The organism is Galliscardovia ingluviei (assembly GCF_014635685.1).
GTDB classification, from domain to species: domain Bacteria; phylum Actinomycetota; class Actinomycetes; order Actinomycetales; family Bifidobacteriaceae; genus Galliscardovia; species Galliscardovia ingluviei.
Genome location: NZ_BMDH01000001.1, coordinates 922,742 through 980,412, shown reverse-complemented (window position 1 = coordinate 980,412; position 57,671 = coordinate 922,742). Strand labels below are relative to the sequence as shown.

The 57,671-nt window shown below is 46.2% G+C and carries 44 protein-coding genes and 2 pseudogenes (2 of these 46 running past the window's edge); 36 read left to right on the top strand and 10 right to left on the bottom strand.

Annotation, left to right across the window (positions count from 1 at the left end):
- The 5 genes from IEU85_RS04050 to IEU85_RS04030 all read left to right on the top strand — a co-directional run.
- Window positions 1-1,391, top strand: the 3' portion of a protein-coding gene (locus tag IEU85_RS04050; protein ID WP_229714715.1) for a ribonuclease J. It extends 424 nt beyond the left edge of the window; only the last 1,391 of its 1,815 coding nucleotides appear in the window; its start codon lies beyond the left edge, outside the window; it ends in the stop codon at window positions 1,389-1,391.
- 252 nt (window positions 1,392-1,643) lie between these two features.
- Complete coding sequence (gene pepN, locus IEU85_RS04045; protein ID WP_188354913.1) at window positions 1,644-4,244, top strand: aminopeptidase N; 2,601 nt, start codon at window positions 1,644-1,646, stop codon at window positions 4,242-4,244.
- A 169-nt stretch (window positions 4,245-4,413) separates the two neighbouring features.
- A complete protein-coding gene (glmM, locus tag IEU85_RS04040) occupies window positions 4,414-5,784 on the top strand; it encodes a phosphoglucosamine mutase (protein ID WP_188354912.1) in 1,371 nt (456 codons plus the stop codon).
- A 133-nt stretch (window positions 5,785-5,917) separates the two neighbouring features.
- Window positions 5,918-6,604 (top strand): peptide deformylase, encoded by a 687-nt coding sequence (locus tag IEU85_RS04035; protein ID WP_188354911.1) that lies wholly within the window; start codon window positions 5,918-5,920, stop codon window positions 6,602-6,604.
- Between the two features lie 79 nt (window positions 6,605-6,683).
- Window positions 6,684-7,607: a methyltransferase domain-containing protein gene (locus IEU85_RS04030; protein ID WP_188354910.1), complete on the top strand. Its 924-nt coding sequence runs from the start codon at window positions 6,684-6,686 to the stop codon at window positions 7,605-7,607.
- A gap of 49 nt (window positions 7,608-7,656) precedes the next feature.
- On the opposite strand, the gene nagA is transcribed toward IEU85_RS04030, so the two are convergent.
- From nagA to IEU85_RS04010, 4 genes are all read right to left on the bottom strand, one after another.
- Window positions 7,657-8,922, bottom strand: a complete 1,266-nt coding sequence (gene nagA, locus IEU85_RS04025; protein ID WP_188354909.1) for an N-acetylglucosamine-6-phosphate deacetylase — start codon at window positions 8,920-8,922, stop codon at window positions 7,657-7,659.
- Window positions 8,923-9,029: 107 nt separating this feature from the next.
- Entirely contained in the window at window positions 9,030-9,455 is a 426-nt protein-coding gene (locus IEU85_RS04020; protein ID WP_188354908.1) for a hypothetical protein, read from the bottom strand.
- On the bottom strand, window positions 9,442-10,446 hold the full coding sequence (locus tag IEU85_RS04015) for an amidase domain-containing protein (protein ID WP_188354907.1): 1,005 nt from the start codon (window positions 10,444-10,446) through the stop codon (window positions 9,442-9,444). The genes IEU85_RS04020 and IEU85_RS04015 overlap by 14 nt, the downstream gene beginning before the upstream one ends.
- A 147-nt stretch (window positions 10,447-10,593) precedes the next feature.
- Window positions 10,594-13,539 carry a DUF8744 domain-containing protein gene (locus tag IEU85_RS04010; RefSeq protein ID WP_188354906.1) on the bottom strand — a complete coding sequence of 982 codons (2,946 nt, stop codon included), beginning with the start codon at window positions 13,537-13,539 and terminating at the stop codon, window positions 10,594-10,596.
- Between the two features lie 98 nt (window positions 13,540-13,637).
- On the opposite strand from IEU85_RS04010, the gene IEU85_RS04005 reads away from it, so the two are divergent.
- From IEU85_RS04005 to IEU85_RS03990, 4 genes are all read left to right on the top strand, one after another.
- Window positions 13,638-14,555 (top strand): SPFH domain-containing protein, encoded by a 918-nt coding sequence (locus IEU85_RS04005; RefSeq protein ID WP_188354905.1) that lies wholly within the window; start codon window positions 13,638-13,640, stop codon window positions 14,553-14,555.
- A gap of 188 nt (window positions 14,556-14,743) precedes the next feature.
- On the top strand, window positions 14,744-16,666 hold the full coding sequence (locus IEU85_RS04000) for a SpaA isopeptide-forming pilin-related protein (protein WP_188354904.1): 1,923 nt from the start codon (window positions 14,744-14,746) through the stop codon (window positions 16,664-16,666).
- 118 nt (window positions 16,667-16,784) lie between these two features.
- A complete protein-coding gene (locus IEU85_RS03995) occupies window positions 16,785-17,720 on the top strand; it encodes a class C sortase (RefSeq protein ID WP_188354903.1) in 936 nt (311 codons plus the stop codon).
- Window positions 17,721-17,843: 123 nt separating this feature from the next.
- Entirely contained in the window at window positions 17,844-21,254 is a 3,411-nt protein-coding gene (locus IEU85_RS03990) for an RCC1 domain-containing protein (protein ID WP_188354902.1), read from the top strand.
- A 115-nt stretch (window positions 21,255-21,369) separates the two neighbouring features.
- On the opposite strand, the gene IEU85_RS03985 is transcribed toward IEU85_RS03990, so the two are convergent.
- The 3 genes from IEU85_RS03985 to IEU85_RS03975 form a co-directional block, all read right to left on the bottom strand.
- Window positions 21,370-22,032, bottom strand: coding sequence for a hypothetical protein (locus IEU85_RS03985; RefSeq protein WP_188354901.1), 663 nt, complete (start codon window positions 22,030-22,032; stop codon window positions 21,370-21,372).
- Between the two features lie 159 nt (window positions 22,033-22,191).
- Entirely contained in the window at window positions 22,192-23,646 is a 1,455-nt protein-coding gene (gene glnA / locus IEU85_RS03980) for a type I glutamate--ammonia ligase (protein ID WP_371866617.1), read from the bottom strand.
- A gap of 117 nt (window positions 23,647-23,763) precedes the next feature.
- Window positions 23,764-24,504, bottom strand: a complete 741-nt coding sequence (locus tag IEU85_RS03975; protein ID WP_188354899.1) for a DUF4191 domain-containing protein — start codon at window positions 24,502-24,504, stop codon at window positions 23,764-23,766.
- Between the two features lie 246 nt (window positions 24,505-24,750).
- Here IEU85_RS03975 and IEU85_RS03970 point away from each other — a divergent pair, with 246 nt between their 5' ends.
- Together IEU85_RS03970 and IEU85_RS08870 are read left to right on the top strand one after the other, a co-directional pair.
- Window positions 24,751-24,990, top strand: coding sequence for a type II toxin-antitoxin system RelB/DinJ family antitoxin (locus tag IEU85_RS03970; RefSeq protein ID WP_229714714.1), 240 nt, complete (start codon window positions 24,751-24,753; stop codon window positions 24,988-24,990).
- Window positions 24,991-25,030: 40 nt separating this feature from the next.
- Window positions 25,031-25,297 (top strand): annotated as a pseudogene (locus tag IEU85_RS08870) (type II toxin-antitoxin system PemK/MazF family toxin); the annotation flags it as partial.
- A gap of 80 nt (window positions 25,298-25,377) precedes the next feature.
- On the opposite strand, the gene IEU85_RS03960 reads toward IEU85_RS08870, so the two are convergent.
- Both IEU85_RS03960 and IEU85_RS03955 read right to left on the bottom strand, forming a co-directional pair.
- On the bottom strand, window positions 25,378-27,069 hold the full coding sequence (locus IEU85_RS03960) for a dihydrolipoyl dehydrogenase family protein (RefSeq protein ID WP_188354897.1): 1,692 nt from the start codon (window positions 27,067-27,069) through the stop codon (window positions 25,378-25,380).
- 104 nt (window positions 27,070-27,173) lie between these two features.
- The gene (locus IEU85_RS03955; protein ID WP_188354896.1) at window positions 27,174-27,779 is read right to left on the bottom strand and encodes a DUF3043 domain-containing protein; all 606 of its coding nucleotides are present in this window, start codon (window positions 27,777-27,779) and stop codon (window positions 27,174-27,176) included.
- A gap of 237 nt (window positions 27,780-28,016) precedes the next feature.
- On the opposite strand from IEU85_RS03955, the gene IEU85_RS03950 reads away from it, so the two are divergent.
- The 24 genes and pseudogenes from IEU85_RS03950 (at window position 28,017) to IEU85_RS03835 (ending at window position 55,681) form a co-directional block, all read left to right on the top strand.
- On the top strand, window positions 28,017-29,390 hold the full coding sequence (locus tag IEU85_RS03950) for a dipeptidase (RefSeq protein ID WP_188354895.1): 1,374 nt from the start codon (window positions 28,017-28,019) through the stop codon (window positions 29,388-29,390).
- A gap of 385 nt (window positions 29,391-29,775) precedes the next feature.
- Window positions 29,776-30,399: an ECF transporter S component gene (locus tag IEU85_RS03945; protein ID WP_188354894.1), complete on the top strand. Its 624-nt coding sequence runs from the start codon at window positions 29,776-29,778 to the stop codon at window positions 30,397-30,399.
- Between the two features lie 35 nt (window positions 30,400-30,434).
- Window positions 30,435-32,060, top strand: a complete 1,626-nt coding sequence (locus IEU85_RS03940) for an ABC transporter ATP-binding protein (protein ID WP_188354893.1) — start codon at window positions 30,435-30,437, stop codon at window positions 32,058-32,060.
- A 25-nt stretch (window positions 32,061-32,085) separates the two neighbouring features.
- Window positions 32,086-32,937: an energy-coupling factor transporter transmembrane component T family protein gene (locus tag IEU85_RS03935; protein ID WP_188354892.1), complete on the top strand. Its 852-nt coding sequence runs from the start codon at window positions 32,086-32,088 to the stop codon at window positions 32,935-32,937.
- Between the two features lie 191 nt (window positions 32,938-33,128).
- Window positions 33,129-34,241 carry a DMT family transporter gene (locus IEU85_RS03930; RefSeq protein WP_229714713.1) on the top strand — a complete coding sequence of 371 codons (1,113 nt, stop codon included), beginning with the start codon at window positions 33,129-33,131 and terminating at the stop codon, window positions 34,239-34,241.
- Between the two features lie 84 nt (window positions 34,242-34,325).
- A complete protein-coding gene (locus IEU85_RS03925; protein ID WP_188354891.1) occupies window positions 34,326-35,192 on the top strand; it encodes a TrmH family RNA methyltransferase in 867 nt (288 codons plus the stop codon).
- Between the two features lie 93 nt (window positions 35,193-35,285).
- The gene (gene pheS / locus IEU85_RS03920; RefSeq protein WP_188354890.1) at window positions 35,286-36,362 is read left to right on the top strand and encodes a phenylalanine--tRNA ligase subunit alpha; all 1,077 of its coding nucleotides are present in this window, start codon (window positions 35,286-35,288) and stop codon (window positions 36,360-36,362) included.
- Between the two features lie 5 nt (window positions 36,363-36,367).
- A complete protein-coding gene (gene pheT / locus IEU85_RS03915) occupies window positions 36,368-38,971 on the top strand; it encodes a phenylalanine--tRNA ligase subunit beta (RefSeq protein ID WP_188354889.1) in 2,604 nt (867 codons plus the stop codon).
- Window positions 38,972-39,096: 125 nt separating this feature from the next.
- The gene (locus IEU85_RS03910; protein WP_188354888.1) at window positions 39,097-39,756 is read left to right on the top strand and encodes a hypothetical protein; all 660 of its coding nucleotides are present in this window, start codon (window positions 39,097-39,099) and stop codon (window positions 39,754-39,756) included.
- Between the two features lie 259 nt (window positions 39,757-40,015).
- On the top strand, window positions 40,016-41,116 hold the full coding sequence (argC, locus tag IEU85_RS03905) for an N-acetyl-gamma-glutamyl-phosphate reductase (protein ID WP_188354887.1): 1,101 nt from the start codon (window positions 40,016-40,018) through the stop codon (window positions 41,114-41,116).
- Entirely contained in the window at window positions 41,113-42,282 is a 1,170-nt protein-coding gene (argJ, locus tag IEU85_RS03900; RefSeq protein WP_188354886.1) for a bifunctional glutamate N-acetyltransferase/amino-acid acetyltransferase ArgJ, read from the top strand. Before argC ends, argJ begins: the two co-directional genes overlap by 4 nt.
- 67 nt (window positions 42,283-42,349) lie before the next feature.
- Window positions 42,350-43,306: an acetylglutamate kinase gene (argB, locus tag IEU85_RS03895; RefSeq protein WP_188354885.1), complete on the top strand. Its 957-nt coding sequence runs from the start codon at window positions 42,350-42,352 to the stop codon at window positions 43,304-43,306.
- Window positions 43,299-44,579, top strand: coding sequence for an acetylornithine transaminase (locus IEU85_RS03890; protein ID WP_188354884.1), 1,281 nt, complete (start codon window positions 43,299-43,301; stop codon window positions 44,577-44,579). Before argB ends, IEU85_RS03890 begins: the two co-directional genes overlap by 8 nt.
- A 96-nt stretch (window positions 44,580-44,675) precedes the next feature.
- On the top strand, window positions 44,676-45,650 hold the full coding sequence (gene argF / locus IEU85_RS03885) for an ornithine carbamoyltransferase (RefSeq protein ID WP_188354883.1): 975 nt from the start codon (window positions 44,676-44,678) through the stop codon (window positions 45,648-45,650).
- 63 nt (window positions 45,651-45,713) lie between these two features.
- Window positions 45,714-46,367: an arginine repressor gene (locus IEU85_RS03880; protein WP_188354882.1), complete on the top strand. Its 654-nt coding sequence runs from the start codon at window positions 45,714-45,716 to the stop codon at window positions 46,365-46,367.
- A gap of 77 nt (window positions 46,368-46,444) precedes the next feature.
- On the top strand, window positions 46,445-47,683 hold the full coding sequence (locus tag IEU85_RS03875; protein ID WP_188354881.1) for an argininosuccinate synthase: 1,239 nt from the start codon (window positions 46,445-46,447) through the stop codon (window positions 47,681-47,683).
- A gap of 2 nt (window positions 47,684-47,685) precedes the next feature.
- A complete protein-coding gene (gene argH, locus IEU85_RS03870; RefSeq protein ID WP_188354880.1) occupies window positions 47,686-49,167 on the top strand; it encodes an argininosuccinate lyase in 1,482 nt (493 codons plus the stop codon).
- 172 nt (window positions 49,168-49,339) lie between these two features.
- The gene (locus IEU85_RS03865; protein WP_308469295.1) at window positions 49,340-49,861 is read left to right on the top strand and encodes an HD domain-containing protein; all 522 of its coding nucleotides are present in this window, start codon (window positions 49,340-49,342) and stop codon (window positions 49,859-49,861) included.
- Between the two features lie 49 nt (window positions 49,862-49,910).
- A complete protein-coding gene (locus IEU85_RS03860; RefSeq protein ID WP_188354878.1) occupies window positions 49,911-50,768 on the top strand; it encodes a putative ABC transporter permease in 858 nt (285 codons plus the stop codon).
- A gap of 52 nt (window positions 50,769-50,820) precedes the next feature.
- A complete protein-coding gene (gene tyrS / locus IEU85_RS03855; RefSeq protein ID WP_188354877.1) occupies window positions 50,821-52,131 on the top strand; it encodes a tyrosine--tRNA ligase in 1,311 nt (436 codons plus the stop codon).
- A pseudogene (locus tag IEU85_RS03850) lies at window positions 52,116-53,375 on the top strand (tetratricopeptide repeat protein); the annotation flags it as partial. The gene tyrS and the pseudogene IEU85_RS03850, both read left to right, overlap by 16 nt.
- Before the next feature lie 146 nt (window positions 53,376-53,521).
- Window positions 53,522-54,802: an HAD-IIA family hydrolase gene (locus IEU85_RS03845; RefSeq protein WP_188354875.1), complete on the top strand. Its 1,281-nt coding sequence runs from the start codon at window positions 53,522-53,524 to the stop codon at window positions 54,800-54,802.
- Complete coding sequence (locus tag IEU85_RS03840) at window positions 54,795-54,938, top strand: hypothetical protein (RefSeq protein ID WP_188354874.1); 144 nt, start codon at window positions 54,795-54,797, stop codon at window positions 54,936-54,938. Before IEU85_RS03845 ends, IEU85_RS03840 begins: the two co-directional genes overlap by 8 nt.
- Complete coding sequence (locus IEU85_RS03835) at window positions 54,935-55,681, top strand: TlyA family RNA methyltransferase (protein ID WP_188354873.1); 747 nt, start codon at window positions 54,935-54,937, stop codon at window positions 55,679-55,681. The genes IEU85_RS03840 and IEU85_RS03835 overlap by 4 nt, the downstream gene beginning before the upstream one ends.
- Window positions 55,682-55,747: 66 nt before the next feature.
- Here IEU85_RS03835 and IEU85_RS03830 read toward each other — a convergent pair whose 3' ends face one another.
- Window positions 55,748-56,074 carry a hypothetical protein gene (locus IEU85_RS03830; protein ID WP_188354872.1) on the bottom strand — a complete coding sequence of 109 codons (327 nt, stop codon included), beginning with the start codon at window positions 56,072-56,074 and terminating at the stop codon, window positions 55,748-55,750.
- Window positions 56,075-56,317: 243 nt separating this feature from the next.
- Here IEU85_RS03830 and IEU85_RS03825 point away from each other — a divergent pair, with 243 nt between their 5' ends.
- Window positions 56,318-57,671, top strand: partial view of a peptide ABC transporter substrate-binding protein gene (locus tag IEU85_RS03825; protein WP_188354871.1) — the 5' portion only. Its footprint extends 293 nt past the window's final position; only the first 1,354 of its 1,647 coding nucleotides appear in the window; the start codon lies at window positions 56,318-56,320; its stop codon lies beyond the right edge, outside the window.

Sequence of the window (57,671 nt, the reverse complement as noted above, 5' to 3'; positions counted from 1 at the left end):
CTAAACTTACTTTGGGCTTTGTCGAAGCTAAGTGTAAAGAGTATCGCATTACTCCTACAACTATTGAAGTAGCAGGACGCGATAAACTCAAAGTAGGACCATTTAATCTGGAATTCGTTTCGGTAACACACTCTATCCCAGATGCTTTGGCTGTTCATGTGAAAACACCGGCAGGAAGCCTGATTGATACCGGCGATATTAAACTTGATCAGTTGCCACTCGACCATCGCATTACGGATTTAGTTGAGTTCGGTCGTCTTGGTGAGCAAGGTGTGGATTTGTTGATGGCAGATTCCACCAATGCTGAGGTTCCAGGATTCGTTAAGCCAGAAACCAGCATTGGACCGGCGCTTGATCGAGTATTTGCTGAGGCTACGCGCAAAATTATTGTGGCAAGTTTCTCAAGCCATGTCCATCGCGTACAGCAGGTGGTTGACGCCGCACATAAATACGGGCGCAAAGTAGTGTTCGTTGGTCGATCGATGGTGCGCAATATGGGTATTGCTTCCGACTTAGGATATTTGCATATCCCAGAAGGCACAGTCATCGATCTTAAAGCTGCCTCTGATGTGCAGGACGATAAAATCGTATACATGTGTACTGGTTCGCAAGGCGAGCCTATGGCGGCACTAGGTCGCATTGCAGACGGCAATCATCCTGATATCGCTATCAATGAGTTTGATACCGTTATTTTGGCAAGTTCGCTTATTCCAGGCAACGAGCATGGCGTATACAAAGTCATCAATAAACTTGTGCAATTAGGTGCTCGCGTAGTGAACCGTGATAATGCGGCAGTGCATGTTTCTGGTCACTGCAATGAAGGCGAGTTATTGTATTTGTACAATATTATTAAGCCAAAGTGTGCTATGCCAATCCATGGTGAGAACAGACATTTGGTGGCTAACGGTTTGATTGCAGTCAAAACCGGCGTAGATCCGCAAAATGTGGTGCTGGCAGAAGATGGTGATGTTATTGACTTATATCATGGCAAAGCAGCTATTGTAGGTTCGGTGCCATGCAATTATGTGTATGTCGATGGCGATTCTGTTGGCGAACTCACCGATGAAGAACTGGAAAAGCGCCGTATTCTAGGCACAGAAGGTTTTGTATCTTCCTTTGTGGTTGTCGATAGCGAGCACGCCAATGTGGTGTCTGGTCCAAAGATTTACCTCAATGCCGTGGCTGAAGATGAAAGCGAATTTGATCAGGTTCGCTCTCAGATTGTTGAGCATTTACAAGATGCTATGATGAGTGGTACTAAGGGTACATACCAGTTGCAGCAGATTATGCGGCGAACATTGGGCAGTTGGATTGCTCGAAAAATTCACCGTAGACCTATGATTGTGCCGGTTGTAGCAGATATTGCACAATCACAGGATACAGCGCAATAAGGTGCCGAATAACACTATTAGTTATGCAATACGTTATGCCATAAAGCACTCGGTACAGTGGCGACACGAATCTGCAGTAGTTCATATGAGCGTAGAGCAGGGTAGAGGACTACTGCAGTTTTGTGTGTAAATTGTGTATACGTAGTAGATGTAGATGTATAAGAGTGTGAAAGCTATATGCAGGCTCTAGCGTCGGATTGAGCTTGCACGTTGGCGCGTGCCACAAGCGTGCGCCAGAGTAAAGGAGGAAATATGCCAGGAGCAAATCTTACCCGCGTTGAGGCACAAGAACGTGCTTCAGTGGTAAGCGTTCAACATTATGATATTGAACTTGACCTTACCCGCGGCGGTAAGTTGTTTGGTTCTACTACCACTATTGCTTTTGATGCTCAAGCTGGTAGCAGCACATTCTTGGATTTAATTGCTGATAGCGTACAGTCTGTTGTACTCAATGGGCAGGAGCTTAATGTCAGTGAAGTATGGGCTGATAGCCGTATTGAACTTGCTCAGTTGAACGAGCATAATACGGTTACTGTTACAGCAATGTGCGTGTATTCTAATACTGGTGAGGGTTTGCACCGCAGCGTAGATCCTTCTGACGGTAATGTGTACTTGTATACGCAGTTTGAAGTCCCAGACGCACGTCGCGTATATGCAGTATTTGATCAGCCTGATCTTAAAGCAGTATTTGATTTCCGTGTGATCGCTCCAGAGGGTTGGGAAGTGATTTCCAATGGTCTGGTTTCCAGTAAGAATCAGCTTGTTGGGCGCACTGATGAAGGTACGCTTACCGGTGGCGAAACTCGAAACCGCGTGATGTGGACCTTTACCTCCACTCCTCCTATGAGCTCCTATTTAACAGCATTAGTTGCAGGTCCATATGCCGTTTGGCGTACTACAGCATCTAATGGTGACGGTCGTCAGGTGCCTATGGCCATTTACTGCCGCAAAGCATTGCAGGAGGCAATGGCAAAGGATGCGGATTACCTTTTTGATGTCACCAAAGCTGGTTTTGACTTCTATAACAAGACTTGGGGTGTGCCATACCCATACGATAAGTACGATCAGCTTTTTGTACCAGAGTACAATGCTGGCGCTATGGAAAATATTGGTACGGTTACTATCCGTGATTCGTACGTGTTTGAGTCCAAAGTTACTGATGCGTTAGCAGAGCGTCGTGTGGTAACCGTGTTGCATGAGCTTGCACACATGTGGTTTGGCGATTTGGTAACGATGAAGTGGTGGAATGATTTGTGGCTGAATGAATCATTCGCTGAGTTCACTTCTACCTTGGCAACAGCAGAGGCTACTAATTGGAAGGACGCATGGGCAACCTTCACCTCTGGTGAAAAGAGCTGGGCGCTGAATCAAGACCAGCTGCCAACAACGCATCCTATTGTGGCGCCAATTGATGATTTGAATGACACGTATGTGAATTTCGATGGCATTACCTATGCGAAGGGTGCTTCGGTGTTAAAGCAGCTTGTGGCATATGTAGGTCGTGAGCGCTTCTTTGAGGGTATTCATAATTATTTGGTCAAGCATGCATATAGCAATGCAACTTTGCATGATTTGTTGCAAGAGCTTGAAGCAACTTCTGGTCGCGATTTGCGCACCTGGAGCTCATTATGGCTCGAACAGGCTGGTATTACCACACTTTCTGCTGAGGTGGCAACTGATGATAAGGGAGTAATTACTGCTTTCACCATCCATCAGGTAGCTCCACAAGAGCATCCAGTGTTGCGTCCTCATCGTTTGGCAGTTGGTTTCTATAACACTAATGAAGCTGGTGCTGTGGTACGCACTGATCGTGTAGAACTTGATGTTGATGGCGCTGACACTGTGGTAGAGGAGCTTGTTGATAAACCACGTCCAGAGTTTATCGCACTGAATGATGATGATTTAACATACGCTAAGCTGCGCTTTGATGAACAATCTCGCCAATTTGCTCTTGCTCATGTACAAGATTTTGATAGTGCGCTTACTCGCGCTGTTATCTGGTTGTCACTATGGGATATGACCCGTGACGGTGAATTGCCTGCTCAGGATTTTGTGGATGCTACGCTGCATTTGCTTGCTCGTGAAACTGAGTCCACTACGTACCGCTATGCCTTGAGCTGCATGAGCTTTACTGCAAAGCATTATGTTGCTAGTGCAAAGCGTGCTGAGGTTTTGGCTCATGTGGCGCACGAACTGTGGACTTTGGCAGGCCGTGCTGAGGCTGGATCAGATGTGCAGTTCCAGCTGGTTGGCGCTTATTTGGGCTATGGTGAGTCTGGAGATAGTGAGTTTGAGGCTACAGTGCGCGGCTTGCTTGATGGCAGTGTAGTGCTTGAGGGCTTGCAAATTGATAATAATTTGCGTTGGAGCCTACTGACAGCATTAGCACGGATTAACGCCATTGACGAGGATGGTATTGCAGCAGAGCTTGCTAAGAAAGATACTACAGAAAATCGTCAGTTTGCTTTGGGTGCTCGTGCAAGTCGTCCTGTTGAAGAAGCTAAGACTTGGGCTTGGGAAGAAGCTATTCGCAATACTGAGCTTACCAATAGTCAGCTTGAAGCAGTGGCTGCTGGTTTTGCAAGCGCCCCTGCTGATCTCGCTAATGCGTATGTGGAACGTTATTTTGCTGAGGCAGATGGAATCTGGACGAATCGTACCTTCCATATGGCTGAGGCTTTGCTGGAAGGATTGTGGCCAAGTAATGCTGATGCTGAACGTTTAGTAGAGCAAGGTGACGCTTGGCTGGCAGCTCATGAGGATGCTGATAAGGCATTGCGCCGTTTGGTGATTGGCAATGTTGAGTCTGCACGCCGTATTGTGGCAGTGCGCACATTCAATGATGCACTCTAAATAGCAACGCGGTAGTTGTACTAAGCGGGTGGCTTCGGCTGCCCGCTTTTGTGCTTTTCAGGCAGAATGTGGCAGTAGTGTATGAGTAGACTCTTGTAGCATGTCTGATGACACGACCCATGAGTAGCATATTGCACTAGTTGCACTGCCGCTAGGCTAAGGAGTGAATATGCCAAGAATGTTTGGTACCGATGGTGTCCGTGGATTAGCAAATCGTGATTTAACTGCGCAATTAGCCCTTGATTTAGGTGACGCCGCTGTGCGCGTGCTCGCAGATGGTCAGTCTACTGGTCGTCGCCGTGCATTAGTTGGCAGAGATACGCGCGTTTCCGGCGACTTTTTGGCAGCGGCACTGTCAGCTGGTATGTCAGCTGGTGGATTTGATGTTATTGATGCAGGTATTATTCCAACCCCAGGAGTGGCATTCTTAACGAGTGTTTTGAATGTAGAAATGGGTGCTGTAATTAGTGCTTCGCATAATCCAATGCCAGATAATGGTATTAAGTTTTTTGCGCGCGGCGGGTTTAAGTTACCTGATACTAAAGAAGATGAAATTGAGCAGGTACTTGGTCAGGATTGGCAGCGACCAACAGGCGATGGTGTAGGTCGTATTTCTCATGATACTGAAACGGCTACAAAATTATATATTGATCATTTGGTAGCTGCTATTGCACCAATTGGTGACGATAAGATTCAGCCTAAGCCATTGTCAGGCTTGCGTATTGTGGCAGACTGTGCCAATGGTGCAACATCAGTGGTAGCGCCAACTGCTTTGCGTCGTGCAGGTGCTGATGTGATTGTAATCAATGCTTCTCCAGACGGCTACAATATCAATAAACATGCGGGTTCTACTCATCCTGAGCAGTTGCAGGCGACCGTAAAGGCAACCGGCGCTGATATGGGTGTTGCTTTTGATGGTGACGCTGACCGTTGTTTGGCAGTAGATCATGAAGGCAATATGGTAAACGGCGATCAGATTATGGGTATTTTGGCACGTGCTAAGCAGCGTGAAGGCAAGTTGGCTCATAATACGTTGGTTGTTACTGTGATGAGTAATTTGGGATTAAAGCTCGCATTGCAAGATATGGGTATTCGTACAGTGCAAACTGCTGTCGGTGACCGCTATGTGCTTGAGGAAATGCTGCGCGGCGGTTACACGCTTGGTGGCGAACAGTCTGGGCATGTTATTAACCGTGAGTTTGCTACTACTGGGGATGGCACGTTGACAGCATTAACACTGTGCAATGAAGTAGTGAAATCTGGTAAGAGCCTGAAAGAACTTGCTGCTGACTTCCCACAATTGCCACAGCAGCTGGTGAATGTGCCTAATGTGGACAAAATGGCGGCTTCAACCAATGCTGTAGTACAAGAAGCAGTACGTAAAGAAGAAGCTTTACTTGGAGAAACTGGTCGCGTACTGCTGCGTCCTTCTGGTACTGAGCCTTTAGTGCGCGTGATGGCTGAGGCTGCAACTCAGCAACAAGCTGATGAAGTATGCGAGCGCCTAGCAGCAGTTGTGGCGAAGGAACTTGCTCTGTAAGCGCAATACGCACGGTAACCACAGGTATACGCTGATACTGATAAATAGTTAAGTGCATATAGTAAGCGTGCATAAGAGCACAAGCGCATGGTGGTACGAGCATTTATAGAAGCACAGAGGAATAGGAACTACTATGTTTCAACGCAATACTCAGGTCGATAAAGAACTTGACCAAGCAGTACGCGCGATGATCAAAGAAGCGAAGCAAGAATATGACGGTGTGCTGCCGATTATGCAGGCAGGAGAGCCTGTACTTCGCGCACAATCAGCAGATTATGTAGGACAATTAGCGCCAAAAACATTCGCTTCACTGATTGAAGTTATGCGCACTACTATGCTTGATGCTCCCGGCGTTGGCTTAGCTGCTCCACAAATTGGACTGGGATTACGATTTGCAGTGCTTGAAGACCATGTTAGTGAGCAGGAGCTGGCGGATATGCGCGAGCAGGGCATTGAGGATCCCCGCGAAAGTGCAGAACTGCCATTTCGTGTAATTATTAACCCAAGCTATACGCCGATTGGGCAAGAAACGCGATCATTCTATGAAGGCTGTTTAAGCGTGGAAGGATATCAAGCAGTGCGCAAACGTTGGCTTGATATTGATGCTGAATGGACTGACGAGCATGGCAAGCAGCATCGTGAGCATATGCATGGCTGGCCAGCACGCATTTTCCAGCATGAAACCGATCATTTGCATGGCGAACTCTATATTGATCAGGCACAATTGCGCTCGCTGAGTGCTGATGAACTGTTGGGTGAGTATTGGTACAATCCAGTGCCTACTGAGGCAGCTCGTGAACTTGGGTTTACGCTTGACTAGCTGCTAGTAGGTCGCTCGGTTAGCTGTTAGGTTTATCGCTTTGCTCGTTGCTTGAGTAATGATGAGCTAGGGAGTTTGCGTGGCGAAACAGTCCATACAACAATTACTTGATACATCGCCGATTTTACAATGCCCGCAGTGTGCTCGCCGCGGTGAGCAGGTAGGTTTGATCGCGCAAGGTACGTCGTTGGTGTGTACTTGTGCATTATGTGCGAAAGTGCATCGTTTTGATGTTTCTTCGCGCGGTTCAGTGAATATGGTTCCTGCCCAAAAGCCACTTCTAGGCTATACTGAGCAGTTTTTTGCTGCGCGACGCGCTGTGATTGATCATGGCTGGTATAGCTTGCTTATTGAACAGGTAGTGCAGCAGGTAGCTTTGGTGATGGATACCATGCACAAAGCTACACCTATTCGTATTGCTGATATTGGTTGTGGAGAAGGTTCATACGCCAAAGCAATAGCGCAGTACTGTGCTTCACGTAGTATTGACGCTCAAGTGTTTGGCGTAGATCTTGCCAAAGATGCGATCCATGTGGCAACCACTGGTGGCTCCCAGGGCGTGCGTTGGATAGTTGCTGATTTGGCAGCATTACCATTTGCCGATCAGAGTATTGATATTATTGTGAATGTATTTTCTCCGGCAAACTACTCAGAGTTTAAGCGCATCCAAACCTCCTACGGAGTAGTGTTGAAAGTCGTTCCTGAGATATCGCATATGGTGCAAGTGCATCGCGCAGTCAGGCAGGCTGATGCGGAACGTACTGCTGAGGTTTCGAGTGCGCTACATGAGCGCAGTGCGGGGGATTTATTTGCGCAGCATGCATCAGTGAAGCAACAGCTCAGAGTCACTCAGCAGGTTGAAGTGCAGCCTGCGATGCAGCCGCTACTGGCGCGCATGACACCAGTGCTATTCCATCGTGAGGATAGCACTGCACTGGTGTCTACAATTCATGAAGTGACGCTTGACGCCATGCTACTTGTAGGCAAGCAAATACTTGAGTAACAATGCACCACTGAGCATGCGCATTGAGCAATATGCACCGAGTGATGCATCACTGGGTATCGATTTTCGCGCCATTGCACCATACGCGCTGTACTTGCCACTGCTCATCCTGCATGAGGATATCTGCTGCATAACCTGGAGCTAATAAACCAAGTGGGGCAGTAGTAATAGCGTTAGCGCGGTCAAGACCAAGGGCTCGCGCAGGTGTCAGCGTTGCTGCCTCTACCGCAAGCGGCGCTGCAAATCCGAGTTCAAAGATTGCACGCTGTACAGCAACTTCCAGTAAGAGTGTAGAACCGGCGATTGCGCCATTGCTTACCAGTCTTGCATGACCGTCTTGTACACGAACATCAAGGGCACCAAGTTTGTATGCTCCGTCTGGACAGCAGGTCGCTGCCATTGCATCAGTGACAAAGGCTATGCGATGAGGAGCAGCAGCCAGTGCCATACGCAATACTGGGTTTGCGACATGGAATCCATCATTAATCAGCTCAATGGTGATGCGCGGATCTTCCAAAGTTGCGGGTATTGGCCCTGGCTCACGATGCGCAATACCATTCATGGCGTTAAACATATGCGTCATAATGCGTGCGCCAGCATCATAGGCGCGTTTGGCCATATCATAATCTGCATCACAGTGCCCCAAGGCTGGTACGACACCGTGCTGGGCAAGTGTACGTATGGCTTCTAGTCCGTGTTCACGTTCGGCAGCAATAGTGATTTGACGTAGTGAGCCATTAGCGGCATCAAGCAGACGTGCTATCACGTCTGGTGTAGGGTCGATCAGGCAGTTAGGGTCGTGTGCACCTTTGCGGGCAAATGCTAGGAATGGTCCTTCTAAGTGGCTACCCAAAATATCAGGGTGTTGTGCCATCAGCGAGTGTACTGTTTGCAGGTTGGCACACATGGTATCAATTGGATTGGTAATGAGGGATAGCACCTGTCTTGTCGTGCCATGAATCATATGCCCATGGCGTGCCGTCAAAATGCCTTCAACCCCGTCATCAAAACTTGCTCCACAAGCGCCGTGAGCATGAATATCAATATAGCCTGGAGTAATAGTGCTGCCTTGCGCGTTAATAATAGCTTGTTCGGGAATGTGGTAGCATGCGCATGCCGATGTAAATGCTGCAGTAGAGGTGCCGGTTGCGACAATAGTAGTGCCGTCAACAATTACCCAAGTATGTGGTTGTATGCCGCGCGCATCAATACGTGTAGCGTTACTGATTGCCCAAACTGCATGGTGTTGGCCGTCTATTGCTGGTTGATGGTCTGATTGAGTGATTGCTCCCGTGTATACTGCATAATCTGACATCTTGTCTCCATCGTCAAAGATATTTGTCAGACATCATACCATTGGGGGTTGAAGTGTTAGAATATGCTCAAAATATTCCTACACTTCAACCCCGGCAATTTGAATTGCTACTCCTTCTTACGATACAGCATTGCAACATTAATTAATATTGCGAATACCATATCACAAACATTAGTGAAGGTGCTTGAGAACGTGCCGATGAGTACATGTGTGTCGGTGTAAATTTGTGTCATGTTCATCTCTAAATAGAAGTCAATATCGATTGACTTAAACATTAGAATAAAACTTACAATTGCATCAAGAGCACATAGTATGGTAATAGCTAATGCTTTATATTTTGAGCAAAGATACATACTGCAAACAGAAAGGCAGCAGGGTAGAATAACGCCTCCTGCAAGAATTGAAAGTTCGTAGAACGACATATCTGTGTCAAAATACCATGCTACAGCAGTCATAGCTGCAACGATAACAAATGCAAATATGGTGATTGCTACTGGGATGTATCTCCCGTTCAATTTATTATCTTCTGACACGATAATATCGTCCTCCTGCTGTAGGCCAGCCTCCATTCCAATCTAAATAGTTTTTTGTATGTTGCGCAATTCTAATTCCGTATGTTGTGTTAACAGCAAATACAAATCCTATATGATCGACTATACCGTCATTGCCGTTATCAAGACCTAGGAAGTCGCCAGCCTGGACATTTTTAAAAAGCGTCCCCCAATCTCTTGTGTTAAAACCGCTTCCCATATAGTTCTTGAATGTATTTGCACTTCTCCATGAAATGGATCGTGAAGTTTGTGATTTCCACCACCATCCCATTGCTTCATTATCATATACTTGCATAGCAACGCCACCTGCATAGAGTATTTGTGATGCAAAGTTCGTGCAATCAGCTTCGAAGAAATATTTTCTATGCTCAACTCCATATTTACTATTTGGGGTGACTGCATATCTTCGAGCATACTCTCTTGCAGCATTGAGATTCAATGATGGTGCTCGATCTGGGTACACAGGTCTGCTATTATCGTTCTCTTCCTTAGTTGGAACAATCATTTTAGCTAGACTGATACCTTCAGCGCTGGAGGCTTGACCAGTATCAACCAAAGCGTTAATTTGCTGTAGTTGCTGCTCTATCTCAAGATTTTCTTGTTTATTTTCATAATAGTCAAGGAACACAAGCAAGTTATTGATATCTGGATTTCCATCCAGAGCTGCATCGTATATTGCATCCTTATACAAGGTTGCGTTCTCCTGCGTTAGTCCGGAAAGTGAATACTTTGCTTGAATGGAAGAAAGAACATCTTTGTTTTGACCTGCAATGATTTTTTTCACACCCTCTGGGTCTGAAAACGTATCCAGAAGTGCAAAAGTCTTTCCTTGGAATTTGGTATAGTGCTTCGACATCTCAAACTGGGAAATATCGGTAGAGACTTCCTCGGCTGCATTCGCAGCTGGAATGGTTAGAGTACAAAGGATAACTGAAACAAGGGTTAGAGAAAGACCCTTAGAAGGGGTACTCATGATTTGCTCGATTCTACTATTGTCTCCATTGACATCTCCAGAGTATCAAAATAGAAATTGCCTGTTTGTGATTTCGTATTTCTTTTTACAGACCTTGCAAATGTAATAATATTATTGTTCAATTTTATCAATTTGTGAAAAGAGCACCTACTCTACTCGCAGGATCCCATGAGCACCGCGTTCGGCAAAACTCATCACATGATTCACAATAGGATAGTTGCCTTGCTTAGGGATACTCACTTCCACAAAACCACCCTGTGCTGGTAAGAATGATACTGCTTGAGAACCAGTTGGACCCTCTCCAGTTACCACATCCGTATTATTGCGCACAGTGTAATGTCCCTCGGTCCAGACAGTTGCAAACTGAGCGCCGACAATATGGAATGATAATGGTACATTCGGTCCAGCATTTAATACCCAAAATCGTGCGGTACCACCAGCTGGCATGGTCAGGGGATGGGCATCATATTGGAACGCACGCCCGTTAAACGCTACGATGTCAGGGTTTAACGTAGCAATTTTATTGGCGTCAGCACTAGACTCATCAGCACCTAAATACTGTTCAGACTCAACTAACACGTATTCAGCATCAACTGCTGGCAGTGGTTCTGCAGGCTCAACAATGACTGCGCCAGTCATGCCGTTCGCAATATGTAGGCTCATAGGGCTTGACGAGCAGTGATACATCCAAATACCACTTCTGGCAGCAGTAAACCTGTAGACGAAGCTTTTGCCAGGAGCAATAGTAGTCATCGCAATATTAGGTACGGCATCATCTCCTGCATGAAAATCAATGGAGTGATCCATATCGGAGTTATTGACTAGTGTAATTTCAAAAGTATCGCCAACTTTTCCACGCAACACTGGGCCGGGCTGAGAACCACCAAACATCCACACTTCTCGTGAAAGATTTTTGGTAATCTGCTGCATACCTTTGCTGATATCGAAGGTGGCTTTACGCACAGTTGTATTGCGATCGCCACCCGTATATGCTGGCATTGCGGCATGATATGCTTGCTCAGTTTTTGCTTGAGCTGCAAGATCAGCGCTGGATACGCTAGGGATTGCACTTGAGATGCTGCTGTTCGTATGAGTGCTGCCGCTATGTTGTGTGTGGGTTTGAGATGCTGCGTCGGCTGGTGCTCCTGTGGCTTCAATATGCAATGTCATCCCCATTTGACGATGCCCTGCGATAGAGCACCAACCCTCCATAGAGCGCGATAGTACGCCTACTTGCATGGTGGTGTGTTTTCCAGCGGATATGCGACCAGAAGAGACACCATTATCCAGTACCAAATCATGAATCTGATCACCAGAATTAGTAAATTCAATAATCAAGGTATCTCCAGCCGGCACTTCAATATTATTAGGCGTAAACGCCATACCATCAACACCGATTTGCACAGTGGTGGTGTGTCCTGTTGGCGTAACAGCAGAGGATAGCGATGCAGCGTCTGAACTATTCGAAGATGCATCAGCATGTGAAGCAGATTGCTGTGCTCTGGTGCTACTGATTTCATCAGCGCTCATAGCCCAAGTAGGATGGGTGCCAATAACACCAACTGTGGCAACAAGCACTATACACACCACAGCACTGATATAAGGTAAAGGTGCAAGTCCGCGAGTTTGAGCTGCTGGCAGCGATGCGCTGCGCTTGGTGTGGCGCTTAAGATCTGGCACAAAAGGATCATGAGGCTGCGGTCTTAAGATTGTGCTGCGGATAGATTGCTGCTTATTCTGTAATTGGTGTTGCTGCTTCTGCTTGACATCTATTTGTTGTTTGGATTGTGTTTGTTGCAAAGAATGTGTTTGTAATTGTGGCTGTGTCTGTGATGCAGTACGGCTGGCAATACGTTTGCGCCTGCGTAGTGTCACAAGGCTAATCATAGTAATAACTGATGCCATAAGGGTGAGCATACCGACAATGGTTATGGCATCACCTAATTGCCAAATGTGATCCTCTTGCCGCACGGTGCCAAGCGCACGGAGTAGTAAACCAAGCTGAAATACGCATAATGGTGTCCACAACACTGGATGAAACGGCATAGCGCGACGAATAATTGAAGGTACAATCACGCATACGTGTGCTACAACCATAGCCATAATGAATCCAAGAGCTAAGGCATGTACAGCCAAATCCCACCATAGACCATCGGCACCTAAACCGCCATACGGTACGAATAGCCAGATACAGCATGCCACCAATCCCCAAGCGTATGCGCTCAGCATGGATATGCCCATAAAACCGGTTACACCGCCAGCACGCCATGTTTTGCGAGCAGTATCATAGGTAAACATCAGCACTAGCAGAGCAGCAAAACACAGTGCTAACAGCGGATAGCCAACCAGTGGCCATACCAAAGATACAGGCAAACACAGCACTGTTGCGACAGTGGCAGTAATCAGCGCAGGACGAACTAACGGTCCCACGAAAGCCGCATGAGCTAGTTCGAGGCGCTCGCCAATAATAGTTAGCACAAGAAACATCAGCCACCAAGGGCTGAGTATATCGGCATCAAGACCACACGCCCAGAGTGCTGCACCTGCTGCTCCAACTGCAGCACCTAAGAACTGGATAACTACCGCATGCGACCGCTGACGAGTCCACACTCCGACATATACAGCACACAGGATGAGCATAGCAATAGCCCACAGTGCGCCCGGAATAAGACTTGCTCTGCCTAGTGGTGCACGACCAATTGCTGTAGTCACCCCTACGCTTATGGTGCCAAACACAGCAAATAGAGGCACAGCAAATCCCCATACAGGATGTGTGCTACTGCCGGCACGCCACGCCACAGCACGTTCTAATCCAATAGCGCCGCCAAGGAATCCAAACACCATAAGTGCTCCATGCATATCGGGAAGCGGCGAAGGCAAAGCGAGCCACGAACCTTGTAAATTTGATCGCACAATAGCGCCACATACACTTACCAGCATGGACAATGCTGCAATAATAAGCAGCACAATACGTGCTTTTGGCAGCGGTAGTTGCTTACCTGACTGACGCATACCGCTGTTGCTAGAGTTGCTAGCGTTGCTCGCTGTTGCAGTGTCTGAGAGATGAGTATTTTTAGAATCTTGCTGTGCCATATGCGCTCGCTATACTGGTATGTATCGGTACTTGAATATGCTTACCAGCTTACAGGGAGTTGGTAAAGTTTCAAGAGTGCTTCGTGTAGGGAGTAATAATGGACGGTTTAGGAGTTTTAGGGCTGTTGTTCATCCTAGTGTTGGTAGTATTGCTGGTATTAGGTCTCTATATTGTGCCTCAGCAAAATGCGTATGTAATTGAGCGTCTGGGTAAATTCCATACCGTTTCTGTAGCAGGTTTGCATTTCAAAATTCCGTTTATTGATCGCATTGCGCAAAAAATGAATTTGCGCGTCAATCAGCTTGATGTCAAATTAGAGACGAAAACACTTGATAATGTGTTTGTAACGGTAATTGCCAGTACACAGTTCAGAGTTGATGTGAATAATGTGGCAGTAGCATACTATGAATTGCAAAATCCTCAAGCGCAGCTACGAAGCTATATGGAGGATGCGCTGCGTTCTGCTATTCCTGCATTAACACTTGATGATGCCTTTGCTCGTAAAGATAATGTTGCGCTTGATGTGCAGCAGACCGTGGGCAATGAAATGCAGCGCTTTGGCTTTACTGTAGTTAAGACGTTGATTACTGCCATTGATCCTTCCAATCAAGTTAAGCAGGCTATGGATTCTATTAACGCCGCGCAACGCGAAAAAGAGGCTACCCGTCAGCGTGCTGAGGCACAGCGTATTGCTATTGAAACGCAAGCACAGGCTGATGCTGAGAAAGTGCGTTTGCAGGGTGAAGGACAAGCGAATTATCGTAGAGAAATTGCTAATGGCATTGTCGATCAGATTAAGAGTTTGCAAGATGTTGGCATGTCAATTAGTGAAGTCAATCAGATTGTGATGTTTAATCAGTATCTTGATGTGATGCGCTCGATGTCAGAATCGAATAACGCAAAGACGGTGGTATTGCCGGCTTCTACGCCTCAAGGCTTTAAGAATCTCTATGATGAGGTGACAGGTGCTATTATTACCGGTCAAGCAACTGCTGATCGGGATGCTATGGAGTGAAATAGTGTCATTATAGACACGCCGAAAATGAGTAGCGAGCCATCCCATGTTTTGTAGTTTTCTGGATTACAATAGGAGTAGATATGCCTCAGTGGAAGATGCACATCTGCTCCGATGAGTGGGTTCACCGAGGCTGCACCCTTCCCGAGGCGTAAAACTATGAAGTAGTTTTGAGGAAGGGGCATGCCATGCAACGCTTAGCGAAGTATGGGATTGCAGTTATTGCTAGTATTGCAGTCCTAGCGATGGCGATATTGCCAATAATTACCAATGTACGTACTGCATATGCAGATACTGCGACACAAAAACTGATAAGTAGCGCCGATTTAGATAAGCCAGTACCGCTGACTGTTAAAGCACCAGTAGATAGTGAGCAAAAGCCGACTGAGGATTTGCGTGGACATACTCTTGTAGCATTCCGTTTGGGTGACTATACACAAGTGCGTACTGATGGCACGAATATTACTGGTTTTGATATTAAAGATGCTGGGTATGCTACGCAAATTGATGCTGCTATTACTGCTGCAAAGATTGATACGAGTAGCACCGTTCCAGTAGCGTATAAAGCTGCAGATCCTATGCCGTGGGTGGTGTCACACCTATTGCAGGCAAGCACATACCCATATGCTGACAACGATGCTAAGAACTTGCCAAATCTACGTGCATTTTTGACGGCACTGATGACGCAGATGAAGGGTATTAGTGCAGTAGATGGTACGTCATACCCATTAAAGGCCAACGATGATGGATCTGCGGCAACAGAAAATGTGAAGCCTGGCGCATATGTGATTTTTGATCAAAGTGAAGCCAACACAGGCGATACTGCTAGCACAGATAAAGCTTCTATTCCGATGTTTAACGGTACCGGCGTATACAATGATGACACTCTATTAACCAAGCTGGTACGACCTGATCCAACAGACATAGCGGGTACCAAAACCATCACTTATGATTTAGGTGAAGTTGTCTATAAGCCAACAAAAGTAACTATTACGAAAACAGCAAGTACTGATAATGCCACGATTGGCGAGGATATTACCTTCACTTTGACCACGCAAGTGCCCAATTGGACAGGCTATGCCACAAACTACCAGTTGCTTATTAAAGATACGTTGCCTGCAGGCATGACGTACAAAGCAAATTCTGCTACAGCAACGGTGAAAGCTACAGGTGCATCATCCGCAACAACGCTACAAGCGGGTGCTGGAAAAGGCTACATATTGGTGGAGCCAACTGCTAGTAGTAACTTACTGACGTGGTATATGGCTCCAAGTACAACAGCAACTGCCGCGCAGCCAGATTCCAACATTGTGCAAAGTGACGATGATAAACAACTCTTCCCAGTAGATGCCACGATTACCATCACGTTCAGCGCATATTTGGACAAGGATGCGGTAATTGATGGGACAGGTAATACTAATTCTGCAGTTGTGCAGTATTCGCACAATGTGAACAATCCTGCTGACTTGGAAGAGTCAAGTTCAAGCAGTGTGAATGTATATACGGGTCAGTTTACAGTAACGAAAACTGATATTAAGGGCGATAAGCTGAATGGTGCTGAATTTGCAGTATATGCAGTAGATTCTGATAATACAGAAACCAAACTGACATTCGTCAAGTCTACAACCGGTGCTTATCGCATTGCTGACCCTACTGAGATTGCGGCAGATGCATCAAAGGGAGTGGCGGATAAAACTACTACGCAAACTCTAGTAACACCAGCCACTACAGGTCTGCTTACCATTACTGGTCTCGGTGAGGGTACATATAAGGTGACAGAAACCAAGTCACCATTTGGTGGTGGCGGTTTAATGTTGCCAACTTTTACTACTACATTAACAATCACTACTCCAGAGGAAACTGCCAAGGACGAGCAACCACTGGATGCCGCACAGTCAAGTATTGCAGACGAAACCGGAGATATCAATAATTTTGTTACAGTAGCAGCTGATAATGCGACGGTGATTAACGCGCATAACCTTTTGGATATGCCAAAAACCGGCGCAGCATGGTTAGCAATCTACGCTATTGCAGCATTAGTGTTTGCTATTGGTGGTGTGCTTTTGTTGGTCAAATCGCAACGCGATCGCAAAACTAACAAAACTAAGTAGGGAAGCAATTATTGCATCACACAGCTAGTGCGGTACACACACAGCTAGTGCAGTAGTTTGCTTAACGGAATACTACAAGTACACTGTCACATTCATACATGGTACATATCGAGGAACGATGAGAGTCCAACGTCAAGGCATCGCACAACATGTGCAAGATGCTCAGCCAGCTGAACAACGCCACCATGCTGGGCTCTCACGTACCGCGATCGCAGGCATACTACTGCTGACCCTTAGTGTACTTTTCGCTACTTTACCATTGATGTTGATGGTAATCAATGCACACCAAGAAAGCGGCGCTATTGATGAGCACACACTTGCGGTGGAGCAGTTAGCGAAACAAGAAACTGAACGCGAACTACGGGAGGCACACGCCTATAACGCCAAACTTTTTGAGCACGGATCGCGAGCATTAGGGGAAGTTTCAGATCCGTGGGCAAGTAGTGGAGTGACGCTTAGTCAGACGGATAGCGATTATCAGCATCAATTAGATATTCCAGACGATGGAGTGATGGCAACCATTCGGTATCCCCGTCTTGGTATTAACCTACCAATTCGCCACGGCACTGGAGATACGGTATTGTCCTCTGGAGCGGGACATGTATATGGCACGAGCTTGCCGGTAGGTGGTAGTAATACGCATGCAGTGATTTCTGCCCATTCTGGGTATGACCGTCTGATGTTTGATGCGCTGTCGATGTGGCAGGCGCGCAAAGGAGATTATTTTTATATTACGGTACTTGGCACATTACTAAGCTATCGGGTAAGTGATATTCAAATAATTGAACCTGATGATTTCACACATTTTGCTATTACTGCGGGGCGCGATGAGGTAACACTGCTTACGTGCACGCCATATGGGGTAAATACAAAACGACTGATAGTCACTGGAGAGCGAGTAGGAATACCGCCCGCGCCAAATCCGGATACTGTGCCTGCTGCACATCCCCAGTACTGGTTAATTATTGGAGTCATTATTGCATGGTTGCTGTTTATGCTGTTTGTTATTGCATTTGTTATGAAACATCGAAAAGAACGTAAAGTAGAGGGTTAAGTAGATGTAAGAAAAAGGCAAAGTCAGGAAAAGGGGAAGGTTAGTAAAGGCAAAGTTTAGTAAAGGGAAGATTTTGTCGCAGGTGAAAACAGAGCTTGATAAGAGCGTTAAGGGGGTGAGGATATGAGCAAGCGTAGTGTAGCTGTGGTTGGTGTATTGGGTATAGTTTGTGCATTTGCTCTAACGCCTCATGCTTTGGCAATACCTTCACCAACAGTCGAAACTGCCACAGCTATCTCTAGTACATTAAGCAGTGCGACTGACGAGAATGCGGTGACTGATATCAACAGTGATACCAGTAATGCCCATAGTGGCAGTGCGGATGCTACGGACTTGAATAATGCGGATACTAATATGGAGACGAGTACCAATGCTAATGACGTAACAGGTGCAGATACTGATCATACTGAAACCGATAATGCGAATACCAATACGGATAATACCAATCCAGATAACACTACTAGCGATAATGCTACTACTGACAACACCACTACCGAAACAGGTATACCACTTAATACATCAGATAACACTCGTATTGCCGGCACTGTGTTTTGGGATCAAGACGGTAACGGGCAGTATACAGCGTCCACTGCGAGTACCGCTCGCGCTCGGCGAGACGCTCCAATAGGGGGTATTACGCTCAGTCTCTGGCAGGTAGACCATACAGGCGCGAAATTACGCAATACGCCAACAGCACAAACGGCTACTGATGCTCAAGGTACATATAGTTTTGATGATTTGCGGCCTGGATACTACGTTGTAGATGTTGAGCGCCAAAGTGGTACGCAAACAGGCGCGGGCGTACAAACACAAGCTACGAGCTACTACAATATCACCAATGACGTGCTGCGTACACGTGCGTATCTGGCCTCAGGAACGGGTATTCATACTGATACATCAGGTATCATCACCTTAGTGCAGCATCAGCAGATTACCAATGTGGATTTTGGATATCAAAAACCAGATCCACAAGTGACAGTAGATAAATCAATGCAGCATTTTGAGTGTCTGACTGAGCGCTGCACGATCAACTGGGACGTAACGATTACTAATACCGGCAACCAAGCCATACCATTAAACGGCACTATTGCTGATAGGCTTTCGTCCACAGTCAGCAATGTGTATACCACAATGGGCAGCAAGCCAAGCATACCTCGACGAACACAATTTGTAGATATGAAGTTGGGATATGATCATGGTTTGGCATTGGATAAAGATGGCTATATTTGGTCGTGGGGTGATAATTCGAGTTATGAAATGGGCGATGGTACGACTATTAGTCGCGCAGCACCAACGCGAATTACACCGGATCCGAGTAACCCTGATCTGAAATTCACCTATATTGAGGCTGGTGAAAATCATTCATTTGCTGTTGATGAGGACGGTGATTTATGGGGATGGGGCGATAATTATAATTGGCGAATTACGCCTGTCGATCCAAATAACAAGGCAATGCTTAATAAAGACGGTGCAGTAAATAGGCAAGTAAACAGCAGCGAACGCTATGTCAAACAGCCACTGAAAATTGACCTTAAAGACCTTAGCGGCAATCCTATTAAAGTAAAAACAGTGGCTTCGAGGCTTTATACCACCGTGATTATTGATACTCACGATAAAATGTGGTCATGGGGTTGGAATTGGGGTCGTGCAGCTGGAGCCCTCGTATACACGAGTTGTGATACGCCGTTGTCTCCTGTGCAATGGGCTGCAAAAGCTGCATCTGGTAATACTGCCAATGATTCTTCAGATCCGCAAGCAACAGCAGAATTTACGAGTAAAACCTTTTCTAAAATGCTTTCTGGAGAACGCCATACGATGGCGTTGGCAACTGATGGCACCGTATGGAATTTCGGTAGTAATCTGTGGGGAGCACTGGGTAAAGGACTTGTTGGCGCGGGTAATTCACTGCCTCAAAAAGTTGTATTGTCAGGGATAACTAGCAAAGCTATTGATATTGCCACTAGTGAAAACTCAGAATATATTCTGATGGATGATGGTAGCGTGTATGCTGCTGGTCGCAACGATTTTGGGCAATTAGGTCGCGGATATACTACTGCGAATGCTGAAAGCGATGTTAACAAAGCAGGAAGTGTTGATTGGTCAACGAATACGTTCCAAGTGATGCCCAAAGTTAAAGCCAAGAAAATCTGGGCTGCTGATGCGAATTTTGTGTACCAAGATGCTGATACCGGTGACATTTATGGGTTAGGTGCTAATGCGGCTGGTCAGCTTTCCAATAGTGGTTCATCGTCTGAATTGCAACCAGTTCTTTTACTGCATGGAGCAAATGACAATGCACAAGTGGCTATTTCTATGATGCAGGGTGTAATTAAAAACTATGATTATGCAGGTAATCCTGTAATTTATGTGCCAAATCTCTCAGGCACAGAACGAACAGCATTAAGTGACCAGCAGGCCTTTATTAAAAATTTTGGTAAAACATCGATTATTATCACTGATGGCAATAATAACTTTTATGCACGTGGATACAATTCTGTGGGACAAATCGGTGCCGATAATATGGGCGGTAGCATTAACAACAAACTAGTAGCGTTGCCTCTGCCTACCGATTTAGTACCAGCGCCCAACAGTGATGACACTGCTCAACCGATTGAACCCAAACGCACAATATCATTGGCGAACGGTTCAGTAATTCAACGCGACTATGGATTAACGCATGAGTTACAGCCGGGAGACGTTGTGGTACTGCATATGAGTGGTCAGGCAATACGCAGTAGTGTTAAACAGAATATTGCTAACCAAGCGTGGTTTACCTCTTCCATAACGCCGTATGGCACGAAAGATGCCGATGGCATAGTGAGCCAAGGAGTACCCCATGCGCGTCAGGCTCAAGTTACCGAGCCGTTACCGCCTGATGTGAATAAACTAGTAACTACACTCTATGATATTACTGGCAACAGCACATGTGTAACCGGCACTGATATGAAATATGATGTTTCGGCGGAACATGCATTCAATACTGGTATGGAGGATTCATGCGATCAGGTAGGGCAAATTATTCCTCCCTATACTACGCCAACTGCACCAATACTAGGGTCTATTGCTGGCAAAGTATGGCGTGATAGCAATAGAAATAATGTTTATGATGCAGGTGAAGCAGGTATTGCAGGAGTACACGTCTATCTTACTGATGCGCAAGGTACGGCGATTAACGGATATGTAGAAACCACGGACAGCAATGGTAATTACACTTTTGCCAATCTTTCTATGGGCACTTACAAAATCAAGTTTGAACCAGTGTATCGCAGCGAATTCGTGCAACCAAATGCGGGAGATGCTGATAATTCGTCAGTTGCTTCTGATGATGCAACAGCATTAGGGCTTTCTACGATGGCTATTACGTTAAGCGAGCAAAATCCCAATGCAGCAGGTATTGATGCTGGGGCAAAGCTGGCTATGCCTTGGTTGCAGAATATGCCAGCTACTGGCATGGGGTGGTGGGTGTATGTGCTTGCTGCTTGGGCTGTGGTTATGTTCGGCGGTGCTTGGATGGTATTACGACGACAATATTGAGACTCGTATTGACGCTGCTTAAATGCCTAAAGCAGCATGAAAAATTGTGCATGCATAAGCCACGTTATGCATGCACAAGGTGTATGCGGTATACGAAAAGGTATGCACAGGGTTATTAATTTTCCGCTTCGCTCGATTCATCGGTATCAATGATCCATGGCTGCTCATCATTATCAGCATTATCGCTTTGTGCTAATGCAACAGCATTATCAGATGGATCATAGTAATCGCCGACAAAACGATCAGTATCAGCATCTACACCGAAAAGCGAATCAAAAGTATCGTCCTGTTCTTGGCGTTGCTGTAAATACGTGTTTATAGCCCAAAGTCCAGCAGAAAAAGCACTTAAACCTGCAAATAATGCCAGTCGTTTTGCTCGCTTAGTATCGCCATGTGCAATTGCTTTACGTGCAGAGAAGCCTTGTACTAAGCCACGGAGACCAGTGACCACACCAAGGGCTGCAAATACTTGACTTAAGGTAATGCGCGAGACTACATCATGAGCAGCATCAAGTGTAGGCTGTGCCTTCTCATACGCTGCTTCGAGTTCAGGGTGGGTATGGATAAATTGCTGTGCTTGATCTACTGCAGCTTGCACTTTTTCATAAGATTTAAGTTTATTCCAAGTATCACAAACAGGGCATGCAGCGGAAGAACTACTATATACTAAATCATCTTGCATAGCATCATTGTCAAATGCGCTATCATTAAACGCTTCGTTGTCGAATGCATCGTTGCCGAATACAGCGTCTGTGTTGTTATTTGTTGTATCTACCATATCCCTAGTATAGCCAAATAATGCTGTGATACGCGTGTAATACAAGTATTCTTACAGGGACTACAAGTCTGCCCCGCCAAGAGAACTTAGCGGGGCAGACTTGTAGTCACTCTACTTACACAGGTACATGCTTTGCACCTAAATAGAGCGAAATACTACTTAAATATGGAAGTAGAGCTCATACTCAAGTGGGGTAGGAGCAAGGCGAGCCTGATCGATTTCGCCACGCTTCAAGTCAATCCAAGTCTCAATAAGATCCTCAGTAAAGACATCACCCTGAGTCAAGAACTCGTTATCTTCTTCCAGAGCATTCATGGCCTCTGCTAGGGAGCTTGGAACCTGCTTGATACCAGCATGTTCTTCTGGAGGAAGCTCATAGAGATCCTTATCAATTGGAGCTGGAGGCTCAATATGATTGATAATGCCATCTAAGCCTGCCATTAACTGAGCAGAGAATGCCAAGAATGGGTTGCAAGATGGATCTGGAGCACGGAACTCAATGCGCTTTGCAGCAGGAGAAGTACCAGCCAGAGGAATGCGGATAGCAGCAGAACGATTGCGTGCAGAATACACCAAATTGACAGGAGCTTCGTAGCCTGGAACAAGGCGGTGATAAGAGTTCAAGGATGGGTTGGTAAATGCGAGTACGGAGCTGGAATGCTTAATCAAACCACCGATATACCAGCGAGCCAAATCAGACAATCCGCCATAGCCGTTCTCATCGTAGAACAGAGGCTTGCCATCCTTCCACAGGGACTGATGGCAGTGCATACCAGTACCATTATCGCCAGCAATTGGCTTTGGCATAAAGGTTGCTGCCTTACCAGCCAATGCTGCAACCTCATGAACGACATACTTGTACTTCATCAAGTCATCGCCAGCATGCTGCAAGGAGTTAAAGCGGTAGTTAATCTCTTGCTGACCTGCACCTGCAACTTCATGGTGTGCGCGCTCAAGCTGCAAACCAACCTGCTGCAGTGTTGCGACCATGTCATCACGCAAATCTTGATAATGATCGACCGGAGGAACAGGGAAGTAGCCGCGCTTTGCACGATTCTTAAATCCGATATTGTTGCTGCCGTCATCCTCGGTGTCTGCACCGCTATTCCAAGGAGCTTCAATAGAATCAACTTCGTAGAATGAGGTGTTCATATCGTTGGAATAGCGAACCTTGTCAAAAATGAAGAACTCTGCTTCTGGAGCAAAATAAGCAACATCAGCAATACCACTTGCAGCAAGGAATGCTTCTGCTTTCGCTGCTACTTGGCGAGGATCGCGAGAATATGGCTCATCAGTAATTGGATCCACAATAGAGAAGGCAACATTCAAGGTCTTATGCTTGCGGAATGGGTCAATATATGCAGTGGAAACATCTGGAATTAGCTTCATATCAGACTCGTTGATGGCCTGGAAGCCTTCTACAGAAGATCCATCAAAAGGCATGCCATCAGTAAAAGCATCCTTTAAGAACTCACTTGCTGGCACATTAAAGTGCTGCTGAACACCGATTAAATCGGTAAAACGAATGGATACGTACTCCACGCCTTCGGTATTGATGAGGGCCTCGACGTCGGCCTTTGTTTCGATAGCAGCCACGGGACCGCTCCTTTCCATCAGTTGCTTACGTGTTCTAGTGTATTAGATGGCGTTTCAGTTAAACACCTAAAAAGTTACGAATATGTTTCAATATGGTTTGAGGCCAGACACAATCCAGTATCTGACCTCAAAAGACTACTTTCCACGCATGGCTCGGCGGCTAACATGCATCTTAGTAGGGTCCACACCCTTAGGCATGCCCATAGCAGCATTGCGCATTTGCAGCGTATGCAGGCGACCATTAAGCTCGTCAAGTTCATACTTAGTGAGCTTAACTTTCTGGCGATAAATGGTGCGCTGTAGCTTAGTTAATGGGATTTGGTTAGGACCGTCACCTACGCTGATTTTGTGAATAGGAACGGCAGAACCGCGTGTAATGCGCTTAATTTTCTCTTCCTCGCGGTTAATAGCCTTCATTACGCGACCATAATCACCTTCGCCAACTAAATACACACCGGTGCGTCCAGAACCGCGCCACACTGCATCCTTTGTGCGAGCATCAATCCACACAGGTTCAGCAGGGAAGCTAAATCCGCTACGGTTGATATTGGAAAGAATTGCACCAGTAGCTCCGGGCTTGCCTTCAAGCTGCTTGAAACCGACTTTATCAGCGCGACGGGTGAGAATCCACGTAGCAATGAGTGCGCCTACCATAACGCCTAGTACAATGGTGAAAATCCAAGTAACCCAATGCAGTTTCATCAGCACGCATGCCAACACGGCAATGAGGGTTGGCACCACAATGGCCACAGCCAGCAACCATGGCAACTGCGGGTCATCTGCACGAGTGAATTTATAAATCTGCTTGATTTGCGAGAAGGTGCTTTGCCTCTTCTGCTTTTTTGGCTTCTTGCTTCCAGTTGTGCTCTCTGCCATCTGTTGTCCTCGTTGTTAACAAATACTACCGCCATTAGTTTACTGGTAAATCTGCCAAATGACACTTGGTAATGTTGTATGTCTGACATTTTTCTTTGGTAAGTCTCGCAGAGGTATGTAGAATAGTAATAATTTGATACAAAATGATATAATTAGGTATAAAATGCTATAAAATGATATAAAAGTTGTATGATTGTATAAAAGCAAAGTCATATCAAATGTCCTGATACAAAGGTGGAAGTTATCATGATTCAGATTGCTACACGAGTTGATGACGAAGTTGCGCAGGAATTTAAGGAAATCACCCGACAATTGGGTACCACTCCTGCTGATGCCATGCGGATGTTTATTAAGACATTTAATGCGCATCGTGGTTTTCCATATGAGGTAAGACTACAGTATGACGCTAAGCCATTGGCGCATGAGCAGGAAGCATTGCAAACCATTGATGCGTTGAGTGATGAGATGATTGATCATGCGTGGTGAAATATAGACTGTTCGTGGCTCGGGATATGCTTCAAAGCCGCGTCCGGCTGTGATTGTTCAATCAGATAGAATTACGGACTTTGACTCTACGGTTGTATGCTTATTTACGTCTGATGCATCGTTACAAGGAGAGACAAGAATACTAGTCCGTCCCAGTGCGATGAATGGACTCAATCATGATTGCTATGTCATGGCAGAAAAACCTATTGCAATATCAAAGCAACATCTAGGTTCAAAAATAGGAGAGCTTGAACAGATATATATGCAGCGCATCGTCAGGGCATTACGTGTGGTATTAGATATGTAATGCTAGGGATTGAGCGCAGAAGATACATAGCAATTAAAAAGATAACCAAGCTGTGTATACGTGTAGCAATAGCAAATATGTTAGCGCATATGCAACGGTCTTCCATCGGCTTTCAGTAATGCTTCTCCAAGGGCCTCGCTGAATGTCGGATGTGGGAAAATATATTGTGAAGCCTCATGCACGCTTAATGCGTGACCAACAATGTATTGCGCAGTAGATGCAAATTCACTCACATGTGGACCGACCATATGGATACCAATAACAATAGGCTGTTCCTCAGAGTGTATGTCGTCGTGGATTGAGGCGCTTACCACAGTAATAGAGCCAGTTTGACCAAGCATATGCGTTCTCGCATTTGCAGTCATAGGGTAGATCGTCTCATGAATATCGTAATACTGCGGTTGTTTGGACGCTTGCTCTTTGGTAAGTCCGATGAGCGCAACTTCTGGACTTGCATACACGATTCGTGGAATACTGTGCTCTTGGGCAGGCTGTGATGCAATACCTGCAATATATTCGGCAACAGAAATACCCTGAGCAAATGCACGATGTGCTAGTTGAGGTCCCGCAATGCAGTCGCCAATTGCAAAAAGACCTGGAATACGCGTCTGATAGTGGCTGTCTACGCTAATAGGGGCAGTGGTAGTGTGCGTATCCGATGGAAGCTCTTGAGTAATATGCAAATCCTGAATCCAAGAAGCATGTGTATGAGGTGCCCTTCCAATAGCGACAAGAGCAATTTCTGCTTCCAGTGTTTCACTAGATTGTGATGAGGTAGCTTGCGGCGCAGTTTCTGGCGCTGTGCTCGTGGCAGTGTCTGCAAGTTCCATGCGCACTCCTAAATTAACACCTGTCTCAAGTTTCACTACCTGACGATGGTTAATAATACGTACACCTTGGCGCTGTAATTCGCGGGTAAGCACGGTACTTACTCTACGATCGGCGGAGTTGAGCAGTCCCTTACCGCGCACAATCATAGTTACATCTACGCCAGCTTGATTCCAGAGAGAAGCAAATTCTGTAGCAATAACGCCAGAGCCAATAATAATTGCCGACTGTGGGAACTCAGTTAATGCTAAAGCGCCAGTTGAATTAAGCAAACTTTGATTCCAAGCAAGAGGCCCTCCTTGAACGTAGAGTGGTTTGGCTTGGGAACCAACAGCGAGAATAACATGGCGTGCTGTAATTTGTGTTGATTCGTGTTGTTGCGATGGCGATGATGAAGTTGCTGCCTGTGATTGAGTTGGTTGTGGAGGCTCAATTGTCACAGTAAAACAGGCATCTGATAGGGCGTCTGATGAATTGTCAGATGAAGCGTTTGGAGGTACAGCTGAACTTGACTCTGCAGGTGTGGCGGATGCGGTATTTTCTGATAACTCATGCTGCAGCGACACTGACGCAGTGCCAGTAAAATATTGCACGCCGCGGAATGCCAATAACCCTGATACTCCCTGTGAAGTTTCACGAACCATGGTACGGATATAGTTGTGCATAGCGCCATAATCAATATGTGTAATGTGCGCACTAATACCATACCTCTCGGCTGATTGTATGTTATCTAGAGTTTGTGTTGCTTGAATAAGCGCCTTTGTAGGGATACATCCACGATGTACGCACGTGCCTCCCGGATGTGGGTTGCGATCAATAAGTGCAACACGAAGTCCAAGTTCTGCTGCACGCAATGCAGCACTATAGCCTCCAGGCCCTGCCCCAATAATTGCTACATCAAAGGAACGTTGCGACGCATCGTGAGCGGTAGAAAAAGCATGCATACCAGCAAGTGTACATGAAAAATGCGCACTCGCACATAGATAAAAGCCTTAACACACAAGAGCAGTGCATTAAGGCTCATAAATACAAATTATTACTATGTATCTTACTTTGGCCAGTTGCCACGCTTGTCATAGCGAGGGCGAGGCAGACGCCAGCGGCGCATTTGCATAGCGCGAGACCATGCATAGGTGCCAGAGCGCATACCTTTTTCAACGCTCTTTTCACCAAACTTAGCAATAAGAAGCTTCTTCAGCTTGTGCCACATCCACCAAGTATCAGCAATTGCCCAGAAGAAATAGGCATACATAATAATCATCAATGGCAAAATGACCTGCGGTAATGCCGATGTCACCACCATAGAGATAACCAGCAGGATAATAACTGCAGGCATCAAGAATTCAGCAACATTCCAACGAGCATCAACATAGTCGCGAATATAAATTCTAAAATCGAGACGCTCAGAAACTGGCATATGTGCTAAATCACCAGTTTTCATAGCGTCATACTCACGATCCTGCTTTTCGCGCATTTTTGCACGAGCTATTTTATTACTCGCTTTGCGATCTTTTGGAACGAGTGGACGCAAGTTAGCAGCCTCTGCATCACGGCGCTTTGGAGTAGGACCAGTTTTGCGTCGAGAACCATCTTCCACAGGCGCTGGGGCAGTCTCTTGCTCAGCTTTTTTACGTGAGAATGGATTGAAAGTCATGCGATTAGGTTACGGGGACGCATTGACACTTACGGGCGTTTAGCGTATGTAACTACTTAATGCACGTCTTAACGCCGCTTGGTTATCGCAATAGAGTTTGAGCACAGGGTAACTACAGTAACAATTATATGTAGATTGAAAACTATGTAGACAAGCATGCATATATTAGACGTAACTCTATGTTAGGGGTAACAGTACGCAGTCGCATGAGCTACATGCGTTGGATAAGGAGTATACGTGAATACAGAGCGTGCACAAGAGCTTCGCACTCGTTTACAAGCACAATGGGATGGCGTAATCAGCACACTTTCAGAAAAAATTGCCTTACAAGCAGTTTCAGCACACGGTATTGCCGCTGATCATATGAAAGCATCAGCACAATATGTAGCGCAGATAATGCAAGAGCAAGGTATTGATGCCAAAGTAGTGCAGTCAACCAATCCTGATGGAACACCGGGCGCTTGGGAAGTTATCGGTTCAAAAATCGTCGATCCAGAGGCGCCAACAGTGCTACTCTATGCACATCATGATGTGCAACCAGTACCAGACGCTAGTGAGTGGGATACAGACCCATTTACTGCAACTATCCGCGATGGTCGCCTCTATGGTCGTGGCAGTGCTGACGATGGTGGTGGTATTGCTATTCATCGCGGCGCGCTCGCAATCTTAGGTGAGGAACTTGGTGTTAATATCCGAATCTTCTTTGAGGGTGAAGAAGAGATGGGTTCGCCAAGTTTTATCCCATTTATCGAGGAGCATGCTGCAGAATTTGCGTCAGATGTGATTATTGTTGCTGATTCTGGAAATTGGTCCACCACTATCCCTAGTCTCACCACATCGTTGCGTGGTAATACTTCACTCGAAGTCACTGTGAAGGCGCTGGATCATCCAGTACATTCCGGGCAGTTTGGCGGTCCAATTCTTGATGCCAATACGTTGGCGGCAATGCTGATTAGCTCACTGTATAATGCGGATGGTGAGTTGCAGGTGCCAGGTATTACAGCAACTGAACCAATCGGTGGATTAGCGCGAGATCTTGATGAAGCGCAAGTTCGTGCCGATGCTGCAACAGTTGAGGGGCTGCAGATGGCTGGTACTGGTTCGCTGGCAAGCCGACTGTGGACTAAGCCAAGCCTTACTGTGACTGGCTTTGATGCGCATCCTGTTGAGGGAGCGTTTAATGTTATTGCTCCGAGTGCGCGTTTTGCTTTATCACTTCGTACTGCACCAAACCAGCGTCCGGAAGAGGCGCAGCAGGCATTGACTGACTATCTCATTGAGCATGCGCCTTTTGGCGCTCAAGTAAGTGTCAAGCCACTCGATAATGGCATGGGCTGGGCGATGGATGCTCAAAGTGATGTGGTGCAGATTGCTGAAGAAGCATTGCAAACTGCATTTGGTCAGGCACCTGCAAACAAGGGTGAGGGTGGTTCTATTCCATTTATTCCTGAATTGCAGCGTATTTTCCCTCAAGCTAAGGTTTTGGTCACGGGTCCGGAAGATCCTAAGTCTAATGCCCACAGCCCGAATGAGTCTATTGATTTGCAATCGTTAGAACACAATATCATCGCCGAGGCGTTGTTACTTGACGAGTTGGCGAGTCAGCAATAGGTAACGTGAGCTGGCGAAGAGTAAGTAGCACTGTTGAGCTGGTGAGTTAGCAATAGGTAACGTGAGCTTGCGAAGAGCAGATAATGCTGTTGAGCTTGCGAGTCAGCATTAGGCAACTCGCGTTAGCGATTACGTGCTGCATATTGCTAACTCACGTATATCGCTGACTTAGAAAAGGAATAGAGTTTTTTGGATACTCTATTCCTTTTTTCGTCACTTCGTGTATAGTGTGTGGTGGACACGGGGGCCGCAAGGCTGAGATGAGGCATTGCCTCGACCGATTGAACGTTTACCGGATAATGCCGGCGCACGGACGTCACTCACACGCAAACCCGTGCCTGTACTGTCGCAGTTGTTGCTGAGCAACCTTACTTCAGGAGGCACAATGAGCTCTGAACAAATTTCTACAAAGCAATCTTCAACATCCTCTATTTCACGCCGTTGGCGAGTTGTGGATATTGTTGTTGCATCGATTATTGCCGTTGCCAGCGGTGTTATTTTCTGGGGATGGGACTTTGTTAGTGCCGCTCCACTTGATATTTTTGGAGCATTAACCCCAGGTTTTGAAGGCATTTTAAATGGTATGTGGCTTTTTGCTGGACCTCTGGCAGCCATTATTGTAAGAAAACCAGGCGCCGCACTGTATGCAGAAGTTATTGCAGCAGTAATTGAAACACTACTGGGTAACCCTTGGGGCATTATGGGCTCGCTTATCGTTGGCATTGTACAAGGATTGTTTACTGAATTAGCTTTTGCCGTGGTACTTTGGAAGGTGTACAACTTGGGTACTACTTTGCTTGCTGGCGCTTGTGCAGGTCTGGGCTGTGGATTGTTCTATTGGTTTACCAACCCTGCATGGAGTGTCATGCGTGCTCTTGTGTACACTGGAACTTCTATTGTCTCTGGCGTTATTCTTGCCGGTATTGTGGTTTGGATTATTTATAAAGCCCTGGCTGCAACTGGTGTACTGGAACGTTTTGCTGCAGGTCGTGCTGCTGCTTTGGTATAAGTTGAAATCGTTAAGTTAAGCAGATAGGTTGGAAGATGAGTCAACCGTCAGCAGTTTCCATTCGCGATTGGGGATGGAGACATGCTACAAGAAAAGATTTCACACTTCGTCACCTTAATCTTGAAATCAGCCCTGGAGAGCGCGTCATGATTTTAGGCTCTTCAGGGGCTGGTAAATCAACATTATTAGGTGGCATTGCAGGTGTTCTTGGTGGCAGTGATGAAGGTGAACAAGAAGGTTCTATAAGTATCGATGGCGTTGCCACCGGTGAGCAAACTCGCGGACGTGTAGGGCTTGTATTACAAGATCCTGATGCTCAAGTCATGCTTGAGCGCGTTGGCGATGATGTGGCTTTTGGGCTAGAAAACCTCAACATTCCTCCTCAAAACATTTGGACCATAGTGCGCCAATCACTGGATATGGTTGGGTTAGAACATATTGAGCTTGATCACTCAACAGGCGCGCTTTCTGGAGGTCAGCGTCAGCGTCTTGCGCTTGCTGGTGTATTGGCAATGCAGCCTGGAGTACTTGTACTTGATGAGCCTACTGCCAATTTGGACCCTGATGGAGTAGTACAGGTTAAGCAAGCAGTAAGTCATGTTCTAGAACGTACTGGAGCAACGCTGATTGTGGTGGAACATCATATTGATGTGTGGCTTGATATGATTCAACGCGTTGTTGTGCTTGGCTCTCATCATGAGATTCTTGCTGATGGCACGCCTGAAACAGTGTTTAGCCAGTATGGTCAGGAGCTTGCTCAAGCGGGTGCTTGGGTTCCAGGCCATGCTGTTCCTACACAGTGGAGGGCGAAGCAGGATAGTTATATTAGTACCGAGGCGCTTAGTAATACCAATAACGATAAGCAACGCAATCGTAAGCACGATGGTAATGAAGAATATCAAGGGCGTGAAATTCTCGTTACTGACCAACTTAGCTTTGGCCGTGACCCTGCGCAAGTCTTGGGATCCGAGCTAAATCTTACTCTGTCAACAGGGCAGGTGTATGCCATTATGGGTCCTAATGGTGCTGGTAAATCAACGTTGGCATTGACGCTTGCAGGGTTACTTGAACCATGTGCTGGTCATGTATATTGGCATGGTAAGGCATTGCAAGAGCGAGAGTCACTGTGGTCGAAACTTACTGCGCGCTCAGCATTTGCTGCGCATAGAAGGTATGCATTGGCACATCAGGCAGATCCGTATTACTGGTCAAGTAAATCATTACTTGGACGTATTGGCATGGTTTTTCAAGAACCAGAACATCAATTTGTAACTGCAAAAGTTGTTGATGAAGTAGCATTAAGCGCCAAATTACAGGGAGTAGCTGAGGAAGAAGCTCAGCGAAAAGCTATGCAATTATTAGCAACATTGCATTTAGATCGATGGGCGTTAGCAAATCCACATACACTTTCAGGCGGTGAAAAACGACGACTATCAGTGGCTTCTATGCTGATGTCAGCGCCTGAAGTATTAATTATGGACGAACCAACATTTGGGCAGGATTATCAAACTTGGTGTCAAATGGTAGAACTCATTGCCCAGATTCGAGATACTAACCAGACAGCTGTAGTAATGGTAACGCATGATGAGGCGCTGGTAGAAGCTCTTGGAGCAAAAGTTATTATGCTCAGCCCATCTGATGTATCGCAAGATAAGCAATAGTGGTGAGAAACAGGAACGCATGAATATGGATCAGCATTCAGTACATCCGCAGCTTGTTACGGTTACTGCGATGAGCGATCGCACGCAACAGCTACATATTGCTTCTATCAGCCCTGTTCTTGCACAGATCAATCCTGTAGCAAGGGTTTTAAGCGCTTTCCTTATTGGTGTGCCATTGCTTTTTAGTCTGGATGTTGTTAGTGCATCCTGTGCATTCATTATGGAAGTGTTGATACTGTGGGGATGTGGGATACACCCTGGTAAACTGCTGGCACGAACATGGCTGATTTGGATTGCGGCACTTGGCGCCGGATTATCGGTGGTGTTTTACGGTAGAGATACTGCAACGCCAATCCTCATACAGTGGGGGATTATTCATATCACACAAGGCTCGCTTATCGAAGCATGCGCTACTGCAATCCGTGTGCTTGCTATTGCAGTGCCTTCAGTTATTTTGGCGCTAGGTATTGATCCTACAGATTTGGCAGATGGTTTAGTACAAATCCTCAAGCTTTCTCCGCGCTTTGTATACGGGGGATTAGCTTCATTGCGCATGATGAGTGTATTGCGCGAGGACTGGAATGCTATCGGACGATCGCGGCGCTCGCGTGGATTGGGCGATGGTAATGCGCTCGTTCGCGTATTTGGGCAATCCTTTAGTTTGCTCGTTATGTCGATTCGTCGTGCCACAAAACTTGCGACTGCTATGGAAGCCCGAGGGTTTGGTGCTCCAACACCGCGCTCAGCAGCGCGTGTGAGCACGCTGTATGGGCGGGATATTGTGTGCTGTGCCCTTGCGCTGGCAGTACCTTGTATTGCTACTGCCATTGCTGTGGCAACAGGATATTGGCAGTTTGCTTTTACAACGCAGAGTTAATCTATTATGCAGAGTTAGCTCACTACGTAGAGCTATCCTGCTACGTAGAGTTAGCTTGTGCATACTGAATAATTCGATAATCATACAATCAAGCAACCAAGCGACCATGCAACCAAGGATTATGTCAAAGGCTCGGTGTGGCGTGATGATAAGAATGATAATGTGCGTGTGGGTTGGAAAAGGAAATGCAGATGCCACACGAACATACTTCATTGCTAAGCGCAAAAATTTGGCGATTACGTAGCGTTGGTTCTAGAAATTTTCCTCCTAATTTAGCTCGATTGATGCTATTGGGTTGTGCACTACTGTGGGGAACAAGCTATCTGGTAGCCAAACTGGTTATTAGCGTAGTAGGGCCGAACTGGGTGATGGCTTGCAGGACGCTTATTGCAGCGTGCGTGATGCTACTGCTTTTCCGTAGAGTAATTGTGCCGTATTTGCGACGCGCTATTGTGATGCCCGCACTTATTGTAGGCGTTACCTATTTTGTGACGCTGGAACTGCAAATTCAAGGGTTAGTCAGTATTGACCCAGGTCGTTCGGCATTTCTTTCAGCAGGATACTGCGTAGTGATGCCTTTTGCTGCGTGGATGATTAGTCATACTCGCCCGCAGTTGCGCGCATTAGTGGCAGCGGTTATTTGTTTACTTGGTGTTGGCTTTGTCTCTCTAAAAGAAGGGTTTAGTGGTTTTGCGTTTGGTGTAGGTGATTGGCTGTCAGTAGCTAGTGCAGTCGCCTACGCATACAATGTGATGTTTTTAAGTGTGTGGGGTAGAAAATTTCATCCTATTGCAATGACTTTTGTGCAGTTCATTGTGGCAGGCGTTGGGTTTGTGGTTTGTGCGCTTATACTTGAGCCTTTGCCGAATACTTCATGGCTTGATGCTGGTGTTATTGGAGGTTTGCTCTTCTTAATTCTGGGAGCAACAATGTTAGGGCAGATTTTCCAAAATATTGGAGTAGCACATTTACCAGCTGCACAGGCTTCTATTATTATGAGTTTGGAAAGTGTATTTTCAGTTATTATTTCGGCTGCACTCTATGGCGAGCAGATTACTGTTTCATCGCTTATAGGTTTTGCTCTTATTTTTACTGCAGTAATTATTAGTCAGGTACATCCGCGTAGAGTGCATATTCATGTCCACCGTCCACATTTGTATCGATTGCGTAAGCGTAAGCTGCGTGGAGCGCAAATATCAAGTAATTCAGGAGGACAAGGTCAGAGCACTACTGGCAGTGTCGCTGAACCAGCAGTGGCAAGCGTAGAGCCCACGGTACCTACACCTGCTGTACCACTTGGGTAGCATAGTTCTTATTACTTTCTTGCAATAAGCGGTAGTGCTTTCCTTACATGCTTTCCTTACATGCGTTAGCGTAAAGTACATACTATGAGTGCAGTCGAAGAACTACTAGATAATCCTAAGGCACAGCGTATTAAACGCATTATCGAATTACAAAGTGCTAAGGGACGCAAAAAACACCATAAAACTTTAGTTGAAGCGCCACAAGCAGTACGCGAAATGTTGCAATACATGCCGGATCGTGTACAAGATGTGTATTATTGCCGGCAATCATTAAGCGCACACGGTGAGCAGCGTGTTCAAGAGCTGGTGTCGCAGGCTAGAGCTCAGCACTGCTTCGTGCATGAAGTATCGTCTCGCGTAATGGATGCTATGAGTGCGGATGCTCAAGGTATTCTCGCTGTGGTTGATACGAATCAGTGGGTGATGGATAGCGCAGCATTTGAACAGTTGCCGAACGAATACCATCAACATGGTTTTCTTGCTGCATTTTGGCAAATCCGCGACCCTGGTAACGCTGGAACAGTGATTCGTAGTGCGGATGCTGCAGGATGTTCGGCAGTTATTTTTGTGGATGATTGTGTCGATCCGCTCAGCCCTAAAGTTATTCGAGCCTCTGTTGGCTCAGTAATGCATTTGCCCTTAGTGCATATGAGTATTGAAGAGTTACAAGCGTATAGTGCACGTCATCACAGTGCGCTGTTTGCTGCAGATGTGTATGGCAGTGAACATAATCCTGCAGTGTTGCTCAATGATGCTGTATCACAGTATAAAAATCCGAATCAGGCGTTAATTATGTTATTTGGTAATGAGGCGCGTGGATTAGACAATGCCATTATTGAACAATGCACTGGCGTGCTGACCATCCCGATGTATGGTAAAACAGAGTCGATGAATCTAGCTTCGAGTGCCGCGATTATACTGCATAGTATTGCTATGGCACGGCATAGCTAGGCTTGTCGTGCTCATTAGAGAAAATAACGCACGGAAGCGCTACCGCCACACATGGCGTAGCAGAAGCGAACTTGCCAATGGAAAGGTGTTCCTGTGGCACAGAATGCACAAGATGCTACATTTGATGCACAAGCATTAACAGAGAATGTTACAGAAGGCATAGCAAAAATTGCACAAGCTGACTCTAGCGAACAGTTGCGTGCGATACGAACCCAATATGCTGGAGCAGAGTCTCTTATGACTCAGGCGAGCAAAGCAATTGGATCATTGCCGAAAGAAGAGAAAAAAGACGCCGGCAAAATTGTAGGCAAACTACGTGCAGATTTTGGCAGAGCCTATGCTGCAAAAGAAGCCGAAGTTAAGGCTGCTGAAGAACAAGCGGCTCTTGCTGCTGAAGCAGTTGATATGACTATGCCAGTGGAACGCAAACCACTTGGTGCGCGTCACCCATTGCCAGCATTAATGGAAGATATTCAAGATTTCTTCGTTTCTATGGGTTGGCAAGTATCTGACGGTCCAGAAGTTGAAACAGAATGGTATGACTTCGATGCACTGAACTTCGGTCCAGATCATCCTGCGCGTCAGATGCAAGATACATTCTACGTTACTGGCAACAACACCAAAGATGCCGCAGGATTTGTGGGTAGCAATATGGTAATGCGCACCCAGACCTCGTCAGAGCAAGTCCGCGCATTGCTTACTCGCGGAGTGCCACTGTATATTGCATGCACCGGTAGAGTATTTCGTACTGATGAGCTTGATGCCACACATACTCCAGTTTTCCACCAATGCGAAGGTTTGGCAGTAGATAAACATTTGACTATGGCTAATTTGAAGGGTGTACTCGATAAGCTGGCAGTAGCAATGTTTGGTCCTGAAGCAAAAAGCCGTTTGCGTCCAAGCTACTTCCCATTTACCGAGCCAAGTGCTGAACTTGATCTATGGTTCCCTGATAAAAAAGGCGGTCCAGGATGGATTGAGTGGGGTGGCTGTGGCATGGTTAACCCCAACGTGTTGAAGTCCGCTGGTCTAGACCCAGAAGAATACAGTGGTTTTGCTTTTGGTGTAGGTATTGAACGTACACTGCTCTTGCGTCATGACATTAACGATATGCATGATCTTGTTGAAGGCGATGTTCGTTTTGCACAACAGTTTGTGATGGGAGAGTAACCGCAATGCCAATGATTGATATGGACTGGTTGCGTGACCATGTTGACGTGCCAGCAGAAGAAACATATGAAGATCTTGCTCGTGATTTAGTTCGTGTAGGTCTTGAAGAAGAGGAAATTCACCGCTCTCAGGTTACTGGTCCAATTGTTGTAGGTTATGTGGTTGATGCAACCTCTGAGCCTCAAAAGAACGGCAAAACAATTAATTGGTGTCATGTTGATGTTGGTGAACAATACAATGCTACCGATGAGCAAGGCAACAAGGTGCCACGTGGTATTGTGTGTGGCGCTCCAAACATGGCTGCTGGTGAAAAAGTTGTAGTGACACTTCCAGGATCTGTGTTGCCAGGTGATTTCAAGATTGAACCACGCAAAACCTACGGTCATATTTCCGATGGCATGTGCGCTTCGGAACGTGAGCTTGGTCTAGGGGACAGCCATAATGGCATTATTCTGCTACGCGAATATGGCTTTACTCCAGAAGAATACGAAGCGTTGCAACCGGGCGACGATGCAATGGCATTATTGCATATGAATAATCCATTGTTGGAGATTAATATTACTCCAGATCGTGGTTATGCATTCTCATATCGTGGCGTTGCTCGTGAATTCCACCACTCGACTGGGGCTGCTTTTACTGATCCAGTTATTGCATTGCGCGAACAGGCGCCAGCGGGACATAGTGGTGATGCTCAGCATGATCTCGATGTGCAGATTGAAGATAACGCTCCAATACACGGTGTTGTAGGTGCTGATAGGTATTACGGTCGTATTGTGCGCGGATTTAATCCGAGTGCTCCAACTCCAAGCTGGATGCGTAGGCGCCTAACACGTGCTGGTATGCGTTCTATTTCTTTGGCTGTTGATGTGACCAACTATGTCATGCTGGATTTGGGACAACCACTGCACGCTTATGACGCCGATGCTATTACGGGTCCTATTGTGGTGCGTCGCGCCGGCGAAGGTGAACATCTGACTACGCTTGACGGCGTTGATCGTGCACTGAGCCCAGAAGACTTGCTGATTACTGATTCTCCAGATGGTAATCGTGCCAGCCGCGTACTCGGACTTGCTGGTGTAATGGGCGGCTTGTATGGCGAAGTTACTGACAATACGCAGAATCTTTTTATTGAAGCAGCGCATTTCGATCAGGTGACTATTGCGCGTTCTTCACGCCGTCATAAGTTACCTACTGAAGCTGCTCGTCGTTTTGAGCGCGGTGTAGATACTGATCTCCAGGCTGCTGCTGTGGAACTTGCTGTACAATTATTGACGCGCTATGGATCTGGTGAAGGTTCCCTAACGCCGGTTGATGTCAATAATACGTCGCGTATGCCAGATATTCGCTTTAAGACCAGTGAAGTTGCTCGACTTACTGGATTGGAATTAGGTATCAATGAGATTTCCGATATTCTCACTGATATTGGTTGCACCGTAGCTGGTGGTGGCAATGGAGAGTTCTCAGTAGTGCCTCCAACTTGGCGACCAGATCTTAACGAGCCATGTGATTTGGTAGAAGAAGTAGCGCGATTAGTTGGCTATGACAAGATTCCAACAGTAGTGCCTGCGGTTCCTGCAACTGAAACTGGGTTGACTTTGGCACAGCGGCGTCAGCGTTGGATCGCTGATACCTTGGCACAATATGGCATGGTTGAGTCGTTAAGCTATCCATTTGTCGGTTCTGCTGATTTTGAAGCCTTTGGGCTGAACGAAGCTGATCTTGAACCAGTGAGTGTACATATTGCTAACCCTCTTGCCGGGGACCGCCCATATTTGCGCCGCGAATTGCTGTGGACACTGAGCACTACGGTGCAACGCAATCTACGCCGTGGTATAAATAATTTTGCCTTGTATGAGATCGGTCATGTGTATTTAGCTGATCCTCAGGCACCAGCAATTCCAGCACTTCCTGGAGGGGTCAAGCCTACAGAAGAGCAATTGCAAGCTCTTGATGCTGGACTTCCAGACCAACCATTGCGCGTAGCAGGCGTGTTTGTTGGTAAGGCGGAACATGATGGCTGGCTAGGCGGCTCTAGGGATGTTGATTACACGGATGCTGTTGAAGCAGTCCAGCGTATTGCTCGCCGTTTGGGTGCTACCTTGGTATTACGTCAGTATGCGGCATCTGAGGCTCCGGTAAGCTGGCACCCAGGTCGTGTGGCTCAGGTCTGTCTTGACAACGGCACGGTGCTGGGTCTGGTAGGCGAATTGCATCCTCGTGTGAATGAGGCTTTGGGTCTACCTGCACATAGTGCTGCGTTTGAACTTGATGTGACCACATTGCTTGCTGCATTAGATGATGCGCCAGTGCAAGCTAAGCCAGTAGCTACGTATCCTCCAGTACGCCAGGATTTGGCATTTAGTGTGCCGGCTACAGTTACTGCTGCACAAGTTGAGCAGGCTATTCGTGCAGGTGCCGGCGATCTGCTGGAATCTGTAGAACTCTTTGACGTGTATCAAGGTGATGAGCTTGGTGAAGGTATGCGTTCACTTGCTTACGCTGTAGTATTCCGCAGTGCTACAAAAACTTTGCAGTCAGAGGATACGGATGCTTTGCGTGCAGCTATTATTGAGCAGGCGCAAGCACTTGGAGCGCAATTGCGTGCTTAGTGTGCGCCAATAGTACTACAAAGTAAAGCGCACGTATTGCAAATGTTGTAGGAAATGTTGTAAGAACGTGTGGAGTATTACACTGCGGGCGTATTTTCGCCCGCAGTGTGCTATATAAGGGTGTTATGAGCGAAATAAGCAATCCACAGGTCGCTAGCCAACCGAGTCAGCCTCAGGTCAATCAACCTGAATTTGGTCAGCTCAAGCAACCTGAGTATGGGCAAATGGCAGCAGCATATCCTGGGTATAATCCGTATATTTATGGTGAACCAGAGCAGTCTGCATCCGATCAGCATACGCAGCAAGATGCACAGCGTGATGATACTCGCCAATCTGCTCGCCATGCATTGAGATTTGGAGCTTCCGCACAGCATAGTGCTCGCTCTCAGTCCGCTGCTGAGCAAAACCGGACATCAGGGCGTAATTCGGCACGTGGGTCGCGCTCAAGTATTGCGGATAAATTACCTTTTGACCCAGATGATCCTCAAGAAAATCCGATGTATGGCAGTTGGGATGCTGCAGCAATTATTGCTTTTGCATCTGCACTGTTCGCTATTCCTATTGTGCCACTGATTCTCGGTGCTATCGCAATATATCGCGATAAGATTTTGCACATGCGAGGTCGTGGTCTTGCAATTGCTGCCATTATTATTAGTCTGATTTACTCGGCATTGGCAGTGTATTTCGCGGTTAGTGGCATCGATCCGATGACATGGGTGTTACATCTGTATGGTATTGATCCTTCACAGCTGATGAGCGGCAGTGGCGGATCTACTGCGGTATAAATCAGTTGCTGGATTTTGCTATATAGTTCATGGTAGACCCGTTGCACGTGTGACTTATACACATGGTGCAGCGGGTTTTTCTATAGTATATAGGGTTTTCTGTGTATCGGTATAACTGCATAGCACAGGTTTTTATATTTGTTTTGGCTTCATTGTCTCATATTGTATTCATTTAATGATGCATAATTATGCGTATGTCTGCATATTGCGTATACTTGAGCATACAGAGTTACGAACTACGCGCATGGAAAGGATACGCATGACATACACAGTTGCTGTAGCAGGCGCTACGGGATACGCAGGTGGAGAAGCATTACGTATCCTGGCAGCGCATCCAGATTTTGAAATCACTTGTGTGGCAGGGCATTCTACAGTTGGGCAAACAATGGCTCAGCATATGCCTCATATTCCACAGATCGCTGATTTAACTGTAGTCGAAGCGACACCAGAGCATCTTAATGGCCATGATGTTATTATTTTGGCACTCCCACATGGTGCCTCAGGTGCTCTTGCTGCCGAGCTGGATAGTGATGCTGTAGTGGTTGATCTTGGTGCAGATCATCGTCTGATTAACCAGACAGATTGGGATACATACTACGGTGGAACGTATTTCCCTCATTGGCAATATGGCATGCCAGAGTTGATTACTGGAGGTAAGGCTGGTGCTTTTACCTATCAGCGCAGTAATCTTGTTGGCGCGAAGCGTATTGCAGGTCCTGGTTGCAATGTAACAGCAGTCACTCTTGCTCTCCAACCAGCCCTTGCTTATGGTCTTATTGACAGTTCAGCTATTGTTGCTGATTTAGTAGTGGGCTATTCAGGTGCTGGAAAAGCGTTGAAACGTACCAATTTATTAGCAGCAGAGGCTCTTGGAAGTGCTACAGCTTACGGTGTCGGTGGCACACACAGGCACATTCCAGAAATGGTGCAGAATTTAGGTTTTGCAGCAAGCGCATATGAAGGCACACAGTCAAGCCAAGCACAAGCAATGCGATTGAGTTTTACGCCTGTGCTTGCTCCAATGGCTCGTGGAATTTTGGCCACGGTTTCTGCACCGCTATCCAAGCAAGGTATGCAATATTCTCAAGACGAATTGCAGCAGCTTTGGGCAAAGACTTACGCACAAGAGCACTTCATTCATGTGCTGACCCCAGGTATGCTTCCAGTAACCGGCAATGTTATAGGTTCCAATGCGGCGCATATACAAGTGGTCAAAGATGAGCGAGCTGGAAGACTGATTGCTTTTGCAGCAATCGATAATCTCAATCGCGGTACTGCTGGTCAGGCAGTGCAATCATTAAATATCGCCCTTGGACTTAAAGAAGAAACAGGATTAACAACAATTGGAGTAGCGCCATGAGTGTAACGTATGCACAAGGATTTTCGGCAGCAGGAGTACGCGCTGGTATTAGCGCTATGTCGGGTAAAAAAGATCTCGCTGTAGTAGTCAATAATGGTCCTTTGCAAGTTGGAGCAGGAGTATTTACACCGAATCGTTTTTGTGCAGCTCCAGTACAATGGTCCCGCAAAGCGGTGGAAGATGGCAAACTTCATGCAGTAGTCTTAAATTCTGGCGGAGCAAATGCATGCACCGGTTTAGCTGGCTATGAGCAGTCGAGGACGAGTGCCGCTCATACTGCTCAAGAACTAGATTGTGCCATTAGTGATGTTGCTATATGCTCGACGGGGCTTATTGGCGAACTATTGCCGCTTGATAAAGTTTTACAAGGTATTAGTGCAGCTGTGCAACAGTTGGGTAGTGATGAGCAAGCTGGCAGTGATGCTTCTTATGCCATTATGACAACTGATACTAAACCAAAAACTGTAGCACTAGATGGTTCTGGTTATCGCATTGGTGGCATGGTTAAAGGTTCTGGCATGATTGCGCCGCAGCTGGCTACGATGCTTTGTGTAATCACAACTGACGCTGTTGTAGATGAGCAACTGGCACAAGAAGCATTGCAAGCAGGTACAGAAGTGTCTTTTAACCGCATTGATGTTGATGGGTGTATGTCAACTAACGACACGGTGCTGTTATTAGCTTCTGGAGCAAGTGGCGTTAGTGCTGATCCTCAAGAATTCAAGCAGCTTGTAGCGCAGGCATGTGCTAGCCTTGCTCGTCAAATTATTGGTGATGGTGAGGGTGCAAGCCATGACGTTCGTATCACAGTAACCCATGCGTCTGATGAACAGGCGGCACTAGCATGTGCACGTGCTGTAGCGGCATCAAATCTGTTGAAATGCGCTATAGCTGGCAATGACCCCAACTGGGGACGTGTGGTGAGTTCCTTGGGTACAGTTCCAGCTGCTGTTGCACCCTATAATCCGAATGAAGTAACGGTAGATATTAACGGTGTGCGTGTCTGTGATGGGGGTAAACCTGGACGTGATCGCAGTGAAGTAGATATGACACCACGTGAAGTGCATATTGATATTGATATACATGCTGGCGACGCACAGGCCACAGTATGGACTGATGATTTAACACATGAATACGTACATATTAATGCTGACTACGAAAGCTAATTGCCGACTAACGCTCATAGTTCCTATGAGCCAATATGAGTAATTACATAATAACAAAGGACAACATATGGCCATGATAAAAGGCCCAGGATATCATCTTGATGTGCATCAAGATTTAAATGCACAGCAAAAAGCAGAGGTGCTGATTGAAGCTTTACCTTGGCTAGAAGAATTCTACGATCAGCGCGTTGTTATTAAATATGGCGGAAATGCCATGGTTGATGAAACGCTTAAACGCCATTTTGCTGAAGATATGGTGTTTTTGCGTCAAGTCGGTATTCACCCTGTAGTAGTTCATGGGGGAGGACCACAAATCTCTTCCATGCTTGCAGCTCTTGGTATTGAAAGCGAATTTAAGGGTGGACTGCGCGTTACTACTCCTGAAGCTATGGATGTGGTGCGTATGGTATTAACTGGTAAAGTATCACGCGAAATTGTGGGATTGATTAATGCTCATGGACCTCTCGCCGTTGGGCTTTCTGGAGAAGATGGTGGACTCTTTTCTGCTGTACAGCGCAAACCAATTATTGACGGTGTGAAAACCGATATTGGATTGGTTGGCGATGTAGTCAGTGTTGATGCTTCTGCAGTAGAAGATCTGATCACTGCAGGGCGTATCCCAGTGGTGTCTTCTGTTGCACCAAATGAAGATGATGCCACACAAGTGCTGAATGTTAATGCAGATTCCGCAGCTGCAGCACTAGCGTCAGCACTTGGAGCAAGAAAACTTATTGTGCTCACCGATGTAGAAGGCTTATACCACGACTGGCCTGATAAGGATTCACTTATCGGAAAAATTGGTGTAGAAGAATTGCGTAATATGCTTCCAGATTTACAAAGTGGAATGCGTCCTAAGATGGAAGCGTGCATTCGCGCACTTGATGGTGGTGTTGAAGAAGCACATATTATTGACGGTCGTAAGCCTCATTCGTTGCTTAACGAGGTATTCACTACACGTGGTATTGGCACCATGGTAGTTAAAACGCCCGGAATTGAGATGAGGAGTCAGTATATTCATGGATAATGCAGCTGTAGAACAGGAATTACTTGCAGAATATTCGCAAGTACATATGAATGTTTTTGGCACGCCTGCACGCGTACTCGATCACGGCGAAGGCGCAGTAGTATACGATGTTGAAGGCAAAGCGTATCTGGACTTTCTGGGAGGTATTGCAGTAAATGCTGTAGGCTATGCTCATCCTAAGTGGGTGAAGGCTGTAGCTGAGCAGGCTGCAAAAGTGGCGCATGTGAGCAACTATTTTGCAACTCAGCCACAGATTACACTTGCGGCAAAATTAATTGATTTAGCGGGTGCTCCTAGTGGTTCGCGCGTATACTTTGGTAATTCTGGCACAGAGGGCAATGAAGCGGCGCTCAAGCTAGCAAAACTGCATGGTCGAGTATTGGAGCAAGACCAAAGCGTACAAGGTGCAGGAAAGTCAGCGCGAATTATTGCTATGACCCATGGTTTCCATGGGCGTACGCTAGGTGCATTAAGTGCAACTTGGAAGCCGGCTATTCGCGAGCCGTTTGAGCCGCTAGTACCTAATATTGAGTTTGTAGAAGCAGGCAATATTCAAGCTCTACAAGAGGCATTTGAACAAGCTGGCGATAGTGATGATGCAAAAGGCCCAGTCGCAGCTGTGATTATGGAAATGATTCAAGGCGAGGCTGGCGTGCTTCCAATCGGTGCTGATTTTGTAGCTGCAGCTCGTGCGCTTTGCAATCAGTATCGTGCGTTGCTTATTTTTGATGAGGTGCAATGTGGTGTCGGTCGCACTGGCGTGTGGTTCTCATACCAGCGACAAGATCTTTCTGGTGGAGTACTGCCTGATGCCATAACTTTTGCAAAAGGTATTGCAGGAGGCTTCCCTATGGGAGGGTTGATTACTTTCGGCTCAGAAGTTTCCTCATTATTTACTCCTGGCTCTCATGGCTCGACATTTGCTGGTAATCCATTAGCAGCAGCAGCAGCCTTGGCGACTCTTGGCATTATTGAAGAAGAACATTTAGTAGAGCATGCTGAGGAGCGCGGAGAACGACTACGCAATGCTATTGCCAATTGCGGTAATCCACTATTTACTGGCACGCGTGGTAGAGGACTGCTGAATGCAGTGTTGCTTGCACATCCATGTGCTCATGCGGTTGCGGCATGGTGTCTTGATCACGGGCTTATTGTTAACGCAGTAGCTCCTGATGCGTTGCGTTTAGCACCTCCATTAGTGGTCAGTGAGCAACAGATTGACGAATGTGTCTCAATTTTGACACAGGTACCACAGGATTTACCGAATGATTAACTGGTAGCATAGACGTTACAGTAGTAAATCAAAAATATGTAATAAAAGCACGAGCGGCTCGGCAACACAAGTAACCGTTTGATATAAGGAGGAGATATGGCACACGAACTTCGTCATATGCTTCGCGATGATGATATTAACCATGAAGAGCAAGTACAAATCTTAAAATTGGCTGAACATTTCCGTCAAAATCGGTATTATTCACGCCCTTTTGAGGGTCCTCAGGCAGTAGCAGTGCTGTTTGATAAGCCCAGCACGCGTACTCGTTCAAGTTTTTCCGTCGGTGTTGCTGAGCTTGGTGGTTATCCGCTTGTTATTGATAAGTCAGGCTCTCAATTAGGTCGTGGTGAGCCAGTGTCTGATACGGCACATGTTCTATCACGCATGACATCGGCTATTGTGTGGCGAACATTTGGACAGGATTTAGTTGAAGAAATGGCGCGTAATGCAACATGTCCAGTGGTTAATGCGCTTACTGACAGTTTCCATCCTTGCCAAGTTTTGGCTGATTTACAGACGATTGCAATGCATCGCGGTGGTGTAGATGCGCTTGCAGGTCAAAGTATTGCATATGTAGGCGATGCTGCCAATAATATGGCGAATTCATATCTGCTTGGTGGTGCTACAGCTGGTATGCATGTGCGCATTGCAGGTCCAAATGGATATCTACCAGATCCAGCTATTGTGGCAGATGCACAGCGTATTGCTCAAGAAAATGGTGGATCTATCCTCGTCACCACTGACCCAGTTGAAGCAGTTTGTGATGCCGACTGTGTATTTACTGATACTTGGGTTTCTATGGGTGAAGAAGGCGAGTATGCAATTCGATCCAAGCCATTCTGGCCTTATCAGGTTAATGCACAGCTTATGAGTTATGCCAAGGATGATGCATTATTCCAGCATTGTTTGCCAGCATACCGTGGTAAAGAAGTGACCGCCGAGGTGATTGATGGATCGCAGTCTGTGGTATGGGATGAAGCTGAAAATCGTTTACATGCGCAAAAAGCGTTGCTAACATGGCTTATTGCATGGCAGCGTGATGACACTTCGTTGCTTGGAGAGGTTGCATAGTTGTATCAATGGTTATGCACGAATCTGCATATAAGAGCCGCTAGTGTGTGAGGGGGTATACGAGTGGTTGATTCGTCATTTCAGCGCCCGCAGACTCGTACTGCGCGGTTAAGTGTTATTGAAGAGATTCTTCGTAACTATATTATTACATCGCAAGCCCAGTTGCAGGATCAGCTTGCACAAGAGGGTATTAGCGTCACCCAAGCGACGCTGAGTCGCGATTTAGATGAACTTCAGGCTATTAAAATTCGCTCAGCCCAAGGCTCGATGGTGTATGCAGTGCCTGAACAATCCATGGAAGCAACAGTACCTCAACCGACTAACGCCGTAGAGCAGCATGCGCTCTCTGAGGAGGCATTTGATAACACGCTTAATACACATGAGAACAACAATGAATCAACTGTTGCTGCTCTTGAATCTTCGATGCAGGCAGAACATGCTATTCGTGAAAGTAAGTTGGAACAGCAACTTTCCCGTATTCTTTCCGGGTTGGTTACTTCTGTTGTCGCGTCAAATAATCTCATCGTGGTGCATACTCCTTCCGGCGCTGCACAATATGCGGCAAGTGCGTTAGATAGGCAACCTTTAGAAGGTGTACTTGGTACTATCGCCGGAGATGATACGGTGCTTATTATTACAGTTAATAATGATGTGGCACAGGAACGTATGCAATGGCTGTTAAGCATTGCGCAAAGTGGTAATACATTTAATCGGTAATCTCAAAATATACACGCGGCTTGCATATGTATGCATGGTTATGTATATTATGAAGTCAGATAGAACTAAGGAGCATTATGGCAGACAATAATCGTATTGTATTGGCGTATTCAGGCGGTTTGGATACATCAGTTGCTATCCCGTATTTGAAAGACCGTACTGGTAAAGATGTAGTAGCTGTATCTCTTGATGTAGGTCAGGGTGGCGAAAGTTTGGAAACAATTCAGCAGCGTGCATTAGCATGTGGCGCTGTTGAATCATATATTGTGGATGCGCGTGATGAATTTGCTAATGAATACTGCATGATGGCACTAAAAGCCAACGCTATGTATGAAGGAGTATATCCTTTAGTATCAGCGATTTCGCGTCCTTTGATTACTAAGCATCTGGTTCGTGCAGCACACCAATTTGGTGCAGATACCATTGCTCACGGTTGCACTGGCAAAGGCAACGATCAGGTGCGCTTTGAGGTTTCTATCCAATCCATTGACCCTACATTGAAGGCTATCAGCCCAATTCGTGATCTGTCATTGACTCGTGATGTGGAAATTGCTTATGCAAAAGAGCATCAGTTGCCAATCGTACAGACTGAGAAGAGCCCGTATTCTATTGACCAGAATGTGTGGGGTCGCGCTATTGAAACAGGCTTCCTGGAAGATCCTTGGAATGGACCTACTAAGGATTGCTATGCATATACTGATGACCCTGCATTCCCTCCAGTTGAGGATGAAGTGATTATCAAATTCGAGCAGGGTATTCCAGTAGCAATCGATGGCAAGCCAGTAACCCCATTGCAGGCTATTGAAGAGATGAATCGTCGCGCTGGTGCCCAAGGTATTGGGCGTATTGATTTGATTGAAGATCGTTTAGTCGGCATCAAGTCTCGTGAGCTATACGAATGCCCAGGCGCTGTGGCGTTAATTACTGCACACCAGGAACTTGAAAATTGCTGCCTAGAGCGTGAGCAGCATCGCATTAAGCGCGATATTGACAAGCGTTGGGGTGAATTAGTATACGATGCACAGTGGTTCTCTCCAGCAGTACATTCGTTGAATGCCTTTATTGAAGACACCCAGCGCTATGTTTCAGGCGAGATTCGCATGATTTTGCATGGTGGTCGCGCTGTAGTAACCGGTCGTCGTTCTGAAACTTCATTGTATGATTACAATCTGGCAACATATGAATCTGGCGATACTTTCGATCAGAATGCATCTAATGGTTTCATTGAAATTTATGGTCTGCCAACTCGTGTAGCTGCGGCACGCGATGTGAAGTTTGGTAATGGTATTGAAGTTCCAGATAACACTGTGGAGTAGATATGACGCAATCACATCCAGAGCATGTGGCTTTGTGGGGTGGGCGCTTTTCTAGCGGTCCTTCTGCTGCATTAGCTGCGCTCAGTAAATCAACCCAATTTGATTGGCGACTTGCAGATGACGATATTGCAGGTTCGCGTGCTCATGCACGGGCGCTTGGACGAGCTGGTTTATTAACCGATCAAGAGCTTGAACAAATGGAACAAGCACTTGATACTTTGCAGCGCATGGTAGACGATGGTAGTTTCGCTCCTCGTGAAGATGATGAGGATGAAGCTACTGCCCTTGAACGCGGACTTATGGATATTGCAGGCAGTGAACTTGGTGGTAAGCTGCGTGCAGGGCGTTCAAGAAATGATCAAATTGCTGCGTTGATTCGCATGTGGTTGCGTCGTCATGCACGTGTAATTGCTCGAGGTGTGCTTGAACTTGTCCAAGCACTTATTGAGCAGTCTGAACGTGCAGGTCAAGCTGTTATGCCCGGGCGTACTCATATGCAGCATGCTCAGCCAGTATTAGTGGCACATCAACTTATGGCGCATGTATGGCCACTATTGCGTGACGTAGATCGTTTGCGAGATTGGGATGCACGTATTGATGCAAGCCCATATGGTTCTGGTGCTCTTGCAGGCAACACGCTTGGACTGGATCCTCAAGCAGTAGCGTATGAGCTTGGATTCTCAAGCGTTACAGAGAATTCTATTGATGGTACTGCTGCTCGTGATTTGGTCGCTGAGTTTGCATTTATTGCTGCGATGCTTGGCGTAGATATCTCTCGACTGAGTGAAGAGATTATTATCTGGAATACTCAGGAGTTCGCTTTTGTGACGTTAGATGATGCCTATTCCACAGGATCATCGATTATGCCACAGAAGAAGAACCCTGATATTGCAGAACTTGCTCGTGGTAAATCAGGTCGCTTAATCGGTGATTTAGCTGGTTTATTAGCAACATTAAAGGGCTTGCCAACTGCATACGCGCGTGATCTACAAGAAGATAAAGAAGCAGTATTCGATCAGGTAGATACTCTTGAGGTTTTGCTTCCAGCATGTACCGGCATGGTGGCGACTATGCGCTTCAACTACGAGCGTATGGAGCAGGAGGCGCCAACTGGTTTTGCTTTGGCAACAGATATTGCAGAATGGCTAGTACGGCTTGGAGTGCCATTTAGGAATGCTCACGAGCTTTCTGGAGCCTGTGTCAAACTGGCAGAAGAGCGCGGACAAGAGCTCTGGGATTTAACTGATGAGGATTTCATCACAGTATTTGATGGTTTTGTTGATGCTACAACAGCTCCTCAAGTGCGCGAAGTATTGAGTACTCTTGGTTCTGTTACTGCGCGTAAGGGCAAAGGTGGTACTGCACCGGAGCGAGTGGCAGAGCAGATTGAGTCTGCAAAGCAGGCATTAAAGCTCGATCAGGATTTTGCCCAGTCGAACAGCGATGGCCCAGCTTATAAGCCATTTGGTTCGCTTGCACAGTAGTTACATACTGCTTGTGGTGAAGCTCGGCACATTGACAAAACGATATGTGCACGATGCGCTACTTTCATGCACAAGCAGATGTGACATGTGTTTTGGAAGCTAAGATGCCATTTATATGGTAATGCGATAGGGTAGATACGATTATGCTGTATCTACCCTTTTGAAGGCGCACATGGTATCTCAACGACGTCGTAGTAATACAACAAGGCACTGTTGCCTATACATGCGAAATACGCGAGTACTGCGTGAACAGATTCGAAATGATGTACATCGGTATGGCGCAGATATTCTTGCCCACCACAGAATGTTGCAAGAACGCAATTTTGTACAGCACGGTCGTGTCAGTACTTATGCCCATTCAATACGGGTAGCGTGTTTAAGTTTGTGGCTTGCATATCATTTGCGCATATTGCATATGATAAATCGCAGGTCGCTGGTTCGTGCGGCTCTCTTGCATGATTATTTTTTATATGACTGGCATCACTGGGATCAAGGAACTCACCGATACCATGGATTTACCCATGGTAAGACAGCACTTATGAACGCTGTGCATGATTTTTCACTGACACGTAGGGAAGCTGATGCTATAGCTCATCATATGATTCCGATGACCATGCCTCCACGCACGCTAGAAGGGGTACTAGTATCTCTTGCTGATAAAATCAGTGCATTAGGTGAAACAATCCTTTACTAATAGCAGCGCTATATCCTCCATCCTAAGCCATATATACATAAGGAATGCGATGAGTTTATCAGACCTTTATATGCATCCAGTTCACGTACCGCTTTCATACTCAGTTTGCGTGCTATGGACAGTATGGTATGCATGGTGTGGATGGTTGTATGAGACGATAATGATCTCCATTCAGCAACGACGCTTTGTTAATAGGGGATTTTTGAATGGTCCCTATTGCCCTATATATGGTGTTGGCGCGATAAGTGCTATCGCATTGCTTGATCATATACGCAATCCATTCATAGTTTTTATTATTGCTGCACTCGGTGCATGCGCATTGGAATACGCTACTTCGTGGGTTATGGAGCAGTTATTTCATGCACGATGGTGGGATTATTCAAATTTTCGCTTCAATCTTCACGGCAGAATATGCCTTGTAGGAGCAATAGTTTTTGGACTATTTGGAGTACTTATTATATTTTGTTTTCAACCGCCAATTGCTTATATTACTTCACTAATTCCTCAGCAAACATTGGCATGGATTGCTGGAATACTTACTGTGATTATCACAATTGATGTTGTAGTAACCGTGAGTGCAATGCTCGACTTTGAACAGGCATTACAAAAACTTGCACAAGCAGCATCGTTTGTTAAGCAGCAAGTAAGTTCCATATCTGATCAGGCGACAAGCGAGGCGAACGAGCGGTTAGCTACTTGGAAACAGACAGTATATTCAGTGCTATCTGCGCAACAAATCCGATTGATACGAGCATTCCCCAAATTTACGAGTCGGGATCATAACGATATTGTGACCATGCTGAAAGCAGAATTCCATGTGCGAACCGCCGAAATTCGTTCAAGTGTGCCCCATGTGTCGGCATGTGTTGAGAAACTGAAGTGTTCACGTATCCATAAGAAATCGTGAAGTGATGTAGTAGTACCACTAGTACATGTCAAGATCAGGAGTATTGAGATCGATGGCTCAAGTCAGAAATTATCAGGAAGCAGGGTTCACATCCCTATTCGAAGAGTTGCAATGGCGCGGACTCATTAACCAATCAACTGACACCGAACAGCTTGCACAAGCACTTAACGGAGAGCCAATTACCTATTATTGTGGTTTCGATCCTACTGCAGCATCATTGCACATTGGCAATTTAGTCCAGTTGATTAATATGCGTCATTTGCAGGCTGCTGGACATCACCCGATTGCACTGGTCGGAGGTGCGACTGGTCTTATTGGTGACCCTCGTCAATCAGGAGAACGCACGCTTAATCCAAAGGAAATTGTTGCTACTTGGGCTGAGCGTCTTAAAGGACAGATTGGTCATATTTTAGAGACTGAGGGAGCAAATCCAGTTAGTTTTGTCAGTAACTATGACTGGACTGCTTCGATGACAGTTATTGATTTTTTGCGCGATGTCGGTAAAAACTTCCGTTTAGGAACTATGCTGGCCAAGGATACGGTGGCTAGACGTCTGAATTCAGAAGAGGGCATTAGTTTTACTGAATTTAGCTATCAGGTGTTGCAAGGTAATGATTTCTTGCATTTATTTGACGAGTACCATTGTGTATTGGAGCTTGGTGGCTCCGACCAGTGGGGTAATCTTACCAGTGGTTTGGACTTAATTCGAAAAGTGCGCGGTGCATCAGTACATGTGTTTACCAGCCCAATTATTACTGATGCGCAAGGCAAAAAGTTTGGTAAATCAGAGGGAAATGCTGTATGGATTGACCCTACTATGCTCAGCCCATACAAGTTCTATCAGTTCTGGATTAACCGTCCTGATGAAGAAATGGAGCGCTTGCTTAAAGCATTTACCTTCCTACCAAAATCTGAAATTGAGGCTTTACTTGAATCAACTCGTACCAATCCAGGTGCTCGTGAAGCACAGCGTGCGCTCGCTTGGGAAGTAACAAGCTTTGTACATGGCGAATACGCTACTCAGCAGGCTATTGATGCTGCTGCTGCATTGTTTGGTCGCGGTGGAGATTTAAGTGGATTAGACGAATCCACCTTGGAAAGCGCTCTTGAAGGTTTGCAAATTGATGGTGTATTTACACAGGCACATATTGCGGATCGTATCACTGATTTAGCCGCTGCAAGTGGCTTAGTAAAGTCTGCATCTGAGGCAAGAAGAGCAATTACCTCAGGTGGTTTATATATTAATAATCAACGTATCGAAGACGTAGACTACATCTTGCGTGAAGAAGATTTACTGCATAACCGTTTTGTAGTTATTCGTCGTGGTAAGAAAGCCTTGGCTGCATTGGAGGCACAGCGATGAGTGAAGAAAATCGAGGCCGTTCAGGCTCACACCAGCACCGCGGTGGTAGTGGAAGAGATCATCGTAATTTCCGTCGTAATGGTGATGGCGATCGTAAGCGTCGCTTTGAACGCCGCGATGGGGAGCGTCGTTATTCCAACCGTGGTGAACGTGATGGAGAGCGCCGTTATGAGCGCCGCGATGGTGAACATCGTGAACATAGGTATGGCGATCGCGATGGAGAGCATCGTTTCCGACGCGATGGTGAAGGTTTTGAACGCCGTGGTAAAGGCAATCGCTCTTTTGAACGCAAAGATCATAAACGTAATAATGATCGACAGTTTAACCGCCACGACCATAATCGAGGCAATGCAAACCGCGATGCAAAAGGCTCTCAGAGCTTCTATGAGAGTGCTCGACAGAATTCTGATGGCACTATTTCATACCCATCGCAAAACCCATACACTGATCGCAGGCCAAATGAACCAGTAATGCCGAAAGGGATTGAGTGGAGCATGCTCTCTCGTGATGAGCGAGATCGTTTGCGCGGCTTAAGCAAAGAGCATGCTGAAAATATTGGGTTGCATATGCTTGCTGCGTACTCATTGGCTGATACTGATCCGCAGTGGGCACTCCAGCATGCACAGTGGATTGCGAAGCAGGCTTCTCGTATTGATATGGCACGTGAAACTCTTGCTTTCTTGGCATACCGTCAAGGTGATTACAAGCTTGCTTTGCGAGAATTCAAAACTGCGTTCCGTATGAATGGCTTCTTGGATTATCTGCCATTTATTGCCGACTGTGAGCGTGGATTAGGGCACCCTGAGCGTGCTATTGAAGTGGCTCTATCTGATGATGCCAAGCAGCTTCGCGGAGAGTCTAAAGCTGAGATGTTCCTTGTACTAGCAGGCGCTCAAGGTGATTTAGGAAACTGGGATAAGGCTATTGATATCGTACACACGCTGGGGCGTTCTCGAGGCATTAGCGGTGAGTACCGTATGCGTGCTTTACAGGCTGAACAGAATTTCCTTGAGCAAGCAGGACGTTTAGAAGAGTCAGCACAGCTTGATGACTTGGTTGAGCGTTTAGAAGACGAATATGCTGACATTGAGCCTGATGATGAGGAACTCGTTATTGACAATGATCTTGAAGATGTCAGTGATGATATCCTCGAAGGCTTAGGCATTGAGTTGCATCCTGTTGCTGAGGAAGATGCAGAACATAGCGAAGAGAGCGCTACAGAGTCAGCAGATGGTGATGCTGAAGTAGATACTGAGGCTGAAGCATTATCTGAAGAGCCTTCATCTGATGAAAGTTCGACTGATATCTCGACATCTGATGAACTTGCAGATCCTGAAAGCGACCAAGCAGAACAAGAGTAAACCAAGTCCAAAGTGCAATAGGGTGTGATATGAGTTCTTGGCTGGCAAGTGAACAACCACTGTGTGAAGCATACCAACTAGCGCTTGTTGATTTAGATGGCGTGGTGTATGTTGGCAAGCTTCCTATCGATTATGCGGCATCAGCACTTATTGAGGCTGAACAGCATGGGATGAATATTGAGTACACCACCAATAATTCGTCCCGCTATCAGTCGGTTGTAGCTGAACAATTACAAAGCTTCCACTTGCCAGTAGAACCATGGCAAGTTATCACATCTTCTGTAGTAGCAGCTCGTATGGTTGCTCATCATGTGCCACAGGGTAGTCCTGTACTTGCTGTTGGTGCTCCTCATTTACAAGAAGAAGTAGAACGTGCAGGACTTAAGCTCGTCCATACCATTGAAGAGCACCCGGTTGCTGTAATCCAAGGTTGGTATCCAGAAATTACATGGAATGAGTTAGCTACTGCCGCATTTGCTGTAGAACAGGGCGCGTCCTACTTTGTGACCAATCGAGATCTGACTATTCCTAGAGAACATGGTGTAGCTCCTGGATGTGGCTCGTTGATACAAGCAGTAATCAATGCCACAGGTGTTGAACCTGTTGATTCAGCGGGAAAGCCTGGTTCTGCAATGTATGATGAAGCACGTGGGCTTGTTGCTGAACATCAAACTCAGCAATATACTACTCAGGGTGTAGAGCCAATTGCTATTCGACAATGCTTGGCAGTGGGTGACCGCTTAGATACTGATATTGAAGCAGCAAATCGTGGTGGGTATGATTCGCTTTTGGTCCTTACTGGTGTTACTGATGCGCGTATGTTGATGCTGGCACAGCCTATATTGCGACCAACATATGTGTCTCGTGATTTGCGTGGATTACTTGGCGCACATCATGCTGTACAGCGTTTAGATGATGGCGTAAGTGCGGATGGTGCGCAAACAGGGCACTCAACAGAACGTATCTGGCAGTGTGGTCGTGCAATTGTTCGTGTATCTGTTCATCGCTTGCAGGCGGAAGTAGCTCCTGAAACTCGTGAAGCATATACTTCTCGTGAGGCACTTGCATCTACACATGCTGCATTCGCTGATGGCTCAGATAGCATTGATAACGCAGGTAGCATGGATAACGCAGATAGCATGGGTAACACAGATGGATTGGATCTCTTGCGTGCGGCAAGTCAAGCATGCTGGTATGAGTTGGATCATGCGCAAAGTGCTGTGCTTAAGGGGAGTGCGCTTGAAGAGGCTGTTGATCATTTCGTAGAGCAATGGTATCCAAATGGGCGGGATTTACGCAACTATGAGTGAGCTATCTGATACAAAAAATACTGAGACTGATTTGTCTCAAAGCCACCAAGTTGATATTGCGCTATGGAAAGAACGCATTGAGCAGTACGCCTCCACTTTGCAAGAGTTGCAGCATGAACTTGAGGATGTTCAATGAGACTTGATGTGGCCTTAGTGGAACGTTCTTTAGTACCTTCGCGTAATAAAGCACAACAGTATATTCCTCAGGGAATTGTATTTGTTAATGGCATTGCTGTGACGAAGCGCTCGTATGAGGTACAAGACACTGATGTTATCGAGGTGCGATCACAAGATACGCAGTATGTTTCACGCGGCGCCTATAAACTGCTCGGTGCTTTGGATGCATTTACGCCAATGGGTTTCCCCAATATTGCCGGCAAATATTGTCTAGATATTGGAGCTTCTACAGGCGGCTTTACTCAGGTGTTACTCGAGCGTGGTGCTGCAAAAGTTATTGCTTTAGATGTAGGTCATGATCAGCTTGCCGCAGTATTGAAAGCAGACGCGCGTGTAGTGGAATTAAGTGGTATGAATATCCGCTCAACCACTCGCGAAGATGTACCGTTTGCGGCACAGATTGTGGTTAGTGATGTTTCATTTATTTCACTAACCTATGTTATTCCGCATATTGCCGATTTGGTCAGTGACGATGCTCATGCGCTACTACTTATTAAACCGCAATTTGAAGTAGGTAGAGCAGCTTTAGATAAACACGGCATTGTGACTCATGAGGCAGATAGAAAGCGTGCTGTGGATACAGTATGCACATGCGCACGCCAAAATGGGTGGGTAGTAGAGCAAATTATTGATTCGCCTATTACCGGCACCCATGGCAATGCTGAATTCTTGTTATGGCTGCGCAGGTCAGAAAATAACTGATATTCTGGTTACAGAGTTTGTAAGTAGTTCATACATTAGTTTATGCATATGTAATCTATATATAAGCTATTTCACTGTTTTATTGTTACGATTACGCTTTTTTGGGTTGACTGCATAAAAATCAAAGCGAATTTGCATAAATTCTTTAACAGCAGGAATTGTACCAATCATATAACCTACGACGGCGCCGATAAGAATTGACCATGATGCTGCGTCCCAGCCAAGAATCATTGCAGCTAAGAATACGCCAATATACACAATGCCTACAGCGGACGATACTTTCTTTTGCTGAGCGTTCATCATGTCATTGCGCGGCATTGGGGCAAATCCAAATCCGATTATTGCTCCAATAATAGCGAATACTATAGTAATACCAATCGTAGTAGCGTCCATGTTGTTCCTTTCCAATTGGCTTTATTGTACAGGAGTGTCCATAAGTAGAAGTATACAAAACAAATATGTATATTTATTCAACACTCTGAGAATTTATGCAAATGACTATAGGTAAATATACAGTGAAGTTGTGCCAAATTGTGGGCAATTCATACAAAATTTTATGAATTACGAGACAATGGAATGGCATTGATGTAGAAAGTAGGGTTTTCTGCATTTGCTCAATTGAAGGAGTAAGGACATATGAAGAGAGGCTCAAAGCTTACAGCTGTGTTCGCAACTGCTGCGTCCATTGCTATGCTCCTGGGTGCTTGCGGTTCGAGCGGCAATAACACCGCACAGAGCGGAGCAGCAGGCGGCAATATTATTACTGCTTATGAATCTGAACCTCAGAATCCATTGATTCCAGGTAACACCAACGAAGTTGGTGGCGGTAAGCCAGGTGATTTGCTCTTTGCTCGTTTGGTATCATTCGATGCTAAGGGTAACGCTTCTAATGAAGTCGCAGAATCCATCACTCCAAACGAAGATTCAAGCGTTTACACTATTAAGATTAAGGATGGCTGGAAGTTCACTGATGGTACTCCAGTTACCGCTGAGTCCTTCACCAAGGCATGGAGCTATGTAGCTAATGCTGCAAACGCACAAAAGTGCTCCAGCTTCTTCTCAGTTATCAAGGGCTATGATGAGCTTCAGGCTGATGGACTCAAGGGCAATGAACAGCTTTCTGGTTTGAAGGTTATCGACGATAAGACATTCGAAGTCACTTTGACTTCACCAAACTCAGTATTCCCAATTATGGTTGGTTACTTGGCATTTGCTCCACTGCCAGAATCCTTCTACAAGGATCCAAAGGCATTCGGCGAAGCCCCAGTTGGTAACGGCCAGTACAAGTTTAAGTCATGGAAGCATGGCGACAACATTCAGTTGGTAAAGAACCCTGATTACAAGGGCAACAAGCCAGCAAAGAATGATGGCGTCACCTTCAAGATTTACACTGATGACTCTGCTGCATACTCTGATATTCAGGCTGGTAACTTGGATGTAATGGAATCTGTTCCAACTTCCGCAACCAAGACCTTCCAGAATGATTCTAAGGTGCAGGCATACAATGAAGCTGGTTCTGTAATTCAGCAGTTCACTATTCCTTCTGCTATGGAGCACTGGAATAACAGCACTGAAGAAGGTCAGCTCCGTCGTCAGGCACTGTCCATGGCTATCGACCGTGAGTCCATCACTAAGAAGGTGCTCAACGGTACTCAGTCTCCTGCAAAGGACTTCACTTCACCAATGACTCCAGGCTGGACTGATAAGCTGAAGGGTGTTGATGTATTGTCCTACAACCCAGACAAGGCTAAGGAATTGTGGCAGAAGGCTGACGCAATTAGCAAGTGGGATAACCCAAGCATTAGCTTTGCATTCAACGCTGATGGTGGACATCAGGCTATTTATGAGGCAGTTGCCAACTCAGTAAAGAATGCTCTGGGTATTAATGCAACTACTAACCCAATGCCAACCTTCCAGGAATTCCGTCAGGCTGTTTCTGATCGTAAGATTCAGGGTGCCTTCCGTTCTGGCTGGCAGGCAGACTACCCAT

Bases quoted from the DNA above. Each gene is read 5' to 3' on its own strand.
- glmM (WP_188354912.1), top strand. From the start codon at position 4,414: ATGCCAAGAATGTTTGGTACCGATGGTGTCCGTGGATTAGCAAATCGT.
- IEU85_RS03985 (WP_188354901.1), bottom strand. From the start codon at position 22,032: ATGGTAGATACAACAAATAACAACACAGACGCTGTATTCGGCAACGAT.
- nagA (WP_188354909.1), bottom strand. From the start codon at position 8,922: ATGTCAGATTATGCAGTATACACGGGAGCAATCACTCAATCAGACCAT.
- argC (WP_188354887.1), top strand. From the start codon at position 40,016: ATGACATACACAGTTGCTGTAGCAGGCGCTACGGGATACGCAGGTGGA.
- IEU85_RS04005 (WP_188354905.1), top strand. From the start codon at position 13,638: ATGGACGGTTTAGGAGTTTTAGGGCTGTTGTTCATCCTAGTGTTGGTA.
- IEU85_RS03990 (WP_188354902.1), top strand. From the start codon at position 17,844: ATGAGCAAGCGTAGTGTAGCTGTGGTTGGTGTATTGGGTATAGTTTGT.
- argH (WP_188354880.1), top strand. From the start codon at position 47,686: ATGACGCAATCACATCCAGAGCATGTGGCTTTGTGGGGTGGGCGCTTT.
- IEU85_RS04010 (WP_188354906.1), bottom strand. From the start codon at position 13,539: ATGGCACAGCAAGATTCTAAAAATACTCATCTCTCAGACACTGCAACA.
- IEU85_RS03940 (WP_188354893.1), top strand. From the start codon at position 30,435: ATGAGTCAACCGTCAGCAGTTTCCATTCGCGATTGGGGATGGAGACAT.
- IEU85_RS04000 (WP_188354904.1), top strand. From the start codon at position 14,744: ATGCAACGCTTAGCGAAGTATGGGATTGCAGTTATTGCTAGTATTGCA.
- IEU85_RS03955 (WP_188354896.1), bottom strand. From the start codon at position 27,779: ATGACTTTCAATCCATTCTCACGTAAAAAAGCTGAGCAAGAGACTGCC.
- IEU85_RS03835 (WP_188354873.1), top strand. From the start codon at position 54,935: ATGAGACTTGATGTGGCCTTAGTGGAACGTTCTTTAGTACCTTCGCGT.
- IEU85_RS03860 (WP_188354878.1), top strand. From the start codon at position 49,911: ATGAGTTTATCAGACCTTTATATGCATCCAGTTCACGTACCGCTTTCA.
- IEU85_RS03930 (WP_229714713.1), top strand. From the start codon at position 33,129: ATGCCACACGAACATACTTCATTGCTAAGCGCAAAAATTTGGCGATTA.
- argJ (WP_188354886.1), top strand. From the start codon at position 41,113: ATGAGTGTAACGTATGCACAAGGATTTTCGGCAGCAGGAGTACGCGCT.
- IEU85_RS03975 (WP_188354899.1), bottom strand. From the start codon at position 24,504: ATGGCAGAGAGCACAACTGGAAGCAAGAAGCCAAAAAAGCAGAAGAGG.
- IEU85_RS03910 (WP_188354888.1), top strand. From the start codon at position 39,097: ATGAGCGAAATAAGCAATCCACAGGTCGCTAGCCAACCGAGTCAGCCT.
- IEU85_RS03960 (WP_188354897.1), bottom strand. From the start codon at position 27,069: ATGCATGCTTTTTCTACCGCTCACGATGCGTCGCAACGTTCCTTTGAT.
- IEU85_RS03995 (WP_188354903.1), top strand. From the start codon at position 16,785: ATGAGAGTCCAACGTCAAGGCATCGCACAACATGTGCAAGATGCTCAG.
- IEU85_RS03935 (WP_188354892.1), top strand. From the start codon at position 32,086: ATGGATCAGCATTCAGTACATCCGCAGCTTGTTACGGTTACTGCGATG.
- IEU85_RS03845 (WP_188354875.1), top strand. From the start codon at position 53,522: ATGAGTTCTTGGCTGGCAAGTGAACAACCACTGTGTGAAGCATACCAA.
- glnA (WP_371866617.1), bottom strand. From the start codon at position 23,646: ATGGAAAGGAGCGGTCCCGTGGCTGCTATCGAAACAAAGGCCGACGTC.
- IEU85_RS03970 (WP_229714714.1), top strand. From the start codon at position 24,751: ATGATTCAGATTGCTACACGAGTTGATGACGAAGTTGCGCAGGAATTT.
- pheT (WP_188354889.1), top strand. From the start codon at position 36,368: ATGCCAATGATTGATATGGACTGGTTGCGTGACCATGTTGACGTGCCA.
- IEU85_RS03945 (WP_188354894.1), top strand. From the start codon at position 29,776: ATGAGCTCTGAACAAATTTCTACAAAGCAATCTTCAACATCCTCTATT.
- IEU85_RS03925 (WP_188354891.1), top strand. From the start codon at position 34,326: ATGAGTGCAGTCGAAGAACTACTAGATAATCCTAAGGCACAGCGTATT.
- IEU85_RS03830 (WP_188354872.1), bottom strand. From the start codon at position 56,074: ATGGACGCTACTACGATTGGTATTACTATAGTATTCGCTATTATTGGA.
- argF (WP_188354883.1), top strand. From the start codon at position 44,676: ATGGCACACGAACTTCGTCATATGCTTCGCGATGATGATATTAACCAT.
- IEU85_RS03875 (WP_188354881.1), top strand. From the start codon at position 46,445: ATGGCAGACAATAATCGTATTGTATTGGCGTATTCAGGCGGTTTGGAT.
- IEU85_RS03890 (WP_188354884.1), top strand. From the start codon at position 43,299: ATGGATAATGCAGCTGTAGAACAGGAATTACTTGCAGAATATTCGCAA.
- IEU85_RS03840 (WP_188354874.1), top strand. From the start codon at position 54,795: ATGAGTGAGCTATCTGATACAAAAAATACTGAGACTGATTTGTCTCAA.
- IEU85_RS04015 (WP_188354907.1), bottom strand. From the start codon at position 10,446: ATGAGTACCCCTTCTAAGGGTCTTTCTCTAACCCTTGTTTCAGTTATC.
- IEU85_RS03865 (WP_308469295.1), top strand. From the start codon at position 49,340: ATGGTATCTCAACGACGTCGTAGTAATACAACAAGGCACTGTTGCCTA.
- argB (WP_188354885.1), top strand. From the start codon at position 42,350: ATGGCCATGATAAAAGGCCCAGGATATCATCTTGATGTGCATCAAGAT.
- IEU85_RS04035 (WP_188354911.1), top strand. From the start codon at position 5,918: ATGTTTCAACGCAATACTCAGGTCGATAAAGAACTTGACCAAGCAGTA.
- tyrS (WP_188354877.1), top strand. From the start codon at position 50,821: ATGGCTCAAGTCAGAAATTATCAGGAAGCAGGGTTCACATCCCTATTC.
- pepN (WP_188354913.1), top strand. From the start codon at position 1,644: ATGCCAGGAGCAAATCTTACCCGCGTTGAGGCACAAGAACGTGCTTCA.